The sequence below is a fragment of the Streptomyces sp. NPDC097617 genome (assembly GCF_044761485.1).
In the GTDB taxonomy this organism is placed as follows: domain Bacteria; phylum Actinomycetota; class Actinomycetes; order Streptomycetales; family Streptomycetaceae; genus Streptomyces.
Genome location: NZ_JBIWCL010000009.1, coordinates 111,098 through 165,291, shown reverse-complemented (window position 1 = coordinate 165,291; position 54,194 = coordinate 111,098). Strand labels below are relative to the sequence as shown.

Sequence of the window (54,194 nt, the reverse complement as noted above, 5' to 3'; positions counted from 1 at the left end):
CGATCCGCAGTGCGAGCGGCAGGCAGTCGCAGAGCGCGCCGAGCTGCTCCACCGCCACCGGGTCGCTGCCGAAGCGGTCCGCACCGGCGAGCTTGATGAGCAGGGCCGTCGCCTCGGTCGGCTCCAGCATCCGCAGCCGGATGGTCAGCGCCGTGTAGTCGCCCGTGAGGTCGCCCAGGTTCTCCCGGCTGGTGGCCAGCACCACGCTGCGTCCGCCGCCCGGGAGCAGCGGTCTGAGCTGGTGGAAGGAACGTACGTTGTCCAGGACGATCAGGGTCTTGCGGGTGCTGAGCAGGCTGCGGAACAGCGAGGCCCGCTCGTCGGCGTCCGGCGGGATCTGGGGCGCGCCGATCCCGAGGGCGCGCAGGAACCGGTCGAGCACGGCGGCCGGGGAGACCGGTGCGTGCTCCTCGTCGTACCCGCGCAGATCGGCGAAGAGCTGGCCGTCGGGGAACTGGTCGGCGACCTGGCTCGCCCAGTGCACCGCGAGGGCGGTCTTGCCCACCCCGCCGACGCCGACGATGGTCGCCAGCGCCGGGGTGTGCGGGTTGTAGGGCTCCTTCAGGAGCCGGTCCAGGGAGGTCATCTCCCGCTGCCGGCCGGTGAACGCCATGACGTCGGCGGGCAGTTGCGCCGGGATGGTGTTCAGGGCCGCGGGCGCGGGGGCCACCACGGCGGGGGGCCGGGTCAGTTCGGGGGAGTCGCGCAGGATCAGGTCGTGCAGCTGCCGCAGTCCGGGACCCGGTTCGATCCCGAGCTGCTCGGTGAGTAACCGGCGCCCCTGCAGGAAGACTTCGAGGGCCTCGGCCCGCTGGCCCGAGCGGTACAGGGCCAGCATGAGGTGTTCGCGGCACTGCTCGCGCAGCGGGTGGCGGGCCACCAGCTCGGCGAGTTCGCCGGTGAGTGCGCGGTGCCGGCCCAACTGGAGCATCAGCCCCGCGCGTTCCTCCATCAGCGCGAGCCGCATCTGCTCCAGTCCGGTGGTCTCCGCCTCCAGCCGGGAACCGGACGGCTCGTCCAGCGCGGAGCCCCGCCAGACGCTCAGCGCCTCCTCGAAGTGCGTGCACGCCTCTTCGGTCCGGCTGTGCCGGGCGGCGTCCCGCCCCTGCTCGGCCCGCTCCATAAACTCCTGGACGTCGATCCGGTGCTCGCCCTTGGCCAGCAGGTAGCCCGGGGGAGAGGTGATCAGCAGGTCGGTCACCCCGGCCTGCTTGAAGGTCTTGCGCAGGGTGGCCACGCAGATGGCGATCTGGTTGCGTGCCGTCGCCGGGGGCGTTTCCGGCCAGACGGCGTCCACCAGGGTGTCCACCGACACGATCCGGTCGGCGTAGAGCACCAGCATCGCCAGGACCGTGGCCTGGCGCCGGCCATGGATGCGCAGCGGGCCGTCATCGGTCTGGACGACCAGCGGCCCCAGCACTCTGAAGACAAACCGATTCAAAAGGTCCCCCGGCCTTGAAACCCCGCGTCAGGCGCGAACGGTACCGCAAAGAGGAATCCTCGGTGGAGTCAACTCTTGGGAAAAACGCGGGCAGTTTCAGGCCAGCATGTCCGTATACCGGTGGACGCGTGCACGGGCCTCACGCAGAGTCGTCGGATCCGATCGACGACAACGCGCCGGACAGGCCCCGCAGCGCTTCGGCCGTGCGGTGCACCTCGTCCTCGCCGCCGAGGCTCTCGCACAGCTGCCGGGCCAGCTCGGCGAGGCAGGAGTCGATCTCCCGTTTCGCGGCGATGCCCTGCTCGGTGGCGGTGAGCAGCTTCGCCCGCCGGTGCGCCGGATTGTCCAGGTAGACCGCGAGCCCCTGTCGCACCAGAAGGTCCGCTATGCGCTGCACGCTCTGCCGGGTGGTCCCCACCCGCCGGGCGACCTCCGACACGGAAAGTGACTCCCCCGTCACCGTGCTCAATATCTGCCATCGTGCGGCGCTCAGGCCGAACGCGAGCGCGAGCCGGTCGAGGGTGGCGGTGAACCGTCCGTTCAGCCGGAAGACCGCCACCGCGGCACGACTGAAGGCCTCGGCCTCCCCGGACTCCCCCTTGCGCGTCAACGTCGGTCCCCTTCCGTACGCCCCGCGGGTCGCTGCACGATAACAGCGTGTGGTCACGCCGACGAGAGTCGGCCAGGACGGCGCGACCGGCCCGTCCGCCGCCCTCTCCGGGGGTGGTCCGTTGGTCGGCGTGCGGCCGACATGTCCGCCCCATGGCTGTACCAATGGCACAGTCTCCACAGGCCGGGTTGAGCCAGTGGGCCCCCAGGTGGTTATCTGTGTCGTATCCATGTACTTACGGCGCCGCGCAGCGCCGGACGGCAACGAAGCCGGTTCCGGAGCGCGGCGCCTTCGCCGTGCCCGTTCGCCGCCCACCACCCCCGGGCGGCGCCGGGCCGGCGCGCAGCACTCCGAGGGGGGCGGCACACCGCCGTGAAGAGGATGTTCGTTGCTCCGGATCCGGGGCGCATGAGACTCAGGAACTCGGCCCGCGCCGTGATCGGCGTCGCCGCCGCCGTCGCCCTCGCCGAGGTCTGCGGTCTCTCCCTGACCGCCTCCATCACCGGGGGACTGGCGGCCCTGCTCGCCCTCTTCACCGTGCTCGACGCGAACGTCCGCGCCCAGCGCCTGACCACCGCCCTGCTGCCGGTCGCCGGGTTCCCCGTCCTCGCCCTCGCCACCACCCTGCACGGGATCCCGCTCGCCCGCGACGCCGCCTTCCTCGCCGTCGTGTTCGCCGGGGTGTACGCGCGCCGCTTCGGCCCGCGCGGACACGCCCTCGGGATCTTCGGCTTCATGATGTTCTTCGTCACCCAGTTCCTGCACGCCGTGCCCGCGCAGCTGCCCGAGCTGTACGCCGCGGTCGGCCTGGCCCTCATCGCCGCCGGAGCCGTGCGCTTCCTGCTGTGGCCCATCGAGCGGCGCACCCCGCCCCCCGCGACCCCGCCCGGCCTGCCCGGGACCGGGCTCGCGCGGCCCACCACCCGGCAGGCCTTCCAGGCCACCGCCGCCTGCGCCTTCGCGCTCGGCATCGGCCAGGCGCTCTCCGACGACCGCTGGTACTGGGCCGTCGGCACCTCCTGGTGGATCTTCGTCAACACCACCTCACGGGGCGAGACCCTCGTACGAGGCTTCCGCCGGGTCCTCGGCACCGTCGTCGGCATCGCCGCCGGACTGCTGATCGCCGTACCGCTGCACGGGGCGCCGCTGCCCACCGCCGCACTGGTCGCCGTATGCGTCTTCGGGATCTTCTACACGGCCGCGCCCTCGTACTCGTGGATGATGTTCTTCGTCACCGTCATGGCCGGCCTGCTCTACGGCCTCCTCGGCGTCCTGCACCCCGGACTGCTGCTCCTGCGCTTCCAGGAGACCGCGATCGGCGCGCTCGGTGCCGCCCTCGCCGTCGTGATCATCCTGCCGGTCACCACCCACGCCGCCAACGACGCCTGGATCCAGCGCGCCCTGCAGTGCGTCCGCGCCTCCACCGCGGCGGCCCTGGAGCGCCTCGCCGGCGACCCGAGCGCCGACCCCGCCCCGCACGCCGCCGAGCTGGAGCTGCTGCTGGGCCGCGTCCGGACGGCCCTCGCGCCGCTCGTCCACCCGCTCAGCCCGCTGCGCGCCCGCAAGGCCCGCGCCCGGCAGGTGCTCGCCCTGCTCGACGAATGCGCCCGCGACGTACGCGGGCTGGTCGCGGTCGCCGCCGACCCGCAGGCCTCCCACGACGCCCGGCTGGCCGCCGCCTGCTGGCGCGTGGAGGCCGCGGTCGAGGCCCTGACCGCCCCGCCCGGCACCCCCGCCCCCGCCGCCGTGGCGCAGCCCCGGCCCGCCGCCGCGGAAGCGGCGCTCTCTCACCTCCACGGCCTGGAGCACACCCTCGTGGCCCTCGCCACGCCGCTGCGCACCGACCCCCGGGCGCCGCTCGTGATCAGCGCCTGAGCAGTCCCTCCGGGGTGTCCGCCAGTCCCGCCGGCAGCCGGCCGGCGGTGTGCACCACCCCGAGGGCCTGGGTGGCCCGGGTCAGCGCCACGTACAGGTCGCTCGGCTTCAGTTCGGCCGGTTCCACCACGATCACCGTGTCGAACTCCAGCCCCTTGGCCTGGCGCGGGTCCAGCAGGACCACCTCCCGCGTCAGGTCGGGTTCCGCCCCCGCCCGGACCCTGGGCAGTACGGCGGCCAGCGCCGCGTGCGCCGCCCGCGGCGCGATCACCGCCAGCCGCCCCTCGGCGGGCAGCTCCCGCTCCACGGCCTCCCGGGTCGCCGCCGCCAGGTCGTCGGTCGCCCGCGCCCACGGCCGCACCCCGGTGGTCCGTACCGAACGGGGCGGCTCGAAGGCGGGGTCCTGCGTCCGCAGCACGGCCGCCGCCACCTCCATGATCTCGGCCGGCGTGCGGTAGTTGACCCCCAGCCGGACCAGCTCCCAGCGCTCGCCCACGTACGGCGCGAGGATCCCCTCCCACGAGCCGCAGCCCGCCTCGTCCGCCGTCTGCGCCGGATCGCCGACCAGCGTCATCGACCGGGTCGGGCAGCGCCGCATCAGCAGCCGCCACGCCATCGCCGACAGCTCCTGCGCCTCGTCCACGATCACGTGCCCGAAGGCCCAGGTGCGGTCGGCCGCGGCCCGCTCCGCGGTGCTGCGGTGGTCGGCCTCCTCGTGGCGCTCGGCCATCCGCTCCGCGTCGATGATGTCGTGGGCGGCGAGGAACTCGTTCTCCTCGTCCTCGAACTCGTACGACTGCGAGCCCTCGGACAGGTCCAGCACACCCTGCGCGTAGGCGATGCGCCGCTGCCGGTCCCGCTCCTCGGCGGCCCGCCGGGCACTGTCGTCCTCGCCGAGCAGCTCGGCCGCCTCGTCCAGCAGCGGTACGTCCGCCGGGGTCCAGTCCGGCCGGGCCGAGGGCGCGCGCCTGATCAGGTCCGCCTCGTGCGCGGGCAGGTGCGTCGGGTCCGCCAGGAAGTCGGCGAGCAGCCGCTCGGGGGTGAGGGAGGGCCACAGCGAGTCGATCGCCGCGTGCACGGCGGCGCTCGTCGCGATCTCCTTGCCGAGCTGGGCGATGTCGTCCGAGCCGAGCAGGTTCGGCCCGCCGTACGGATCGGCGCCCAGCCGGTCGGCGAGCTGCGCGGTCAGGGCGTCGATCACCGGGAAGGCGAAGGAGGGGCGCGCCTGGTTGTGCGGCAGCCCGGTGGCCCGGGCCCGGTCCCGCGCCCCGTAGGCCATGGTGCGGTCCAGCAGCAGGGTCCCGTACTCCTCGTGGTCGATCTCCAGCGCCGGCTCGGGCACCGTGTCGTACTCCTCGCCGGTGTCCGCCGGCACGGTTTCCGGCAGGCGCTGGCGGTCGGCCACCACCCGGGCGAGGACCTGCGCCATCGAGGCCCGGCCCTTCACCGCGGCGGCTCCGGGACGGTCGGCGGCGGTGGCGTGCACGCCGGGGAAGAGCTCGCCCGGGGTGGCCAGCAGCACGCCCGTCTCGCCGAGCGCCGGGAGCACCCCGCCGATGTAGCCGAGGAAGGCCGGGCCCGGTCCGACGATCAGCACCCCGCGTGTAGCGAGCAGCTCCCGGTGGGCGTACAGCAGGTAGGCGGCGCGGTGCAGCGCGACGGCGGTCTTACCGGTACCGGGACCGCCCTCGACGACCAGCACCCCGCGGTGCGTGGAGCGGATGATCCGGTCCTGCTCGGCCTGGATGGTGCGCACGATGTCGTGCATCCGGCCGGTCCGGGCGGCGTCGAGCGCGGCGAGCAGCACGGCGTCCGCGTCGGCGCCCTCGTGGCCGGTGCGCTCCGCGTCGGCCAGGTCGAGGATCTCGTCGTGCAGGGCCGTGACCACGCGTCCGCGGCTGCTGATGTGGCGGCGCCGGCGCAGTCCCATGGGGGTGTGGCCGGTGGCGAGGTAGAAGGGGCGGGCCACCTCGGCGCGCCAGTCCAGGACCAGCGGCGTGCGGTCCGCGTCGTCGGCCCGGATTCCGAGCCGGCCGATGTGGTGGTCCCGGCCGTCGGAGAACTCCAGACGGCCGAAACAGAGGCCGTTCTCGCCCGCATTCAGAGCGGAAAGCAGACCGGACTGCTCGGCGACCAGGACATCCCGCTCCAGCCGGGCCTGGAACCCGGTACCGACATCGCGCAGCGCGCCTTCGACCGCACGTTCGGCCTGGTCACGCAGGCCGTCGAGGCGTACATAGAGGTCGGTGACGAATTGCTGCTCTTTCCGGAATTCCTCGGTTGACAATTGCACTCCTGCCGCGATACGGTGTCCTCGTAAGCTTCTTCGTGAATCCCTTTTCGGTGAAGTCACGAACCACTGAATATACGCTCTCTCCTCCCTCGGTAGCCAATTCGGCCGGGGGATTTTTTGCGTACGGTGGATCTCATGACCACCGCACACGGCCCGGCCGACACCGGCGCAATCGTCTACCGCCTCGCCCGCCCCGAGGACGCGGGTGCCATCGAGGCCCTGGACAGCTCCTTCACCACCGCCACGGTCTTCGAGGTGCGCGACCCCGGCGGCCCCGACGGCCCCGACGCCGACGCCGGCGCCGGCTGCGGCTTCCTGCTGCGCGAGGTCCCGGTGGACTCGCCCGTGCGCAAGGCGTTCCCGCCGGAGGAGCACGACGAGCAGATCTTCGGCGGCGGGAAGGACTCCCAGGCGGACGCGCGGACCTTCGTGGCCCTCGACGGCGACCTGCTGTGCGGATTCGCCGCCGTCGGGTACGCCGCCTGGAACCGGCGGCTGACCATCGAGGACATCGAGATCGCGCCCGGCCACCGGGGCCGCGGTATCGGCCGCGCGCTGATGGAGCGCGCCGAGGGGTTCGCCCGCGAACGCGGCGCGGAGCACCTGTGGTTGGAGGTCAGTTCGGTCAACGCCCCGGCCGTGCACGCCTACCGGCGCATGGGGTTCACCTTCTGCGGCCTCGACACCGCGCTGTACGGCGGTACCCCCGCAGCGGGCGAGTACGCGCTCTACATGAGCCGCCCCTGCCGCTGACCCGGCGCGCGGCCAACTCCCGGAATGCGCCGGATCATACGCCCCCGCGCCCGCTTCCGCAGCCCGATCCGCGAATATCACTCGGAGGAGTGCTCCGCACCTTCCATTCCCCCGGCGCTGACCTGCGACAGGTACAACGGGTAATTGTTTATTGCACATTCATCCGGCATGTACAGGGTGGATCTGCTCGGACAGGGGGTAACGGCCCGGAATGGAAATTCTTCAACAGCGCTCCACCACCGCCCAGGTGTGGGAAGCGGCCGAGGAGTTCATCCGACTCTTCCACAGGGAGAACGCGGACGCCGGGGATCCGCGCGCCCGGCTCGCCGCCGTGCGCGCCGAGCTCGCCGAGACCGGCAGCTATGTGCACACCCCCGCGGAGCTGGTGCACGGGGCCCGAGTGGCCTGGCGTAACAGTAACCGCTGCATAGGCCGCCTCTACTGGAACTCGCTGCGGGTCCGCGACCGCCGCGGGCTCACCGACGCCGACGACATCGCCGCCGAGTGCTTCGAGCACCTGCGCGAGGCCACGAACGGAGGCAGGGTCAGGCCCACGATCACGGTCTTCGCCCCGGACGCCCCGGACCGCCCCGGCCCGCTGATCTGGAGCGAACAGCTCATCCGGTACGCGGGCTACGGCGACCACCCCTCCATAACCGTCGGCGACGCACGCAACGCCCCGCTCACCGAGGCCCTCCTGCGGCTCGGCTGGTCCGGCGGCGCCGGCACCCCCTTCGACCTCCTGCCGCTCGTGGTGCAGGGAGTCGACGACAAACCCCGCTGGTTCGACACCCCCGCGGACGCCGTCCTGGAAGTGCCGATCGACCATCCCGAAGCCGACGGGGCCGGCTGGGCGGACTGGGGCCTGCGCTGGCACGCCGTACCCGCCATCTCCAACATGTGCCTGGAGATCGGCGGCATCCACTACCCGGCCGCCCCCTTCAACGGCTGGTACATGGGCACCGAGATCGGCGCGCGCAACCTCGCCGACACCGACCGGTACAACCTGCTGCCCGCCGTCGCCCGCCGCCTCGGTCTGGACACCTCCAGCGACCGCTCGCTCTGGAAGGACCGCGCGCTCGTCGAACTGAACCGGGCGGTGCTGCACTCCTTCGACCGCGCCGGGGTCACCATCGCCGACCACCACACCGAGTCCCGCCGCTTCCTGTCCCACATGGAGCGGGAGGAGCGCAAGGGACGCGAGGTGGGAGCGGACTGGTCCTGGATCGTGCCGCCGATCTCCGGCTCCGCGACCCCGGTCTTCCACCGCACCTACGAGGACCGCGCCAGCAGTACCGCGTACGTCCACCATCCCGGCGCGCAGGAGCGGGCCCAAGGGCGGAATTTGGTCTAGACCTTCTGTTACCGTCGGCTCCGGACGGATCCGGCAGCGGTGAGAGGGGCTCGAAGTGGGCGGCGCGGACAGCATGGACCGGAGCGGCGAACCCCGGGCCTACATCGGCTCGTTCACCTCGGCGGGAGGCCGCGGTATCACCACCGCGGCCGTCGATCCGAAGACCGGGGCGCTGACAGCGCTCTCGGTCACCGCCGCCGAGGACCCCTCCTACCTCGCCCTCGCCCCTTCCGCCGGCGTGCTCTACGCCGTGAACGAGACGGAGCGGGGCGCGGTCTCCGCCTTCCGGACCACCGGCGCGGGGCTCGCCCCCCTCGGAGCGGCCGTCCGCGTCGGGGGCTCCGGTCCCACCCACCTCAGCCTGACCGGGCGCAGGCTGCTCACCGCCAACTACACCTCCGGCAGTGTGAGCAGCCTCCCGCTCGCCGCCGACGGCGCCCCGGCCGGGCCCTCCCACGTCCTGTCGCACCAGGGCTCCGGACCCGACGCCGACCGGCAGGAGGGCCCGCACGCCCACCAGGTGCTGCCCGACCCGACCGGCCGCTGGGTGCTGAGCGTGGACCTCGGCACCGACTCGGTACGGGTCTGCGCGCTCGACCCGGCCACCGGGGAGCTGCGGGTGCACACCGAGACCGCGATGCGCGCCGGAACGGGTCCCCGGCACCTGGCCTTCCACCCGGAGGGCGAGGTGGCGTACGTACTGCACGAGCTGGAGCCGCAGGTGACCGCCTGCCGCTGGAACGCGGCCTCCGGGCGGCTGGAACCGGTCGGTGAGGTTCCGGTGGCCTCCGGGGGCGCCTCGGCGGCCGTACGGGCCTATCCCTCCGCGGTCGTCGCCTCGCCCGACGGTCGGTTCGTCTGGGCGGCCGTCCGGGGAGCCGACACGATCGCCACCCTCTCCCTCGCCGACGAGCCCGGGCGGCCGCGGCTCACCGCAGCCGTGGGCTGCGGCGGCGACTGGCCGCGCGACCTCGCGGTCGACCCCTCGGGGACCCGGCTCTACGCGGCCAACGAACGCTCGGGTGACGTCACCTGGTTCGACGTGGACCCGCTGACCGGGCAGCCGCACCGGGCCGGCTCGCTGGCCGTGCCCGCGGCCTCCTGCGTGGTCCTCGGCTGACGTGCGTGCCCGCCGGGCACGCACGGGGAAGGGCCCCCACCCGCCACGGGAGACCGTGGTCGGCGGGAGCCCTCTGCGTCGTACGGGCGGGTCAGTGTGCGGCGGCGTCCTGGGTGATCCCCAGCGCGGCGGCGTACTGCGCGACGGCCAGCTTGCCGAGCGCGCCGTAGGAGCCGAGCACCTCGGCGGTGGCGCAGTCGGCCTCCTTGCAGGCGGTGTCGAGCAGCCCGTCGGCGGCCTCCGGGCCGATCAGGTACGGGGCGAGCGCGAGCAGCGTGGAGCCCTCGCGGCGCAGCTGCTCGGCGACCGCGGCCACCGAGCCCTCCTGGTCGAGGGCGGCGGCCTTGACGGGCACGGCGAGCCGGGCGGCGAGCAGCATGCCCGTGATCCCGGCCGCCTGCACGGCCTCCTCGCCACCGGTGGTCGCCAGGACGATGCCGTCGGCGGCGGTGGTCACGGTGAAGAGCCGGGCACGGTCGGCGCGGGCCAGGCCCGCCTCCGACAGGCGCACGTGCAGGCCCTCGGCGAGCAGCGGGTGCGGGCCGAGTACGTCGGCCAGCTCGGCGGCGGCGGAGGAGTCCATCAGCGCCTGGCGGATCCGGCGGAGCAGATCGCCGTCGGGGCCGGCCAGCAGCGGCACGACCACGGCGTCCGGGCCGGTCGGCGCGGGCACCTCGTGGCCGGCGGCGCGGGCGAACTCCGCGCGCGCGACACGCTCGCTCGCGACGGCGGTCAGGACGCCGGACAGGGGCGGGAACTCGGAGGCGTCGTCACCCTCGAGGAAGCCGATGCGGGCGTCGAGGCCCGGCAGCTCGGAGCGGCCGATGCTGATGATCTCTTCCGCCAGCCCTCGCGAGGCGGCCGAGGGGGCACCGGGCACGGCGAGCACCAGCGCGGGCGCGCCCTCGGGCGCCACCGCGGGCTCGGGCCGGCGGTGCCGTCCGGTCTGGCGGGGTCGCGGCATTCGTACGGGCAGGCCATTTGCGGGCCCAGTGGGGGAGCTCATGGCGCCGCATGCTACTGGCTTATCGGAACAAGGTGTTCGGGCAGGGCCGTCCCGCGAGGCATCTGTCCGTATTTATCCGGTGAATATCAGATACGTTCAACTGACGGACGGCAAGCCCCAGTCCACAGCCTGTGAACCCTGGCCCACCAGCAGCTCGTTCGTCCGGCTGAACGGCCGGGAGCCGAAGAATCCGTAGTCGGCGGACTTGGGGGAGGGGTGCGAGGACTCCACGACGGGCAGCTCACCGAGCAGCGGGCGCAGGTTGCGGGCCGCCCGCCCCCACAGGATGGAGACGAGCGGCTTGCCGCGCGCGGCCAGGGCCCGGATGGCCTGGTCGGTCACGGCCTCCCAGCCCTTGCCCTGGTGGGCGTTGGAGCGCCGGGGCGCGGTCGTCAGCGACCTGTTGAGGAGCAGGACGCCCTGCCGGGTCCACGGGGTGAGGTCGCCGTTGGCCGGGCGGCCGGTGCCGAGGTCCCGGTGCAGCTCCAGGAAGATGTTGTCGAGGCTCGGCGGCACCGGCCGTACGTCGGGGGCCACCGAGAAGGACAGGCCCACCGCGTGCCCCGGGGTGGGGTAGGGGTCCTGCCCGACGATCAGTACCCTGACCTCGTCGAAGGGCTGTTGGAAGGCGCGCAGCACATGGGCCCCGGCCGGTACGTACGTCCTCCCCGCCGCGATCTCGGCGCGCAGGAAGTCGCCCATGGCGGCGATCTGCCCCGCCACCGGCTCCAGAGCACGGGCCCAGCCCGGCTCGACGATCTCGTTCAACGGTCGTGCTGCCACGGTGGATCACTCTACTGGCCGATCGCGGCCGCCCGCACGCACAGGACGTCCGGCAGGTGCTCGGCGAGCAGTTGCCAGCTCTCGCCGTCGTCGTGGCTCGCGTACACCTCGCCGTTGCGGTTGCCGAAGTAGATGCCCGCGGGGTCCGCGTCGTCCGTGCACAGGGCGTCCCGGAGCACCGTGCCGTAGTGGTCCCCCGCCGGGAGCCCGCGTGCCAGCGGTTCCCAGGTGGCGCCCGCGTCCTGGGTGCGGAAGACCCGGCACCGGTGCTCGGCGGGAACCCGGTCGGAGTCGGCGTTGAGCGGGAAGACGTAGGCGGTGTCGGGCCGGTGCGGATGGGCCGCGACCGCGAAGCCGAAGTCGGAGGGGAGTCCGCCGCCGATGTCGGTCCACCGGCCGCCCGCGTCGTCGCTGCGGTAGACGCCCCAGTGGTTTTGGAGGTACAGCCGGTCCGTGTCGCCGGCGTCCTGGGCGATCTTGTGCACGCACTGGCCGAACTCCGGGTTCGGATCCGGCAGGAACACCGCCGAGACCCCCTGGTTGGACGGGTTCCAGCTGGCCCCGCCGTCCGTGGTCCGGAACACCCCGGCGGTGGAGACGGCCACGGTCACCGCGTCCGGGTCGCGGGGGTCGGTGATCACGGTGTGCAGCCCCTCACCGCCGCCGCCCGGCACCCATTTCCCGCGGCTGGGGTGCTCCCAGAGCGGGCGGACCAGCTCGAAGGACTCGCCCCGGTCGGTGGAGCGGAACAGTGCGGCCGGTTCCGTCCCCGCGTACACCACGCCGGGTGCCTCGGGTCCGGCCGGCTGCAGCTGCCAGACCCGCTCCAGCGAGGCGCCGGTGTCCTTGGGGAACTTCACCGCGGGCGCGGTGGGCTCCCGCCAGGTCGCCCCGAGGTCGTCCGAGCTGAAGACGGACGGCCCCCAGTGCGAGCTGTCCCCGCCCACCAGCAGCCGGGGCGCCGGTCCTCGCCGGTCGACGGCGACCGCGTAGACGGCCTGTGCGTTGAAATGGGGCCCGTCGAACTCCCACGGTCCGTCGCTGCGGCGGCGTCCGATGAAGAGTCCCTTGCGGGTTCCCACGAGCAGTACTGCGTCGGCCATGGCCGGCACCTCCGGACCTCTTTGCGGTCTTTTCCGGCCAGTCTGCACCTGCCCACCGACACAGGCCCGGCGGGCGGCGTGGGCCGCCGCGTACCAGATCAATACCGATCATTTACCGCCCGGAAATGATTGCTACTTGCATGTAGGTGTCCGGAATGGATTGACTTCAGGTCACTGCCGCCGCACGCGAGAGGACGCATGTGTCCACCGAGCACCTGTCCCCGCTCGACCTGGCCTTCTGGCGGATCGAATCCGCCCACCACCCCATGCACCTGGGCGCCCTCGCGGTCTTCCGCGCCGCCGGCCCCGGCGCCGCCGAGCGGGCCGCCGAGCTGCTCACCGCCCGCTGCGCCGCCGTGCCGCGCCTGCGCCGCCGGATCCACGACGTGCTGCTGCCGGTCGGCGCGGCCGCCTGGTCCCCGGACCCCGGCTTCGACCCGGCACGGCACGTGTTCCTCGTCCGCACCGGCGAAGCCGTACCGCACACCGCCGCCGGGCCCCTGATGGCCCGGCCGCTGGACCGGGCCCTGCCTCCGTGGGAGGCGCACGTACTGGCCGGGCCCGACCCGGACTCCTTCGCGGTCCTCTTCAAGTTCCACCACGCCCTCGCCGACGGGCTGGGCGCCCTCGCCCTCGCGGCCACGCTCTTCGACGAGGGGACGGCCCCGCGGCCGCCCGCGCGCCCCGTCCCCGAGCCGCGGGCCGGCTCGCTCCTGCGGCGCCTCCCCGGGGCCCTGGCGGCCCGGGTCCAGGACGTCGGCCAGGCTCTGGAGATCGGGGCCGCCGTGGCCCGTGCCGGACTGCCGCTCGGCGTGCCGGCCGCGCTCACCGCGGACCCCGCCGGATCCGGCACCCGTGAGGTCGCCTGCCTCGCCCTCGACCTGGACGAGGTCAACCTGGTCCGCAAGGGCGCCGGCGGCACCGTCAACGACGTGCTGATCGCCCTGGTCGCGGGCGCGCTGCGGCGCTGGCTGGCGGAGCGGGGCGACCCGGAACCCTGGGGCGCCGGACCGCGGGCCCTGATCCCCGTGTCGCGCCGCCGCGGGCCCGGAGGCGCCGCGGGCGCCGGGAACCGGCTCTCCGGCTACCTGCTGCGGCTGCCGCTCGCCGAGTCCGACCCGCTGTGCCGCCTGGACCGGGTGCGCGCGGCCATGGACCGCAACAAGGACGCCGGACCCGCCCGCGGCGCCGGGGCCGTCGCCCTGCTCGCCGACCACGTCCATCCGCTCGGCCACCGGCTCGGCGGCCCGCTGGTGGCCCAGGCGGCCCGGCTGCTCTTCGACATCCTGGTCACCAGCGTCCCGCTGCCGGGCTTCACCTTCACCCTCGGCGGCAGCCGGGTCGGCGAGGTCTACCCGCTCGCCCCGCTGGCCCGCGGCCAGTCGCTGGCCGTCGCGGTCTCCACGTACAAGGGGACGGTCCACTACGGACTGGTCGCCGACGCGGCGGCCGTCCCGGACCTGGCCGCCCTCGCCGGGGCGCTGCGCGCGGAACTCGACGAACTTGTACGAGAGGTCTCGTAGTACGAGGGCATTCGTAGTACGGTAACTCTCGTACTTGGTCGACCCCCGGCATGTCCCGTCGTATCTGGAGAACCTGATGACTGCTGCCCCCGCCGCTTTCGCCGCCCTGTTCGCGCCCTGGACCCTTCGCTCCGTCACCGTCCCGAACCGCGTGTGGATGGCCCCGATGTGCCAGTACAGCGCCGAGGCGTTCGGGCCGAACGCGGGCGTGGCCGACGACTGGCACTTCGCCCACTACGCCGCACGGGCCACCGGCGGCACCGGCCTGATCATCCAGGAGGCCACCGCCGTCTCCCCGGAGGGCCGGATCTCCCCCTACGACCTCGGCATCTGGAACGACACCCAGGTCGAGGCGCTGCGCCGGATCACCTCCTTCCTCAAGGCGCAGGGCACCGTCCCGGGCATCCAGATCGCCCATGCCGGCCGCAAGGCCTCCACCGACCGCACCTGGAAGGGCGGGGGACCGGTCGGGCCCGAGGCGCACGGCTGGCAGCCGCTCGCCCCGAGCCCCCTGGCCTTCACCGAGGGCCACCCGGTGCCGCACGAGCTGACGGTCGAGCAGATCCATGAGATCACCGGCCAGTTCGCGGCGGCCGCCGGGCGCGCGCTCGCCGCGGGCTACGAGGTCGTCGAGATCCACGGCGCCCATGGCTACCTCATCGGCCAGTTCCTCTCCCCGCACAGCAACCGGCGCACCGACGAGTACGGCGGCTCCTTCACGAACCGCACCCGCTTCGCCCTCGAAGTCGTGGACGCCGTAAGGGCGGTGTGGCCCGAGGAGCTTCCGCTGTTCTTCCGGATCTCCGCGACCGACTGGCTGGAGGAGGCGGGCTGGACCGCCGACGAAACGGTCCGGTTCGCGCAGCTGCTCTCGGGGCACGGGGTGGACCTGCTCGACGTCTCGACCGGCGGGCTCGCGCCCCACGCGAAGATCCCCGTCGGTCCCGGCTATCAGGTCCCCTTCGCGGCCCGGGTCAAGGCCGAGACCTCCCTGCCGGTGGCCGCGGTCGGTCTGATCACCGAACCGGAGCAGGCCGAGAAGATCCTCGCCAACGGGGAGGCCGACGCGGTCCTGGTGGGCCGGGAACTGCTGCGCGACCCGTACTGGGCCCGCCGCGCGGCGCGCGAGCTGGGCGCGGAGGTCCGTACGCCGCAGCAGTACCACCGGTCCTGGTGACGGGGTGGGGCTCCGGCGCCCACAGGGGTGTCGCCGGAGCCCCACCTCCGCTCTCCGTCGATCTCCGCGACCCGCACGCCGCCTTCGACGACTCTCGTACGATGGGCCCGGCAGCAAGAACCGACCGAACCCGAGTGAGTGGAGCAGGGACATGACGGAACGGGACACCTCCCGCATCCTCGCCCACCCCGAGGCGGGCGAGATCCGCCTGGAAGGCGTGCTGCACGCGCTCTCCGACCCGGTCCGGCTCTCCATCGCCCTGGACCTGGCCGCCTCGGCCGAGGACCTGGCCTGCTCGTACTTCGTCCTGCCGGTCACCAAGTCCACGACCACCCACCACTTCCGCGTCCTGCGCGAGAGCGGAGTCGTACGCCAGACCTACCGCGGCACCACGAAGCTCAACGCCCTGCGCCGGGAGGAGCTGGAGGCGCTCTTCCCCGGCCTCCTCGACAGCGTCCTGGCGGCCGCCGCGGCCGAGGCGGCCCGGCTCGCCTCCTGAGGTCCACCGGTCTCCCGGGAACGCTCAGGCCGGTCCGGCCGCGCCCAACAGCCCCTGCCAGTCCGGGATCTTGACCGAGCGGCGGCCCAGGGAGCGTCCCAGCTCGGCCTCGGCCGCCTCGATGGCCAGCCAGCCCGGCCACCGGACCGGCCGCAGACCCGCCGCCCACAGGGCCTCCAGCGGGTCCCCGGGGAGGTCGCGCCGGGCCAGTGCCCCCGCGTCCTGGAGCAGGGAGGACACGGTCTCCTTGGCGCAGGGCCGGTTCGTGCCGATCACCCCGGTCGGGCCGCGCTTGATCCAGCCGGCCACGTACTCGCCGACCGAGGCCCGGCCCGCGCGCAGCACCCGGCCCGCCGCGTGCGGGACCGTGCCCTTCGTGGGGTCGAAGGGCAGCCCGGTCAGCGGAACCCCCTTGTACCCCACCGAGCGCAGCACCAACTGCGCCTCGACGTCCTCGTGGACGCCCGTGCCGGTCACCCCGCCGCTGCCGTCCGGGGCGGTGCGCTCGAAGCGCATCCCGGTGACCCGGCCGTCCGGCCCGCCCAGGACCTCCACCGGGCGCAGGTAGAACCGCAGGGCGATCCGGCGGGGCCCCTCGCCCGGGCCCGCCGCGGCCCAGCCCCGCAGCACCTCCAGGTTCCGCCGGGCCACCGCCGGCAGGGCGGCAGCCGCCGCCGGGTCGCCGTACACGGGGTCGAGGGCCAGCTCGGCCGGGTCCGCGCCGATGTCCACACCCGGCAGCGTGCCCAGTTCCCGCAGCTCCTTGGTGGTGAATCTGCCCTGCGAGGGCCCGCGCCGGGCGACCATCGTCACCCGGCGCACCGCACTGTCCGCGAGTGCGCCGAGCGCCGCCTGCGGCATGTCCGTGGGCGCCAGTTCGGCCGTGCCCCGGGCCAGGATCCGCGTCACGTCCACCGCGACGTTGCCGGCCCCGACCACGACCGCGCTGTCCACACCGGGCAGGTCGAAGGACTCGGTGGCGGCATCCGGGTGGCCGCTGTACCAGGACACGAAGGCCGTGGCGGAGTGCACCCCGGTCAGTTCCTCGCCGGGGATCCCCAGCAGCCGGTCCCGGGCCGCGCCCACGCAGTACACCACCGCGTGGTAGAGCTCCAGCAGCCGGTCCGTGGACAGCCGGTCCCCGCCGACCTCGACGTTCCCGAGGAAGCGGATCCGCTCGTCCTCCAGCACGCCGCGCAGACTGCCCTGGAGCGATTTGATCTTCTCGTGGTCCGGGGCCACCCCGTACCGGACGAGCCCGTACGGGGCGGGGAGCCGGTCCAGCACGTCCACCCGTACTCCGGGCACCTCGCGCTGCTGCACCAGCGTCTGGGCCGCGTAGACCCCGCTGGGGCCCGATCCGACGACGGCGATTCGAAGCACGGCGGAGCTCCTCCCGCAGGTGGTCCCAGCATGACACCGGCCCCGCGCGCCGTCAGCCCATGGAGCGCATCCGGTGGATCTCGGCGCTCTGCGTGGCCACCACCTCGGTGGCCATCTCCTCCACCGCCACGTTGTTCCCGCCGGCCAGCGCCTCGCCGGCCATCTTCACGGCGCCCTCGTGGTGGGCCGTCATCAGCGCGAGGAAGAGCCGGTCGAAGTCGGCCCCGCCGGCCTCGGCCAGCTCCCGCAGCTGCTGCTCCGTCGCCATGCCGGGCATCGCGCCGTGGTCGTGTCCCTGCGGGTGCCCGCCGGAGCCCGCCGCGGGGGCCGGGTAGCGGGTCAACCACTTCTCCATCGCGCCGATTTCGGGCTTCTGGGCCGCCGTGATCCGCTCGGCGAGCCGCTTGACCCCGTCGGTCGCAGCCCGTTCCGGGGCCAGCACGCTCATCGTCAGCGCCTGCCGGTGGTGCTCGATCATGCGCGACACGTAGGTGTGGTCTGCGGCGTTCGGGCTGTCGTCCGGTTTCGCCTTCGCGGCCTGTTCGGGGGTGAGGTGACGGGCCTTCTCACCCGGCTTTCCCGGGGCGATGACCGTGGCCCGGCCGTCGTCGGCCCGGTCCGAGCCGTCGTCCCCCTGACAGCCGGAGAGGGTCAGCAGGAGGCCGGCGGCCACCACTGCCACGGCGCATCGAACGGGCCGCGCCGATAAGGCCTGGCGACCCCTGAGGTCTGTTGCCATGTCCATGGAAAGGAAGATACTGCCGGGGTCCTGGTTCCGTTCCCTCGCGGGCGGAACCGATCGGGCTCCCATGGGAGGGCACAGTGACCTCGCTACACACCAGGCGGGTGCGAAACAGGAGGACGGGGGTGGCGGTTGCCGCGGCCGGCCTCCTCACGACGCTCCTCACAGCCGGACCGGCGGCCGCCACCCCCGACCCGGGTGACTTAACACCCGGCAGCGCGAACCGGCAGAGCGCGGGCCTCGTCGAGGGCAGGGAGCTCGCCCCGGGCGACATTCCCGGCCAGGACGAGATCGTGCACAGCAAGAACATCAAGCCCCTGGCCAACATCCCCAGCAGCGACCCCACGGTGATCAACTCCGACCTGGCCTTCCAGGGCAGGTATGCCTACGCGGGCAACTACAACGGCTTCACCATCTACGACATAGCCAATCCGAAGGCCCCGAAGACCGTCAGCCAGGTGCTCTGCCCCGGCGGCCAGAACGACATCTCGGTCCACGGCGACCTGCTCTTCCTCTCCACCGACTCCTCGCGCAGCGACGACTCCTGCAACAGCGTCTCGCAGCCGGCCACGGAGAAGTCCTCGTGGGAGGGCATCAAGATCTTCGACATCAAGGACAAGAAGAACCCCCGCTACATCAAGTCCGTCGAGACCGCCTGCGGTTCGCACACCCACACCCTGGTGCCGGGTGACCGCGACCTCTACCTCTACGTCGCCTCGTACTCCCCGAACGAGGCCTTCCCCGACTGCAAGCCGCCGCACGACGGCATCTCGATCGTGAAGGTCCCGAAGAAGGCGCCGACGAAGGCCGCAGTCGTCGCCTTCCCGGTCCTCTTCCCGGACGGCGGCAACCCGGGCGCGCCCACCAACCCCGGAGTCTCCAGGACCACCGGCTGCCACGACATCACCGTGCTTCCGTCGAAGAAGCTGGCCGCCGGTGCCTGCATGGGCGACGGCATCCTCTTCGACATCAGCAGGCCCGAGCAGCCGAGGGTCATCGACCGGGTCCAGGACAACGTGAACTTCGCGTTCTGGCACTCGGCCACCTTCAACGAGCGTGCGAACAAGGTGGTGTTCACCGACGAACTCGGCGGCGGTGGCGGCGCCACCTGCAACGAGGCCACCGGTCCCGACCGGGGCGCCGACGGGATCTACGAGATCACCGGCCGCGGGGACCAGCGCAAGCTCGCCTTCCGCAGCTACTTCAAGATCCCGCGCCACCAGGCCGACACCGAGAACTGCGTGGCCCACAACGGCTCGCTGGTTCCGGTCGGCGGCGGCCGCGACATCATGGTGCAGGCCTGGTACCAGGGCGGCGTCTCGGTATGGGAGTTCACCGACTCCGCCCGGCCCAAGGAGATCGCGTACTTCGAGCGCGGACCGCTGACGACGGACCAGCTCGGACTCGGCGGGTCCTGGTCGGCGTACTACTACAACGGGCACATCTACTCGAACGACATCACCAAGGGCCTCGACGTGCTGAGGCTCGACGACTGGCGCACCGAGAGCGCCAAGTGGGTGTGGACGGACCGGCTCAACGTGCAGACCCAGCCCGAGTACCACTGACCTCAGAGGTGCGAGGGGTTTGAGTGAAACGTTCCGCCGGGCGGCACGCCGTCCGGCGGAACGCCGAGCTCCCGGTCCAGCCCGTAGCGCTGGAACAGCTCGGCCCGCAGCCGCTGCACCTCCATCGGGGCGCCGGGCAGCAGGATCGCGACGACCGCGCCCATCAACAGGGCACGCAGCAGCGGGTAGTCCGCGTCCGGGTCCGCCGAGCCGTAGCGGACGATCGTGTCCCGCAGCAGCTCCGCCAGCCGCTGTTGCTCCGGGCACCGCACGAAGCCCTCGGCCGCGAGGATGCCCGCCATGTGCGTGCGCATCAGCAGCGGTTCGTCCCGGGCGAGCCCCAGGATCGCGTCGATCGCGCGCGCGAGCCGCTCGCGCCCGCAGTCGCTGCGGGGCTCCCGCTCCAGCGCGGCCTGCAGTGTGAGGTGCATCAGCCGGTGCACCGCCGACTGGAGCAACTGCCGTTTGCCGGGGAAGTAGTACGAGACCAGGCCGCGGGCCGCGCCCGCCCGGTCGGCGATGTCGCCGAGCGTCGTGGCCTCGTAGCCGCGCTCGGCCACGAGTTCGACCGTGGCCTGCAGCAGCCGCTCCCGGGAACGTCTGCGCAATTCTTCATTGACCGATGCGCTGCGCGGGGACATGCTTACTCCTGCGTTGACTGGCTCCGAGCCAATATACTCAGCGCACGGGGTCGCCTGCTCTGGGTGACACGGGGGATCATCCAGGGCAGGCGCGCCGTACCCTCACCGTTCCACCGGGTCGCTGCCGCGTGCGCGGACCGGTACGCACGTCGCGAGAGCCACCAGGGCCACTCCCAGGAGCCAGCCCGCCAGTACGTCCGACGGCCAGTGCACCCCGAGGTACACCCGGGTGAAGCCGACCCCGAGCACCGAGACCACCGCCACCGCCCAGGCGGCCGGTGCCCATGGCGGGGCCGGGCGCGGGAGCAGCCACAGGAGCAGTCCGCACACCACGGTCGCCGTCATGGCGTGCCCGGACGGGTAGGCCGCGTACTGCGCCGAGTCCACCGGATCCGACCACACCGGACGGTCCCGCCCCACCAGCACCTTCATTCCCTGCTGCACCGCCGAGGCCGCCAGCGTCGCCAGAGCCACCCGCAGTGCACGCTCCCGGTCGCCCCGCCACCACAGCAGGACGCAGGCGACGGCCGCCAGGGCCCGCATCGTCCAGGGGTCCCACACCCAGTCGCTGAGCACCCGCATGAGGTGCGTGACCCCGGGATGGGTCACGGCGTGGGCGTGCAGGTCCCGCGAGACCCGTTCGTCGTACGCGAGCAGCGGCCGCCACCGCGCCACCACCAGCGCCGTCAGGACGGCCACGAGCAGCGCACAGCCGATGCCCGTCCACCGCAGGGGATCATTGCGCATCCCGTGATCCTCGCACCACCGACCGCCCGGCGGCGGCGGGCAGCGCCGCGGGCGTACGCACTACGCGAGGGCGCTCAGGCCCGGTACGAAGGCCACCACCAGCGGGATCGCCGGGACCAGGGTGGCCAGCGCCGTCAGCCGCAGCCGGCGGCCCGGGGACAGCCGGGGCGCCGCCGACAGCAGCCTGCGCACCCGCTGCGGAACGTGCGCGTGCTCGGTCGAGGAGGCCCCGAACACCCCCCGGTCCTCATTGAGTCCGACCAGCGCCAGAGCGATCGTCAGCCGTCCGTACCGCCGAGAGGCCACATCGTCGGCGGCCATCTCCACCAGCCGGTGCATCTCCGCCTCGAAGGCCGCGAAGACCGGTACCTGCGGGAAGCCCCGGGCCAGCGCCCGCGAACAGTGCAGCAGCCAGTCGTGCCGGGCCGCCGCGTGCCCCTGCTCGTGTGCCAGTACGGCATCGAGCTGGCTGCCCTTCAGCCGGCCCAGCGCCGCCGTCGTGACCACCAGCTGCGGTGCCGCCCCCGGCAGCCACCAGGCATCGGGCCGCGGCCCCTCCAGTACGACGAGGCGCGCGCCCGCCGGGTCCTCCCCGGGCAGCAGCGGGGCCCGTACCAGCAGTTCGCTGCCCTGTGCGCGCCGCCGGGCCCGGGCCCGCAGCACCTCGCCGGTCAGCATCGCAGCGGTCCACAGCCCGCCGCCCGCCAGCGCGAGCGCGGTGACGGCGGCCCAGGGCCCGCCGGACGCGCCCAGCGCGTAGGCGTCGACCACACCGTGCGGGGCGGTGGCGAAGAGCCGGCCCCGGACCGCCTGCCAGGCGGCGGCCGCGCTCAGCAGCATCGACAGTCCGAAGCACAGCAGCACCGCGCCGACCACGCACTGCCACACCCACAGGGCGACGACCGGCTCGCGCTCGGGCCATCGGGCCCGGGCCAGCAGACGGGGGGCGAGCACCGCGGTCAGGGCGCCGAGCAGCAGGAGGGCGGCGGGGACCATCATGGTCGCCAGCCTATGAGCGCGGGACTACCTGCGGGTACGCCCTCGCAGCTTTGGTGACGCAGGACACGTCCGACGCCCCCGTCACATCGTGAGCAGCATCGCCAACATCCCCATTCCCATGGCGAGTCGGCAGGCGCGGATGAGTTCGGTGGGCCCGCCGCGGCCGGCGGCCGCCGAAGCGCCGGGACCGGCGCCCGCCGCGATCAGCCGGGTCCCGCCGAACACCACGTACCCCGCGTAGTAGAGGAGCAGCGCCCCGGTCAGCAGGCCCGGCCCGGCCCCCGGCGCGTGTGCCTGACCGTGCCCCTGGCCGCCTGCTGTCCCGGTCCCCGCCATCAGGGCCATGTAGACCATCGTCAGCGAGCCCACCAGGTGGTGCGCGTGGTGCGCCCCGCCCCGCAGCAGCCACAGGGCATGCAGGGACGCGCCGCAGAAGACCACGGTCAGGACGGGCACCCGCCAGCCGTCACCGCCCCCGAGGGGCACCGCCATGAGGGCCATCCCCAAGCCCATCACGGCCTCGCCGGCGGGCCCGCCCGAACCGCTCACCCGCCGCAGGCAGTACGCACCGCTCACCGCGCACAGCAGCACCAGCAGCCAGGAGGAGACGGAGGTGGCGAGGGACGTGGCGGAACCGTGCACGGCGGAACCTCCCGGTTCGTCGGCGTCACGGGGAGAGATGCCCCTCTCACAGCACCCTCACGCGGCTCCGGGATACGCTCTGCCTGTCTTCCCGGCATGTCATATGCCGCCGCACCGAACGGAGCACCCGATGACGACCGCCCAGTCCGCTGCCCTGAGTTTCCGAAGTGCCGTCGAGGCGGACGTACCGGGACTGGTGGAACTCGTCGAGTCCGCCTACCGGGGGGACGCGAGCCGGACCGGCTGGACCACCGAGGCCGACTACCTGGACGGGCAGCGCACCGACCCGGACGGGGTCCGCGCCGTCATCGCCGGCTCGGACGGGGACCTGCTCGTCGTCGAGCGCGCGGGCGAGCTCGTCGCCTGCTGCCAGCTCGAACACCGGCACGACCACGTCTACTTCGGGATGTTCGCCGTCCGCCCCGGGCTCCAGGGCGGCGGCCTCGGCAAGGAGATCCTGGCCGAGGCCGAGCGCCGCGCCCGCGAGACGTGGAGCGCCAAGGAGATGCGGATGACGGTGGTGAACGTGCGGGAGGAGCTCATCGCCTACTACGTGCGCCGCGGTTACCGGCGCACCGGCGAGCTGAGCCCCTTCCCCTACGGTGACGAGCGCTTCGGTGTCCCGCTCCGCGACGACCTCGCCTTCGAGCTGCTGGTCAAGTCGCTCTGAGCGCAGGCCGCCACGAGCGGATCCCGGACGCCGTCAGGCGGTGAAGCGGCCCGTGCTGCGGATCTCCGGGAAGTCCGTGGCGGCGCCGTCCAGTCCCAGCGCCCGCGCGAGCCGCAGCAGGTCCAGGGTGTTGACCGCCCGGCCCGTCACGCGCAGGCCCGCCGCGTGCGCCGACTCCACGGCGTCCAGGCTGAGCCGGCCGATGTCCACGGCGATCGTGGCGGCCCCCGCGGCCAGCGCCCGGTCCACGAGGGGCCCGGCGTCGCCCTCGGGCAGGGCCGCGCACAGGACGGTCCGTACGCAGGGCACCCGCCGGGCCGTCCCGGCGAGTACGTCCTCCCGGTCGGAGGCCACCTCCACCCGGGAGATCAGGTCGCGGCGCAGGACCAGCTCGGCGAGCACCGCACCAGCGGCCGGGTCCCCGACGAAGGCCTGGAGCGGCACCCGGACCGCGTCCAGGACCTCTTCGAGGACCGGTACGTGCTCGCCCTGACCGGCGTCCAGCTCGCGCAGCTCGGCCAGGGTGAGATCGGCGACGGCCCCCGAGCCGTCAGTGGTCCGGTCCACCTCGGGGTCGTGCACGGCGACGAGGGCTCCGTCCTTGCTGAGGCGCAGGTCCAGAGCGATGACGTCCATGCCGCAACGTTCCGCTCGGAGGTACGACCGCAGGGTGTTCTCCGGTTCGACACCCATGACCCCGCGGTGACCGATGGTGAGGAAAGTCAAGGTTCTCTCGCTTCCGTCGACGGCGGCTCCCCGCGCGGCTTCGGTGTCCCGACCGGCCGCGCGCGATAGAGGTCGCATGCTAGTGCGCCGCGGGTGCGATGGGACCGGGCGTGCACGGCCCCGCGGAAGCGCCCCGGCCGCTTCCCGCCAGGGTCGTGCGCCCCGCCGGGTCCGGTGCGGCGCCTGCCGCGTCACCCGGGCGTGGGCGCGTCCCCACCGGCTTGACGACCGGCGTCCCGCGGGCTTCGCGCGAGCGCGTCCAGGTCGGTGAGCAGGGCCTCGGCGAGCTCCAGTTCGGCCAGGTGCTGCCGCTCGCTCCAGCGCAGCGCGAGGGTCGGGAAGCTCCATTCCGCCACGCCGCTCGCGTGCTCCATGGCCTCCCGTACGGCGGCCAGCTCGCCCCGCGTGCGCTCCAGGTGCTCGCCGACCATCGCGCGCAGCCGCTCCGGTTCGGCCAGGTGACCGAGCCAGATCCGCAGCAGCAGTCCGTGCTTGAGCACGGGGGGCCCGGCCTCGGCGGTGTCGGCGGCCCAGCCGGCCAGGGCCTCGCGCCCGGCGTCGGTGATGGCGTAGCGCCGCTTCGCCCGTGTCTCCTCGGGTCCCGAGCGCGCGGAGGCCGCGTAGCCGAGTTCCTCCAGACGGCGCAGCTCCGCGTAGATCTGGCTGATGGCCGGCGACCAGTAGAAGAAGTGCAGGGAGGCGTCCGCCCACTTCTTCAGTTCGTAGCCGGTCCGCTCGCCGGGGAAGGAGAGCAGGCCGAGCACGGCCCACGCGGTCGGCGGTAGCTCTTGTTTCTTCGACTTCTGACTACTAGTCATATTTCGAATTGAAGTGAGACCGGGTACGCGACGCAACCCTGGAGGCACAGTGAAATTCTCCGTGATCTTCGAAGCCCAACTTGCCGACCCGACGGTGGAACGGGAGCACCAGGTCATCCGCGACTGCGTCGAGCAGGCCGTACTGGCCGAACGCATGGGATTCGACCGGGTCTGGGCGGTCGAGCACCACTCGCTCAAGTGGTACGCCCACATGTCCGCCCCCGAAATCTTCCTGACCTGGGTCGCGGCCAGGACGAACACCATACGCATCGGCCACGGCGTCGTGTGCATGCCCTTCAACTTCAACCACCCGGTGCGGGTCGCCGAGCGGGCCGCCATGCTCGACCTGCTCTCGGGCGGGCGCCTCGACCTCGGGGCCGGACGCGGCGGCACCCAGCAGGAGACCTCGCTGTGCGGGGTGGACCGGGACCGCACCGCCGCCGAGGTCGAGGAGGCCCTGCGGATCATCGGCAGGGCCTGGCGGGAGGAGGAGCTGGAGTACCACGGCGAGCTGATCGACATCGATCCGCACCCGATCCTGCCGCGGCCGCGGCAGACCCCGCATCCGCCGCTGTTCCTGGCGTGCAGCCGGGGAGAGACCCTGGTCCAGGCGGCCGAGCTGGGGATCGGGGCGCTGGTGATGGGCTTCGCCGGCCCGGAGTCCATCGCGCGGATGCGCTCCGTCTACGACGCGGCGATCGCCGGGCGGGACGGGAGCCGCTTCGTGTCCACCGTGGTCAACGACCACTTCTCCGTGCTCTGCCCGACCATCGTGCTCGACGACCGGGAGGAGGCCCGGCGCATCGGCACCCGCGGCCAGCGGTTCTTCGCCCAGTCCATCGGGCACTGGTACGGCGGGGCCGGCGTCCCGGACGAGGCCGTGGTCGCGGGCGCCGACGAGGCCGCCGAGATGCGCCGGGCCGCCGAGCAGGTGGTGGCCCGGCTGCACGAACTGGACATCCCGGTCCGGCCGACCTCGACGGCCACCTTCAACGCCGACCACGCCTACGGGACCGCCGGCGACGCCATCGCGTACGTGGAGCGGCTGCGCGAGGCGGGCGCCGACGAGATCATGTGCCTGATCCAGATGGGCACGGTGGAGCAGGAGGCCTGCCTGGAGACCCTGCGCCAATGGGGCGAGAAGGTCATTCCGCACTTCCGCGGCATGTGATGTGCGCCTCTGCCGCCCCCCGGGCCCCGCCCGCCCCCGTCCGGCCGCAGGATGGCCCGCGAGCCGGGGATGCCTTGGCGCAATTGGGCGGAGTGGTCGATTCCGCAGCGGTCGACGGGAAGACTTCCGGTGGGATAGGGGGTGAGGCGGGATAATTTCCCGAGTTGGCTCTTGAGGGGAAGAGCCTCGCGCGCATACGCTGCCCATACGTGAGGTTCTCCTGTGGAGGAAGTGACATGACGGAAACTCTTGTGCCCGGTACCGGCGGCGCCGTGATAACCGCCGAAGCGCGGGTGGTCGACCACCCCGCGTGGCCCGAGCTCAAGGCCGCCGTGGAGGAGATCCGGCCCTGGCAGGCCACGGACGGCTCCATCGACTTCGAGGTCGAGGGCGCCCACGGCCGTGCCACCGTCCTCGCCGCCGTGGACCGCGTGGTCGCGGCCGTCGAGACGCTGTCCCCGCTGCTCCCGCACGGAGCCGCGTACCACCGCGCGCTCATCGCCGACCTGCGCAAGTGGGCCGCGGACGACTTCAAGGTCCCGGACTTCCTCGACTCCCTGCTGGCCTTCCACCCGGCCGCCGAGCGTGTCGACGGACTCCAGCACCTCGTCGTCTTCCCCATGTACACCCAGAACGGCAACCTGGACCGCAACCTGGAAGCCGTCGTGCTCAAGATGGTGTGGCCCGAGTGGCTCGCCGAGCTGGAGCGCACCCGGTACGACAACCCGCTCTTCCTCGGCATCACCTTCGAGGACTTCACGCCCGGCTACGACACCCACTCGGCCGTGCTCTTCCCGGAGACCATCGCCGTGCGCGAGGCCCCCGAGCGCTTCACCTGGGGCGGTATCTTCTGCGACCGCGAGGCCGCCCGCTACCGCAAGGTGACCGAGGCCGCCGTCGACATGCTGGGCATCGACCTGCCCGAGGACATCGCCGCCATGGTCCAGGACCAGGAGCGCTGCGAGAAGGCCTTCGTCCTGTGGGACATGGTCCACGACCGCACCCACAGCCACGGCGACCTGCCGTTCGACCCCTTCATGATCAAGCAGCGCCAGCCGTTCTGGATGTACGGCCTGGAGGAGCTGCGCTGCGACCTCACCGCCTTCAAGGAGGCCGTGAAGCTGGAGTCCGAGGGCAACGAGCACGGCCGTGACGTGCAGTACGCCGTCCTCTTCGACCGGATGTTCCGCTTCCCGGTCTCCGGCGACCGCAACCGCAACTACGACGGCCTCGGCGGCCAGCTGCTCTTCGCCTACCTCCACAAGCACGACGTCGTGCGCTGGACGGACAACAAGCTGAAGATCGACTGGATGCGCGCCCCGCAGGTCACCAACCAGCTGTGCGCCGAGATCGAGGACCTCTACCGGGCCGGCATCGACCGCCCGAAGCTCGTCCACTGGTTCAAGGCCTACGAGCTGGTCTCCACCTACCTCGCCCCGCACCCCGGCTCCAAGTGGGCCAAGGGCCCCGACGCCCTGGACACGACGCAGCCGCCGCGCAAGCTCGTGGACGACGTGCTTCCGGACGAGTTTCCGCTCAGCATGTTCTTTGAGGCGCTCGCCAAGAAGCTCAAGGGAGTGATCGCCTCCACGAAGGGCATCACCGCCCTGAATGCCGAGCAGGCCGAGCGAGTCGCCGCGTGAGCGCTCGCCCACAGGAGGCTGGACAGATGAACGGCTCCGGGAACGGCAACGGAAAGCTGCACGGAGCGGTGGTGGCGGTGGCCGGGGCCGGCGGGCCCGCGGGCCGCGCCACCCTGCTCCGCCTCGCCGAGGCGGGCGCCGTGGTCATCGCGTCCGACGCCGATGCGGCGCGCCTCGCGGATGCCGTGGACGCGGCCCGCTACGCCCACGGTGGCGCCACCATCACCGGTGACACCGTGGACCTGCTCGACCTGAACGCCACCAAGGCCTGGGCCGAGCAGACCGAGAAGGAGTTCGGCCGGATCGACGGCCTGGTCCACCTCGTCGGCGGCTGGCGGGGCAGCAAGACCTTCACGGACGCCGACCTCGCGGACTGGACCTTCCTGGAGAAGCTCCTCATCCGCACGGTCCAGCACACCTCGCTGGCCTTCCACGACGGGCTGCTGCGCAGCGACCGCGGCCGGTACGTGCTGATCAGCCAGTCCGGCGCCCACAAGCCGGTCGCCAACAACGCCGCGTACAACGCGGGCAAGGCGGCCGCCGAGGCCTGGACCCTGGCGATGGCGGACTCCTTCCGCAAGGCGGGGGGTGACGAGGGTCCCGGCGCGGCAGCTGCGATCCTGGTCATCAAGGCACTGGTGCACGACGCGATGCGCGCCGAGCGTCCCAATGCGAAGTTCGCGGGCTTCACCGACGTGACGGAGCTGGCCGAGGCCATCGCCGGCGTCTGGGAGCGGTCCGCAATCGATGTGAACGGACAGCGTCTGTGGCTCACTCCGCAACCGTGAGAACCGAGGCAGGCAGGACCGACGCCCGGCGTCACCACGACCCGGCGGTGCGAGGTTTCGCGAGCGACAACTACGCGGGCGTGCATCCGGAGGTCCTGGCCGCCATCGCGCTCGCCAACGGCGGCCACCAGGTCGCCTACGGCGAGGACGACTACACCGAGCACCTGCAGAAGGTCATCCGCAGCCACTTCGGCCCGTACGCGCAAGCCTTCCCGGTCTTCAACGGCACCGGCGCGAACGTCACCGCCCTCCAGGCGATGACAGACCGCTGGGGCGCCGTGATCTGCGCCAAGAGCGCCCACATCAATGTGGACGAGGGCGGCGCGCCGGAGCGGATGGCGGGCCTCAAGCTGCTCACCGTCCCGACCCCGGACGGCAAGCTCACCCCCGAGCTCATCGACCAGGAGGCCTGGGGCTTCGAGGACGAGCACCGGGCGATGCCGCAGGTCGTGTCGATCACCCAGAACACAGAGCTGGGCACGGTCTACACGCCGGACGAGATCCGGGCGATCTGCGAGCACGCCCACGCGCTCGGCATGAAGGTCCACCTCGACGGTGCCCGGATAGCCAACGCGGCGGCCTCGCTCGACGTGCCGATGCGCGCCTTCACGAACGCGGTCGGCGTGGACGTGCTGTCGTACGGCGGCACCAAGAACGGCATGATGTTCGGCGAGGCCGTGGTGGTGCTCAACCCGGACGCGGTCCGGCAGATGAAGCACATCCGCAAGATGTCGATGCAGCTCGCGTCCAAGATGCGGTTCGTGTCGGTGCAGCTTGAGGCCCTGCTGGCCAAGGACCTGTGGCTGCGCAATGCCCGGCACGCCAACGCGATGGCGCAGCGGCTCGCCGCCGGCGTGCGCGAGACGGACGGCGTGGAGATCCTCTACCCGGTGCAGGCGAACGCGGTGTTCGCCCGGCTGCCGCACGAGGTCTCCCGGCGCCTGCAGAAGCGTTACCGCTTCTACTTCTGGGACGAGGCCGCGGGCGACGTCCGCTGGATGTGCGGCTTCGACACCCAGGAAGAGGACGTGGACGGCTTCCTCCAGGCACTGAAGGAAGAGCTGGCCCGCTAGGCGACACGGCCGAGCGGCACCCCCGCTGGTCTGCATGATTATGCCTCCGACCGGAAATCTATGGATTTCCGGTCGGAGGTTTGCCTATCCTCCGGCCATGCAGCTGACCCAGCAGAACCCCGATATCCATGCCTACTTGGCGTCCGACGAGGCGATCGACCACTGGCACCCGCTGGTACAGGAGACCTCGGAGACCCTCTGGGCCGTCACCGGCGACGCATACTCATACGCCGAGGCCGCCTTCGTCTTCGTCCGCGACACGATCCCGCACACGGCGGATTCCGGCGACCTCCGCGTCGCCTGGCGTGCCTCCGACGTCCTCGCGACGCGCAACGGCATCTGCTACGCCAAGTCCCACGCCCTCGTCGCCCTGCTGCGCGCCCAGGGCATCCCGGGGGCCCTGTGCTATCAGCGCCTCACCGACGACGACGGGACGAACCCGGTCGTGCACGGGCTGATCGCCCTGCGCCTGCCCGGCGGTACGCGCTGGTCCCGCCTCGACCCGCGCGGAAACAAGCCCGGTGTGGACGCCCGCTTCCACCTCGACCACGAGCGGCTGGCCTTTCCCATACACCCGGAACTCGGCGAGATCGACTACCCCGAGCTGCACGCTGCTCCGCATCCGGCCGCGCTCAAGGCCCTTCGGGGGTCCGCCGACCGACCGCAGTTGTGGCGGAACCTTCCGACGGCCCTGTAGCCCCCGTGGGTGCGCTGCGGGCGCCCGCGCGTGGGGCCCGTCCGTCGCACACCCCGGCCACCGCGAACAGCGCCGCCGTCACGGCCGGGGACTGCCCAGCTCGTCCGCCAGCAGTACCGAGACGGTGATGAGCGAGCCGATGCCGACGAAGCCCAGGGTCGTGGCCGAGGTGACGGCCCGCACTTCGCGGACCCGCCACAGGGCCGCGAGCCCCGCGCCAGGCCCGGCCCGGGGCGCGCCCGGGGCCGCGCCCCCGTCCCCGTACGGGAGGGTCGCCGCCCACCGCCGCCGCAAGCGCCAGGAGGAACGGGAAAGGGAGGCGTCGGGCGAGTGGCGGCGCAGGGGACGGGTGACGCGGAACCCGGCGAGAACCCGAGCTCCTCACACGAGTTCTCCGATCCGTCAAGCCACGGGATTCAGCGACGTGACGTGATGCCCGGGGCGAGGCGTACTGGAGGGGAAGACCGATCCGGCTTCCCCGACCAAGGAGAACGGCCATGACCCTGCACCTTCGCACCCGACGTCTCGCCCTGCTCGTAGCCTCGACCGCCGTTGCGGCGGGAGGCGTGCTCGTGCCCACGACCGCCTTCGCCGCCACCCCGGCGGCGCCGCACGTCGTCGACGGGGGGCAGCCTTGGCAGTGCTTCGCGGCCCCTTGCGAGACCCCGGGAGGGCGTCATGATGGCAAGTGGGACCATCACGACAAAAAGAACCACCACGACAAGTGGAACGGTCACGACAAGTGGAACCACCATGACAAGAAGGACCACCGCGACAAGTGGGAATGGAGCGAAAACTGGAGCGACTGACGGCCCGGTTCGTCGACGTCGGCCTCCGGGACCCGTTGTGGTCCGGGAGGCCTGCGTCATGAGCGGACGGGGTCAGCCCGCCTCGCGGACCTCGGCCGCCGTCGGCGCGGTGCCGCCCAGGTGGGCCGGCAGCCACCACGAGTCGTCGGCGCCCTTCGGCTTGTCCGGGTAGGCGCGCTGCGCGGCGTCCAGCAGCTCCTGCACGCGCTCGCGCAGCCGGCGGGTGATGGCGCCGGCGTACTGGTCGGCCGGAGCCTCCACCGGCTCGCCCACGCGCATCGTCACCGGGATGTGGCTGCGCTTGAAATTCTTCGGACGCCCCTTGGTCCACAGCCGCTGGGTGCCCCACAGCGCCACCGGGATCAGCGGGACCCCGGCCTCCTGCGCCATGCGCGCGGCGCCCGACTTGAAGCTCTTGAGCGTGAAGGACTGGGAGATCGTCGCTTCCGGGAAGACGCCGATGATCTCGCCGGCCCGCAGCGAGTCCAGGGCGTGCTGGTAGGCCGCCTCACCCTGCTTGCGGTCGACGGGGATGTGCTTCATCGCGCGCATCAGCGGACCGGACACCTTGTGCCGGAACACCGACTCCTTCGCCATGAAGCGGACCAGGCGCTTCTGCGGCCGTGCCGTCAGGCCGGCGAAGATGAAGTCGAGGTATCCGATGTGGTTCGACACCAGGACCGCGCCGCCGTTGCGGGGGATGTTCTCGGTGCCCTTCATGTCGATACGGATGTCCAGCGCGCGGAAGAGTCCGTGCGCGGCGCCGATCACGGGAGGGTAGACGAGCTCAGCCATGGTGGGGAGACCCCGCTTTCTGCCTGGGGAGGTGCTCCCGGCCGGAAGTTACGGAAGCGTAGGTACGCGACCATGGGGATCGTGCCCCATACGCGGCGCCCTGGCCAGTCCAGAAGACCCTACCCGGGGAGATTCTCGTCACGCCGGGAATGTCGCGGGCGCTCGGGATGCTCGGTTCCACGGATGGGCGTACGAGGATGACGTACGCACACGAATACGGCGACGGGAGCGCGGGTGCTGGGGCAGGAAGAGGCGCGGAACCGGCTGGGCGCCGCCGAACTGGGCGCGGAGCCGGGGGCGAGGGCCAGCCTGGTGCAGTTCTCCAGCGCGTTCTGCCAGCCCTGCCGGGCCACGCGGCGGATCCTCGCCGAGGTCGCGGCGATGGTCGACGGGGTGGCGCACATCGAGATCGACGCCGAGGAGCGGCTCGACCTCGTTCGGGCCCTCGGGATCGAGAAGACCCCGACCGTGCTGGTCCTGGACGCGGCGGGCCGGATCGTGCGGCGGGCGGCCGGGATGCCGCGCAAGGTGGACGTGATCGCCGCCCTCGGTGCCGCCGTATGACGAGCGGCCCGGCCGGCGGGCGGACCGGCGGGGCGGTGCCGGGGGCGCCGGTGCGCGCACCCGCACACAGCGTGACGCGCCTGACATCTGCCCGATCCCGCTTGACTGTGTCCACGGGAGATCGCCACGCTGGCGGTATGCGGTATGAACTCCTGCTCTACGGACGGGTCCATGTGGACCTCGTCCGCCACGCGAGCGCGCGCTGTTGGGATCACTGAAAGCCCCGGCCCCCGATCCCCGACAGCGCCCGCGTGTCCCGCGGCAGAAGGCAGAACCCTGATGACTGCTCCGACAGTCCCGACGGCCCCCACGGCTCCGTCCCCCCGTTCCTCTCTTTCCCTCCTTTCCGGCTCCGCCCCGGGCCCCGGCGCGTCCCGCCCCGGCTCGCCCGACCTGCTGCGGTCGGTCTTCCGGCAGCACGCCGCCGGCGTCGCCGTGATCACCGCCCAGGACGGCGGGCACCCGGTGGGTTTCACCGCCACCTCGCTCAACTCCGTCTCCGCCGACCCTCCGCTGCTGTCCTTCACGATCGGCACCGGGGCTTCCACCTGGCCGGCGGTGCGCGACAGCGAGTACCTCGGCGTCCACATACTCGGCGAGCACCAACGGGAGCTCGCGGGCCTGTTCGCCCGGAGCGGAGCCGACCGCTTCGGCCCGCCGACCGGCTGGGCCGCGGGCCCGCACGGGGTGCCGGTGCTGGACGGCGTACTGGCGTGGCTGGTCTGCCGCGTGGTCGCACGTGTGCCCGCCGGCGAACATCGTGTGATCATCGCTGAGGCAGTCGTCGGGGATCCCGCCGGGGAAGGCCGCCCCCTGCTCTACCACCAGGGGCGCTTCAACGCCTTGCGTGACTGAATCGTCCCTGCTCGGCCGGGTCGGGCGGCGTTGGGCAGATCACAGTTCAGCAGCCTTGCGGCTTGGCGGGACCCACGATGTACTGACGAGTAACATTCCCTTCGGAGCGCGGGCCGCCCCGACCGGGATCCGCCCGACAAGGCGCCTATGCTGCCTGCACAAGGCGGTACCAGAAAAGACGATGCGGTAGGAGAGCCGGCGTGAGCCTGAGGATCGTTGTCTGTGTGAAGTACGTGCCCGACGCCACGGGCGACCGGCAGTTCACCGAGGACCTGACCGTCAACCGTGACGACGTCGACGGCCTGCTGTCGGAGCTCGACGAGTACGCCGTCGAGCAGGCGCTGCAGATCGCCGACGAGGCCGACGATGCCGAGATCACCGTCCTGACGGTGGGCCCCGAGGACGCCAAGGACGCGCTGCGCAAGGCGCTCTCGATGGGCGCCGACAAGGCCATCCACGTCGAGGACGACGACCTGCACGGCAGCGACGTCATGGGCACCTCGCTGGTGCTCGCCAAGGCCATCGAGAAGGCCGGCTACGACCTGGTCATCACGGGTATGGCGTCGACCGACGGCACCATGGGCGTGCTGCCGGCGATCCTGGCCGAGCGCCTGGGCGTCCCGCAGGTCACCCTGCTCTCCGAGGTCAAGGTCGAGGACGGCACCGTGACCGGCCGCCGTGACGGCGACACCGCGAGCGAGCAGCTGGAGGCCTCCCTCCCCGCGCTCGTCTCGGTGACGGACCAGTCGGGCGAGGCCCGCTACCCGTCCTTCAAGGGCATCATGGCCGCCAAGAAGAAGCCGGTGGAGTCCTGGGACCTGTCCGACCTGGACCTGGAGTCCGACGAGGTCGGCCTCGAGGGCTCCTGGACCGCGGTCGACTCCGCGGCGCAGCGCCCGGCCCGTACCGCCGGCACGATCGTCAAGGACGAGGGCGAGGGCGGCAAGCAGCTGGCCGAGTTCCTGGCCGGCCAGAAGTTCATCTGAGAACCTCGGCCACCCCTCTTAGCCCCCAGACACTTCGCAATCGCAGGAGAGCAGTCCCATGGCTGAAGTTCTCGTCTACGTCGACCACGTGGACGGCGCCGTCCGCAAGCCCACCCTCGAGCTGCTGACGCTGGCCCGCCGCATCGGCGAGCCCGTCGCCGTCGCCCTGGGCGCCGGTGCCGACGCCACCGCCGCCGTGCTCGCCGAGCACGGTGCGGTCAAGGTCCTCACCGCCGACGCCCCCGAGTTCACCGAGTACCTCGTCGTACCGAAGGTGGACGCGCTCCAGGCCGCCTATGAGGCCGTTTCCCCGGCCGCCGTGCTCGTCCCGTCCTCCGCCGAGGGCAAGGAGATCGCCGCGCGCCTGGCCGTCCGTATCGGTTCGGGCATCATCACCGACGCCACCGACCTGGAGGCGGGTGACGAGGGCCCGGTCGCGACCCAGTCCGCCTTCGCCGCGTCGTTCACCATCAAGTCCCGCGTCTCCAAGGGCACCCCGGTCATCACCGTGAAGCCGAACTCGGCCCCGGTCGAGGCCGCTCCGGCCGCCGGCGCCGTCGAGGCGCTCGCCGTCACCTTCGGCACCCTGGCCACCGGCACCAAGGTCACCGCTCGCACCCCGCGCGAGTCGACCGGCCGCCCCGAGCTGACCGAGGCCGCGATCGTGGTCTCCGGCGGCCGCGGCGTCAACGGTGCCGAGAACTTCGCCATCATCGAGGAGCTCGCGGACTCCCTCGGTGCGGCCGTCGGCGCCTCGCGCGCCGCCGTCGACGCCGGCTGGTACCCGCACACCAACCAGGTCGGCCAGACCGGCAAGTCGGTCTCCCCGCAGCTGTACATCGCCTCCGGTATCTCGGGCGCGATCCAGCACCGGGCCGGCATGCAGACCTCGAAGACCATCGTGGCCATCAACAAGGACGCCGAGGCCCCGATCTTCGACCTCGTCGACTACGGCGTGGTCGGCGACCTCTTCGCGGTCGTCCCGCAGCTGACCGGCGAGATCAAGGCGCGCAAGGGCTGACCGCCTGACCTGCGCTTCTCTTAGCAGCTTCGCTTCTCCGGGGCCGTGTGGTGATTCTCACCGCGCGGCCCCGAGTCGTTTGTCCAGGACGGCCGGGGGACCATTGACGGAGCGGAACCCCGTGATTAAATTCTGCTATGCGGATCTAAGCTTCCGTGAAGCGGAAAAGAGGAGAGTGCACGATGGGTCAGCAGGAGAAGGTGGCGACGAGCCTCGCAGGCGCGGTCAGCGAGGGCATCAGCGCCTCCCTCGCGCCGGTGGACGCCGAACTCGCGCGCCACTACCCGGGCGACCCCGGCACCCGGCAGCCCATCCACACCGTCTACGTACCCGGTGACGTCTTCGCCGCGGACACCATCCGCTCCTGGGGCGACCAGGCCCTCGCCGCCCTCGACGAGCACGCCCCGGACGCCGTCACCTTCGCCAAGGTGCTGGGCATCTCCGACGAGCTGGCCGTACCCGTCTACGACCGGGTACGCGCCAAGCTGGCGAGCGAGCCCATCGAGGACCTCCGCGTCGACTTCGAGGACGGCTTCGGCGTCCGCTCCGACGAGGAGGAGGACCAGGCCGCCGCCCGCGCCGCGCGTCTGGTCTCCGAGGCCTACTCCAACGGCACCAACGCCCCGTACATGGGCATCCGCATGAAGTGCATGGAGTCCAACGTCCGCGACCGCGGCATCCGCACCACGGACATCTTCCTGTCCGGCCTGCTCGCCCACGGCGGTCTGCCGGAGAACCTGCTCCTGACCCTCCCCAAGGTCACCTACGCCGAGCAGGTCTCCGCCTTCGTCAGGCTGCTGGAGGCCTTCGAGACCACCCGCGGCCTGCGCCCGGGCCGGATCGGCTTCGAGATCCAGATCGAGACCAGCCAGTCCATCCTGGCCTCCGACGGCACCGCCACGGTCGCCCGCATGATCGAGGCCTCCCAGGGCCGCGCCACCGGCCTGCACTACGGCACCTTCGACTACAGCGCCTGCGTCGGCGTGTCCGCGGCCTACCAGGCCAGCGACCACCCCGCCGCCGACCACGCCAAGGCGATCATGCAGGTCGCGGCCGCCGGTACCGGCGTACGTGTCTCCGACGGCTCGACCAACGTGCTGCCGATCGGCACCACCGAGAAGGTCCACGAAGGCTGGAAGCTCCACTACGGCCTGACCCGCCGCGCGCTGGCCCGCGCCTACTACCAGGGCTGGGACATGCACCCGGCGCACCTGCCGACCCGCTACGCCGCCGTCTTCACCTTCTACCGCGAGGGCCTGGAGACCGCCGCCGCGCGCCTGAAGGCGTACGTCGCCAAGATCGAGGGCGACGTGATGGACGAGCCCGCCACCGCCAAGGCCCTCGCCGGCTACCTGGTCCGCGGCCTCGACTGCGGCGCGGTGGGCACCGACGAGGTCACCGCCCTCACCGGCCTGACCCGCGCGGAACTGGACGCCTTCGCGATCCCGCGCCGCTCGGCGACCCTGACGGCCACCAACTGACCGGGCCGCCGCCGTCTGCGCGTCCGCCGGCGCAGGGTGCTGCCGTGCCCGCCCGCGGAGGCGAGCGGGCTCCCGCCGGGGGAGGGTCAGCCGACCGGAGGGAGTTCGCCCGAGCCGCGGGGGATCAGACGGGTCGGGAGCTCGATGCGGGCCGGGGTCAGGTCGGCTCCCGCCAGGCGCTGGAAGAGGCGGTCCGTGGCCACCCGGCCCAGGGCCGCCGGGTCCTGGGCGACCACCGTCACGCCGGGGCGGAGCAGGTCGGCCAGCTCGAAGTCGTCGAAGCCGACCAGCGCCACCGGCCGGTCGTGCGCCGCCAGGACCCGTACGACGGTGACCGTCACCCGGTTGTTCCCGGCGAACACGGCGGTCACCGGCTCCCGGCCCGTGAGCATCGCCCCGGCCGCCGCCGCGACCCGTCCGGGGGCCGTGGACCCGAGGGAGATCCAGGATTCGGCCACCGTCAGGCCCGCGTCCGCCATCGCCGCGCGGTAGCCGCGCAGCCGCTCCGCCACCGTGTGGATGCGCGGCTGATCGCCGATGAAAGCGATCCTGCGGTGGCCGCCCGCGATCAGGTGGGCCACCCCGTCCCGGGCGCCGCCGAAGCTGTCCGACAGGACGACGTCCGCCTCGATCCGGCCCGCCGGCCGGTCCACGAACACCGTGGACACTCCGGCCCGCATCTCCGGCTCCAGGTAGCGGTGGTCGTCCCCGGCCGGGATCACGATCAGCCCGTCCACCCGGCGCGCGCACAGCGCGAGCGCCAACTCCCGTTCCCGGTCCGGGTCCTCGGCGCTGGAGCCGTTGATGAGCAGCGCCCCGTGCGCGCGGGCCACCTCCTCCACCGCCCGGTTCAGCGGACCGTAGAAGGGATCGGCGAGATCCTCCAGGACCAGGCCCACGGTGGCGGTGCGGCCCTTGCGCAGCACGCGGGCGCTGTCGTTGCGGCGGAAACCGAGGGCCTCGATGGCCTCCTGGACCCGTCTCTCGGTCTCGGGGGTGACCCCGGGCTCGCCGTTGACCACGCGCGACACCGTCTTCAGACCGACGCCCGCCTGGGACGCCACGTCCTTCATGGTCGGCCGGTTGCCGTAGCGGGGCTCGAACGGGCGGCGGTTGTGGGGCACGGTGGCGAATCCTCCGGGGGCTCACGCGCGGGGCTGTGACCTTGAGGATATGCAATCGGTGGAAACCGAGGTTTTCGTGGCAGGGTGATGCGGGCAAGCCACTGGGGGCTCCGGACGAGCCATGGGGAGAGGGGTAGACGTGATTGTCTGGATCAACGGCACATTCAGCGCCGGCAAGACCAGCACGGCCCGCGAACTGACCGGAATCCTGCCGGACAGCACCCTGTTCGACCCGGAGATCGTCGGAGACGCGCTGCGCGTGCTGCTGCCGCCGAAACGGCTCGCCGAGGTGAGCGACTACCAGGACCTCCCGAGCTGGCGGCGGTTGGTGGTGGACACGGCCGCGGCGATGCTCGCCGAACTGGGCGGGGTGCTCGTCGTACCGATGACGCTGCTGCGCCAGGAGTACCGGGACGAGATCTTCGGCGGGCTGGCCGCGCGCCGGATCCCGGTCCGGCATGTGTTGCTGGCTCCTGCGGAAACGATTCTGCGGGAGCGGATCGCCACCCGGAAGGAGCCCGGGGAGCCCGCGGAGGTGGACCTCCGGGTCCGGCAGTGGGCGTACGACCACATCCCGGTGTACCAGCAGGCCCTCGGCTGGCTGACGGGCGACGCGCACGTCATCGACAACGGGGCGCTGACCCCGCGCGAGACCGCCGGGCGCATCGCCGCAGCCGTCCGCTCGGAGACGGCCCGCGTCTGCGACATCGTGCAGACCCCCGAGCCCACCCGCGAGACGGTCGCGGCCGGCGTCCTGCTCTTCGACGAGGAGGACCGGGTCCTGCTCGTGGATCCCACCTACAAGGCGGGCTGGGAGTTCCCGGGCGGCGTCGTCGAAGCGGGCGAGGCCCCCTCCTGCGCCGGCGTACGGGAGGTCGCGGAGGAACTGGGCGTCGTACTCGACCGGGCGCCCGGGCTGCTCGTGGTCGACTGGGAAGCGCCCCAGCCGCCCGGGTACGGCGGGCTGCGCCTGCTCTTCGACGGCGGCCACCTCTCGGCGCATGCCACGGCCCGACTCCGGCTGCCCGGCCCCGAACTGCGGGCCTGGCGCTTCGTCACGGAGACCGAGGCCGCCGACCTGCTCCCGCAGCACCGCTACGAACGCCTGCGCTGGGCCCTGCGGGCGAAGGAACGCGGGCGCCCGCTCTACCTGGAGGCGGGCACGCCGGTCGGCTGAGCCCGCCTCCCCTCAGGGGGCGTTCGCCTCACACGGGGGTTTCCGCCGCGGCCCCGGTCAGGGCCGCGGCGGTGTCCACCGTCAGGGGGTCTCCGTGGCCGAAGCAGGCGATCGAAGGGGCGAGCGCGGCCAGGCGATGGAAGGTCTCGATCGCCCGGGCGCGGTCCACGTTGAAGACGCCCAGCATCACCGGGCCGACGGCGGCGACGCAGTCCCCCGTGAACAGCACCCCGTGGCGCGGGAGGTGTATCCCGATGCTGCCGTCCGTGTGGCCGGGGGCGTGCACGACGTACGCCCCGTCCCCGAAGCCCAGCGCGTCCCCGTCCTCCACCTCGCGGTCGACCGGGGTGGGCGGGGCCTCGGGGACGGTCAGGCCGTGCGCGTACAGCGGAACCTCCCAGTCCAGCAGTACCGGTTCGGGAACGGGCAGCTCGCCCCGGATCACCGGTGCGTCCAGGCGGTGCGCCAGCACCTGCGCGCCCCAGCGGGCCGCGAGTTCACCCGCCGCGCCGACGTGGTCGCGGTGGCAGTGGGTGAGGACGATCCGCTCCAGCCGCTCGGGCGCCCGTCCGAGGGAACGTATCGCCTCCTCGATCCCTTCCGCCGACCCGGCATGGCCCGCGTCGATCAGGGTGAGGGCTTCACCGTCCTGCCAGAGGTAGGCCTGGCCGATGGGGAAGCGGAGCATGTGGAGCCGGTTCGGGAGTACCTCGACAAGATCCATGCGGCCAACGTACGCACGGCCGGCCCCCGTACGAGGGCGCGTTCACGGGAGCGCAGTACGCCCAGGGCGCACTGCGTCCCGGGCGTACTCGGTGCGGCCGGATTCAGGCGCGCTTGGACTCCGCGTAGTCGACGAGGAAGAGTGCCTCCGCGACCGACAGACGCTCCAGCTCCTCGGGCGAGACGCTCTCGTTGACCGCGTGGATCTGCGCCTCCGGCTCGCTCAGCCCGATCAGCAGCATCTCCGCGTCCGGGTAGAGGGACGTCAGCGTGTTGCACAGCGGGATCGACCCGCCCATGCCGCTGATCTGCATCTCCTGGCCGGGGTAGGCGGTCTCCAGGGCGGTGCGCATCGACGCGTACGCCGGGCTGTCGGTGTCCGCCTGGAACGGCTGGCCCTGCCCGACGACCTCCAGTTCGAGGCGCGCCTTCCACGGGGTGTGCGCCTCGAGGTGGGCCTGCAGCAGCTTGATGGCCTCGGCGGTGTCCACGCCCGGCGGCACCCGCAGGCTGATCAGCGCGCCGGCGCTCGCGTGCACCGACGGCGTCGCGCCGACCACCGGCGGGCAGTCGATGCCGAGCACCGTCACGGCCGGACGGGCCCACAGCCGGTCCGCGATCGTGCCCTCACCGATGAGGCCGACACCGTCCAGGACCCTCGCGTCGGCGCGGAAGTCCGCCTCCGGGTACTGGAGTCCGTCCCACACCGCGTCCGAGGCGAGTCCGTCCACGGTCGTCGAACCGTCCGCCGCGCGCAGCGAGTCGAGTACCCGGATCAGCGCGGCCAGCGCGTCGGGCGCGGCACCGCCGAACATGCCCGAGTGCAGGTTGCCGCCCAGGGTGTCGATCTTCACCTTGACCAGGCACATGCCGCGCAGGGTGGCCGTCACCGTCGGCATGCCGAGGCGGAAGTTGCCCGCGTCGCCGATGACGATGGTGTCGGCGGTCAGCAGCTCCGGGTGCGCCTCGGCGTACTGCTGGAGGCCGCCGGTGCCCTGCTCCTCGGAGCCCTCGACGATCACCTTCACGCTCACGGGGACGCCGCCGTTGGCCTTCAGCGCGCGCAGTGCCAGCAGGTGCATGATGAACCCGCCCTTGCAGTCGGCCGAGCCGCGCCCGTACCAGCGGCCGTCGCGTTCGGTCAGCTCGAAGGCGGGGGAGATCCAGGCGGCGTCGTCGAGCGGGGGCTGGACGTCGTAGTGCGCGTAGAGGAGAACGGTCGGCGCGCCCCCGGGGCCGGGCAGGAAGCCGTAGACCGACTGGGTGCCGTCGGGGGTGTCGAGCAGCGCCACGTCCTGGAAGCCCTCGACGCGCAGGGCGTCGGCCACCCAGTTCGCGGCGGCCTCGCTCTCGCTCTTGGGGAACTGCGCCCAGTCCGCCACCGACTGGAAGGCCACCAGCTCGGTCAGCTCCTGCTTGGCGCGGGGCATCAGCGAGGCGATGGTCTCGGCGATCGGATTCTGGGACATGGGCACGCTCCTTTTGGGTGCGACGTTGTTCTCCGTGTACGCCGCCCGCATCCGCGGGGTGTGCGTATGCCGGGTGGGGCGAAAGACAGTCTTGATCCTCGCACAGCGGGGCAGGGCGCTCTCGCGCCGTAGGATTTCCCCGGCATCGGAGCAACCGGGTGATCAGGAGCAGCAACACATCGTGAGCAGCGACGACGACGTACGCGACGCAGGTGCGGACACGGGTGCAGACGCGGGCGTGGAGGCAGGCGTGGACGCAGGCGCAGACGCAGGCGTGGGCACGGGCACGGAGCAGGGGGCGGGCAACGAGGCGGCCGGGGAGAGCGGCGAGGTGTGGGACGTGGTCGTGGTCGGAGCCGGACCCGCCGGGTCCTCGGCCGCGTACGCGGCGGCGAAGGTGGGGCGGCGCGTCCTGCTGCTGGAGAAGGCCGAACTGCCGCGCTACAAGACGTGCGGCGGCGGCATCATCGGCCCCTCGCGCGACGCCCTGCCCCCGGGCTTCGTACTGCCCCTCAAGGACCGCATCCACGCGGTCACCTTCTCGATGAACGGGAAGCTGACCCGCACCCGGCGCTCGAAGCACATGCTCTTCGGGCTCATCAACCGACCGGAGTTCGACGCCGGCCTGGTCGCGGAGGCGGAGAAGGCAGGCGCCACCGTCCGTACGGGCACGGCCGTGACCCGCGTCGAACAGCACGGGGCGGCCGTGCCCGACCGGCGCACCGTCGCCGTGGTCCTCGCGGACGGGGAGACCGTGCTGGCCCGCTCGGTGGTCGGCGCGGACGGCAGCGCGAGCCGGATCGGCGCGCACGTCGGCGTGGAGATGGACCAGGTGGACCTCGGCCTGGAGGCGGAGATCCCCGTCCCCGAGACGGTCGCCGAGGACTGGAAGGGGCGGGTGCTGATCGACTGGGGCCCGCTGCCCGGCAGTTACGGCTGGGTCTTCCCCAAGGGCGACACGCTCACCGTCGGGGTGATCTCGGCCAAGGGAGAGGGCGCCGCCACCAAGCGCTACCTGGACGACTTCATCGCCCGGCTCGGGCTCGCCGGCTTCGAACCGGCCGTCTCCTCCGGGCACCTGACCCGCTGCCGCAAGCCCGATTCGCCGCTCTCGCGCGGCCGGGTGCTGGTGGCGGGCGACGCGGCCGGACTGCTGGAGCCGTGGACCCGGGAGGGCATTTCCTTCGCCCTGCGCTCGGGTCGGCTGGCGGGGGAGTGGGCGGTGAAGGTCTCGGAGGCGCAGGACGCCGTGGACGCGCGCCGTCAGGCCCTCAACTACGCCTTCGCGGTGAAGGCCGGGCTGGGTGTGGAAATGGGGGTCGGCAAGCGGATGCTGACCGTGTTCGAGGCCCGGCCGCGGATGCTGCACGCGACGATCACCGGCTTCGGCCCGGCGTGGCGGGCGTTCGCCCGGATCACGCGGGGCTCGACGACGCTGGCCGACATGGTCCGGACGCACCCGCTGGCCCGCAGGGCGCTGCACATGATGGACGCCAGGCAGGCAGCGGCCCGCGATCGCGGCCAGAGCTAGGCCCGGCTCCCGGATCCTGCCGGGCCCGCGGCCGCCCGGCACCGCACCGCCCGGCACCGCACCTCGCCGCGTTGTCGGAGCACCCGAGTACGTCCGTCCGGTACACGGGAGCCCCTCCGCCGTGAGGTGCACGCCACCGGACAATGCGGGCCCGGCCGACAGGATCCGAAAGAGACGACCCGGCCGTTCGTGAGGCACGGGGGCGACGCGGATGCGACCGGCGGCGAGGGGACGGCAGGTGACGTGAAGACGACGGGTGGCGAGGGCGCGGCCGGCGGCGAGGGTACGACCCGTGGCGCGGGCCCGGGCGACGGCGCGGGCCCGGCCGGGGGGCCGGATTGGCGCAGTGGCTCGCGCCTCAACGAGGTGGACCGGCCGGAGGTCGTCCTCGCGGCCTTCGCGCGCGGCGAGCCGAAGGCCGGAGTGGCGGTGATCGCCCTCGTCCTCAACCATGGCGACCCCGAGGCCGTGCTGCCCGTGGTGGCGCGGGCGTTGGAGTCGGCTGACCGGGAGGTCCGCAGGCAGGGGGTCATCGCCCTGGCGCACGTCGCGCGGCTCCACCGCGCGGTGGACCGGCGCTGCCTGGAACTGCTGCGCGGCTGCCCCCGCGGCAACGAGGCCGACGACGACCTGTGGTGCTTCGTACCGCACCGGGAGCTGCCGCTCTGGCTGTGGCGGCACCACCTGGGCGAACGGCTCGGTGAACGACTGCGGTGGCTGCGACGGCTGAGGCCGCGGCGGCCGCTCGGCTGACCGGTGGGCCTCTCGGTCGTCGGCCGCCGGACAACCGGTCAGCCGGACTACCGGCCTACCGGTCAGCGGGACACTGTGATCCGGAAGACCGGGTGGTCGGCGGCGGCCGCTTGCAGGTCGGCGTCGGAGGACTTGGCGGTGACGCCCGCGAAGAACCGGTTGACCTCCCAGCCCCACTTCTCCAGGTAGGTGCGCAGGATCCGGGCCTTCTGCACCGGGTCGGTGATCTCGGTGACCGTGAACGCACGCACCTTGCGCCCCACGCGCAGCTCGCCGCCGCCGGCCACGCGCATGTTGCGCACCCACTGGGAGTGGCCGCGGGCCGAGACCAGGTACTGGGCGCCCTCGAACGTGTGCGGGTTCACCGGGATCCGCTGCATCTCCCGGGACGTGCGGCCGCGGACCGACAGCTCCGCGGTGCCCGCCAGGCTGATGCCGTAGCGGGCCAGTTTGCCGAAGAGCGCGTTGAAGCGGGTCGCGAACCGGCTGGCCTGGACGTAGTACGGAGTGGGCGCGTTCATGGTGACCTCCGGGGCGCCGTCTTCACTGGGAGAGCACTGCTCTCGCTTGAGATGAGTGTGCACGGAGCAGTGCACCAAAGCAAGAGCACTGCTCTTGAAATAGAGCGACAGTCCGTTTCCTGGGCAGTGCTCCGCTCCCGTGGCAGACTGGCCCGCATGAACACCGTGCGAGGGGCCAGGGAACGGGCCCGCATCGAGGTCACCGCCGCCATCAAGGACGAGGCGCGCCGCATGCTCGCCGCCGAGGGCGCCGCCAAACTCTCCCTGCGTGCCGTCGCCCGCGAGCTCGGCATGGTCTCCTCCGCCCTCTACCGCTATTTCCCGAGCCGGGACGAACTGCTCACCGCGCTCATCATCGACGCGTACGACAGCGTCGGCGCGGCCGCCGAAGAGGCCGACGCCCACGCCCGCGCCGCCGGGTCCGCGCCCCGCGCCCGCTGGACCACCGTCTGCGAGGCCGTCCGCGCCTGGGCCCTGGAGCACCCGCACGAGTACGCCCTCATCTATGGTTCCCCGGTTCCCGGCTACATCGCCCCCGTCGACACCGTGGGCCCGGCCTCCCGCGTCGGCAACGCCTTCATCGGCATCCTCCGCGCCGCCTACGAGGGCCCCGGCCTGGCCCTCCCGCCGCTGCCGCCCGCCCTGCGCGCCGAGGCCGACCGGATGACCGCCGACTTCGCCGAGGGCCTGCCCCCGGCCGTCACGGCGGCCCTGGTCGCGGCCTGGGCCCAGTTGGTCGGGCTGGTCTCCTGCGAGCTGTTCGGCCAGTTCAACCGGGTCGTCGAGGACCGCGCCGCCCTTTTCGCGCACGCCGCCGACCAACTGGCGCACGGGGTCGGGCTGACGACCGTATGACAACCTGACGGCGGCGCCGATCCACCCGAGGATCCGGAAGATTCACATGATGAGGCGATAGCTCGCTCTTCTGTTCCTCGCACGAATGCGGGCGGTTCAGCCTTGAACGATGGGCCGCCCGTCTAGTGTTCCTCGGGTCGCCCCCTCGCCGCCGCCGGAGGAAACGTTTCATGCCCCGCGCCGTGAAGGTCTTGTACGCCGCCCTGGCCACCGCCTTACTGGCCGCGTCGGCGCCGGCCATCATCGCCGCGGCCCGCGACGCGCCCCCGGCGGCCGCCCCGGAGCCCACTACGACCCCGACCTCCCGGCTGCCGGGCGTACGGGGCCTGGAGATCGCCGTCCCCGCCTACGTCTGGGCGAACGACCCCATGCTGACCGACCTCACCGCCACCGCTCCCGCCCCCTCGGTGGTCGTGCTGAACCCGGGGAACGGCGACTCCCCCTTCGATGGCCCCTGGCGGTCCCGCGCCGACGCGCTGCGCGCCCGCACCACCTCCACCGGCGAGAAGACCCGGGTGCTCGGCTACGTCCACACCGACCACGGCAACCGCGACATCGCCGCGGCCAAGGCCTCCGTCGACAACTACCTCAAGCCGGCCGACGACCGCCTCCATGTCGACGGCATCTTCTTCGACGTCGTCAGCCGCGACTGCGGCCCCGCCAACGCCACCCGCGACTACTACGCCGAGCTGCGCCGCTACGTCCAGCAGCTCATGGACGCCATCGACCCGACCGCCCCCGACCTGGTGGTCAACAACCCCGGCACCGCCATTGCCGACTGCTACCTCGAGCCGGGCCACCGCACCGCGGACATCTTCGTCACGTTCGAGGACACCTACGCCGCGTACGCCGGCACCGGCTGGCTGGGCGGCAATGTCTTCGACCACGACTCCGGCTACCGCGCGGGCACCGAACTCGACCCGAGCGGTACGGCGTTCTGGCACCTGGTGCACGACGTCCCCGACTCCGGCGCGATGCGCGCCACCCTGCGCACGGCCTTCGACCGCGGCGCGGGCTACGCGTACGCGACCAGCGCGGTCATGCCCAACCCCTGGAACGCGGGCCCGGCATGGAAGTACCGCACCCAGACGGCCTACGCGGCCACCCTCGGCTGAGCTCGCCCCCGGTCAGCCGAACTGCCCGGGCCGGTAGTCGCCCGCGGGCTGCTGGACCACCACGTTGACCTTGGTGTGCATGTCGATGCAGAAGCCGCACCCGTTGCTCCGGCGGGTCAGCGGTAGTCGTCGGGGTGGCCCTGCATCCAGGTGTTGATCCGGTCGCGGGTGCCGACCAGCAGGCTCTTGTGCTTCTCCAGGTTCGGCGTGCTCCGGTCCCCGCCGAGCTCCTGGTCGAGCTTTGCGATCAGGGCGATCGGCTCGGGGAAGTGGCCGGGGCCCTTCGGGTCGGCCTTCATCGCACGGTCCATGCTGTGGAGTTCGTCGTCGAGCCGGCCGAGGACGTACGCGCAGTTGCCCGGCGTACAGGAATCGTCCAGCGTCGCCTGGAGCCCCGCGAAGGCGTCCCGGACCAGCTCGGCCCCGGCGGCCGGGGGAGTCGGCGCACCGGTCGGCGAGGGCGCCGACGGGTTCGGATCCGACGGGCCCAGGGCTCCGCCGTCCGCCGGCGCGGTCGCGGCGGCCGGGGCCCGGTCCGCGTCGCAGGAGACGGCGAAACCCGCCAGTGCCACGGCGAGAACCGCCGTGCCGCGCACCGTGAAACCGAAGAACATCGCCCACCCCTGTGACTGTCGAGGGTCCGACCCTAACGGGCCCTCCTCGTCGTGTGCACGGTCAGCCGCCGTCGTTCTCCGGGCGGCGGGCGAACCCGAGCAGCACCTGGGTGATCCGGAGCAGGAACACCGCCGCCGCCAGGATCCCGCCCGCCACCGCCAGGATCCGGCGCGTCGACGGGGACAGGGAGAATGCGAGGACGGGTCCGTACACCGCGCCGAAGGCGAGGGCGGCGGCGAAGCACGCGCTGACGAAGGCGTAGCCGATCTCGATGGTGATCGCGTCCCGGTCCGCCTGCTTACGTCGCCCCATGCGTGCAGTCTCACAGCGTGCACTGCTCGTCACAAGGACCGTTCGCGCCGCACCCGCCCGGGCCCCGGTCAGATTCCCGCCATGTCCGTCCAGAGCCGCGCCAGCGCCAGGTCGCCCGTCACTCCCGGACCGGCCAGCGGCACCCGGTTCCACAGGGCCTCGTACAGCCAGGCCGCCTCACCGGTCAGCTCGCAGTCCGCCGGCTCGCCCGTGTCGCCCTGCACCGTACGGGCCGGCGCCGCCGACAGGTGGACGGTCCACACCGCGCCCGTGTCGGCGGCCCGCACCCGCACCACCTTCGGCTCGGGGGCCCGCACCCGGCTGCGCGGCCGGGCATGGAAGCCGGTCAGCAGCTCGTCCACCCCGTCCTCCGCGAACTCCGGATCCACCGCCGAGAACACCGCTCCGAGCGCGGACTCCGCGTCCATCCGGTGCACGGTGGTCTCGTGCGCCTGCCGCCGGGCCCAGAACGCCAGCGGCGAGGGCGGGGCCGTCGGAAGGAAGGTCCAGCACTGCACGTCGGCCGGGGCCTCGGTCAGGGTGCGCACCAGGTCCGCGTGGCCCTCCCGGAACCATTCCAGCAGCTCGCCGCCGACCAGTTCCGGCGCGTCCGGGATGCCCACCGGCTCCAGCCGCCGCTCCGCGACGTTCGCGGCCGCCCAGCGGTGCACCGCGCCCGTGTGCCGCAGCAGGTCGGTGACCCGCCACCCCGGACAGGTGGGAACCGCGGCGTCCGTACCGGCGCGCTCCGCGGTCCCGGCGAGCAGCTCGCCTTCGCGCGCGAGGGCCTTCAACTGTTCGGTGATCTCCATACCGTGAGTCTTATCAGCCCGCCCGCGACAATGGAGGGCATGGACGGGGAACTCTTCCCGCGCGAGCGGACCATGATCGCCCCCGGCGCCGTGCACGTGCCCGACTGGCTCGCTCCCGGGCGCCAGGGCGAGTTGCTGGCGGCCTGCCGCGCGTGGGCGCGACCGCCCGCCGGACTGCGCACCGTACGCACCCCGGGCGGTGGGGTGATGACGGCCCGCCAGGTGTGCCTCGGGCTGCACTGGTACCCGTACGGCTACGCACGCACAGCCGTCGACGGGGACGGGGAGCCGGTCAAGCCGATGCCGCCATGGCTCGCCGAGCTGGGGCGGGAGGCGGTGGCCGCCGCGTACGGGACCCCGCCGGAGCCAGGACCCGGGGCGGGCTACGACATCGCACCCGGGGTGGCCTATGACATCGCACCTGCGGCGGCCTATGACATCGCACTGATCAACTTCTACGACGGCGACTCCCGCATGGGCATGCACCGCGACGCCGAGGAGAGGTCCACCGCGCCGGTGGTCTCGCTCAGCCTGGGCGACACCTGCGTCTTCCGCTTCGGGAACACCGCCTCGCGCGGGCGCCCGTACCGGGACGTCGAGCTGCGCAGCGGGGACCTCTTCGTCTTCGGCGGGCCGAGCCGGTCGGCCTACCACGGGGTACCGAAGGTCCTGCCGGGCACGGGCCCGCGGGAGCTCGGGCTGACCGGGCGGCTGAACATCACACTCCGGGTCGGCGGCCTGGGCTGAGCGGCGGCGCCCGACATGCTCCGATCATGCGAGGATCGATGCCATGAACGGCAACGGGGCCCCGCCGCGGGTGGGGGATGTGACCACGCCGTCCGCGTCCGGTACGGCTGCGCGGACCAGACTGGAGCGGGGGCGCGGCGCGCTCGGGCCGGCGCTGGAGCTCGTCCATACCGGCCGCGCCCCGACCCGCGCCGTCCTGACGGCCGAGCTCGGGGTCACCCGCGCCACCGCCGGAGCGGTCGCCGCCGAGCTGGAGGCGCTCGGGCTGATCCGCGTGGACTCCCGCCCCGGCGGCGCCGGAGGGACCGGCGGCGCCCAGGGGCGGCCCTCGCACCGGCTCTCGGTGGCCGAGGGCGGCCCGGTGGCGCTGGCCGCCCAGGTGCACTCGGACGGCTTCCGCGCCGCCCTGGTCGGCCTCGGCGGCCGGATCGTGGCCACCGCCCCCGGCAAGGTCACCGTCTCCGCCGACCCGGCCCAGGTGCTCGGCGCGGTGGTGGAGGCGGGCGCGGAGCTGCTCCGGCAGAGCGGCCGCCGCTGCGTGGGCGCCGGGCTCGCGGTCCCCTCGGCGGTCGCGGAGCCGGACGGTACGGCGCTGAACCCGCTGCACCTGGCCTGGCCCGCCGGCTCTCCCGTACGGGCCATCTTCGCGGAGTGCGTGAAGGCGGCCGGGATCGACGGCCCGGCCCTCACCGGCAACGACGTCAACCTGGCGGCCCTGGCCGAGCACCGGCACGGCGCGGGGCGCAGCGCCCAGCACCTGCTGTGCGTGGCCACCGGGCACCGCGGGGTCGGCGGGGCGCTGGTACTGGACGGCCGCCTGCACAGCGGGAGTTCGGGCCTGGCCCTGGAGGTCGGCCACCTCACCGTGAACCCCGAGGGGCGGGCCTGTTACTGCGGCAGCCGCGGTTGCCTGGACGTGGAGGCGGACCCGCTGGCCTTCCTCACCGCGGCGGGCCGCAGCCCCGGCCCCGAGGTGTCGCTGCTCCAGCAGGCCCGTGACCTGCTGCGCGACGAGCCCGCGGAACCGGCGGTACGGGCGGCCACGCAGGAGCTGATCGACCGGCTCGGCCTCGGCCTCGCGGGCCTGGTGAACATCCTCAACCCGGACCGGATCATCCTGGGCGGGCTGCACCGGGAGCTGCTGTACGCCGACCCGGAACGGCTGCGCGCGGTGGTCGCGGACCGGAGCCTGTGGGGGCGCAGTGGCGGGGTGCCCATCCTGCCCTGCACCCTCGACCACAACAGCCTGGTCGGCGCGGCGGAGCTGGCGTGGCAGCCGGTACTCGACGACCCGCTGGGCGCCCTGGCCTAGGCCGGCTCTTTCGGCTCTTGCCGGGCCTGCGCTGCCCGGCAAGATCCGATAGAAACGACCCGGGCCGTCCCTTTCGCATCTCGCCGGGACCGCCCGCCCCGTGCCGCGTCGGCGGGCGGCCGGTCACTTGGGCGCGCCGGGCGTGCTGGGTCGGACCGGCGGCCGGTCACCCGGGCCGGGCGCCGACCGGCGCGGCCACCGGCAGGCCCGCTGCCGTCGCCGGACCCGGGTCGACGGCCAGCAGCACCGCGCGCGCGGGTTCCCGTACGGGCGCGGTCCTGATCGGGACCGGACGGGCCGGCCGCGCCGCGCCCTGGGTCGCCGTGAGCGAGAACCACACCGCCTTGCCGGGCCCGTCGGGCCGCAGGTGCGTCCCCCAGGCCTCACTGAGCGCCTCCACGAGGGCGAGCCCGCGCCCGCAGGTCTCCAGCGCCTCCGCCGGCGTCTCGTGGACGACCGGCAGCCGTGGATCGCTGTCGATGACCGAGACCGTCAGTCGCCCGAGGCGCAGTTCGATCTCCACGATGCAGGTCTTGTCCGGCTGTGCGTGGCGGTGGACGTTGCTGAGCAGTTCCGTCACACCGAGCGCGGCCCGGTCGATGAGCGGGTCGAGCTCCCAGTGGCGCAGTTGTGCAGAAACGATTCTGCGGATTTGGCCGATCCGCGACGGCAAGGCCTGCAGTTCGACGACGCAGTGCCTGCGGGAATGAGTGATCACGGCTGCGACTCCCCGACATGAGTGTTACGGGTGCTGCACCCTCGGTAATGCTCCACCAGGGTCACCCACGGTGCCGCGCAGTGCAACCGAACGCGACCGAAAGGGATTCGCATGGATCCCCAAAGCGAACGTTTGTGCAGGTGGGAGAGGTACATTGCGAAGAAGGGGGGCGAAGTTCACCCACGAAGGAGCGCGGCACATGAGCACCACCGGCACCACCAGAGCCACCGGTACCACCGGTACGACTGCCACGACCATCGACGTCGATCGCAGCGACGCCGACTACCGCGCCTGGCTGAAGGAGGCCGTCCGCAAGGTCCAGGCCGATGCCAACCGCTCCGCCGACACCCACCTGCTGCGCTTCCCGCTCCCCGAGGAATGGGGCATCGACCTCTACCTCAAGGACGAGTCCACCCACCCGACGGGCTCCCTCAAGCACCGCCTCGCGCGCTCCCTCTTCCTGTACGCGCTCTGCAACGGCTGGATCCGCCCCGGCCGCCCGGTCATCGAGGCCTCCTCCGGCTCCACCGCCGTCTCCGAGGCGTACTTCGCCAAGCTGATCGGCGTCCCCTTCGTCGCCGTCATGCCGCGCACGACCAGCCCGGAGAAGTGCCGCCTCATCGAATTCCACGGCGGTGAATGCCACTTCGTGGACGACTCGATGAAGATGTACGAGGAGTCCGCCGAGCTCGCCGCCCGGACGGGCGGGCACTACATGGACCAGTTCACCTACGCGGAGCGCGCCACCGACTGGCGCGGCAACAACAACATCGCCGAGTCGATGTACCAGCAGCTGCGCCTGGAGCGGTACCCCGAGCCCGCCTGGATCGTGGCGACCGCAGGCACCGGCGGCACCTCGGCGACCATCGCGCGCTACGTGCACTACATGCAGCACGACACCCGCATCTGCGTACCGGACCCGGAGAACTCCTGCTTCTTCGACGGCTGGACCAACAACGACCCGGACGCGAGCAGCGACTGCGGCTCCCGCATCGAGGGCATCGGCCGGCCGCGGATGGAGCCGAGCTTCGTGCCCGGGGCCATCGACCGGATGATGAAGGTCCCGGACGCGGCGAGCGTCGCCGCCTGTCGCGCCCTGGAAACGGCCATAGGGCGCAAGGCGGGCGGCTCGACCGGCACCGGCCTGTGGAGCGCGCTGAAGATCATCTCGGAGATGGTGGCGGAGGGCCGCACGGGCAGCGTCGTCACCCTGCTGTGCGACCCGGGCGACCGCTACCTGGACAAGTACTACTCCGACGAGTGGCTGGCGGCGCAGCGGCTCGACATCGCCCCGTACACCAGGACCATCGACACGCTGCTGACGACCGGGGTCTGGCGCGAGCCCACCGCCTGACGCACCGCGGGGGCGACCGGCCCCCGGTCGAGGATCGCGCCGAGAGCCGGGCCGAAGCTCGCGCCGAGACGCAGGCCGAGAGCGGGGCCGGGATGTGGGCCGAGTCCCGGGTCGACAGCCGGTCCGAGTCTCGGGCCGAGCCCGGGGCGTCCCACTTGGAGTGTCCGAGCCGCCACCGCCGCGACGAGGTCCGCGCCCTGCCCGCCGCTGGGGGAAAGCGGTTCGCCGGTGAGGACGGGGGCAACCAGGCCCAGTGGCCGGCCGGGAGCTGGGGCGGCAGCGCCCTCCCCGCAGCGGACGGGTCCGGGGCCGAACTCCTCTTCCTGGGCTGGATCTCGGCATGAGCCGTGCTCGGGGCGATCCTGCTGATCGTCGCGGGCGCAGGGAACCGGCGGGCCTTCCCGGCGCGGATCGCGGCCGGAAGGGGCACGGCCGAGGACGTCTGGTCCCGGGGGTGTTGCTGCGCCCACTGCGCGGTGGTCCACTTCTGCGGCGGGCCGGCGATGACCCTCCAGGGGTTCCGCACGGCCGTCAGGAGTGCGGGCGGCTACGGAGAACTCGCCGCGGTGCACCGCGTGTCCGGCCGATGACCGCCCCCGGCTACTGATCCGCTCCGCGCCGGGCGGTGAGCCGCCGGTCCAGGGCCCGGACCGCCGTGCGGAAGGAGTGGCCCAGGCCCGGGCGGGCGGCGGCCAGGCCGAGGCGGAACGCGGTCGGCCCGTCCGCGGCGAAGGTCCAGCGGACGTGCGTTCCGCAACGGTTCGGGGTCAGCCGCCACTCCTCCAACAGGGCCCGCACCCCGGGCGCGTTGGTGGTGTCGACCCGGTAGGCGTACCGCTGCTCCGGTTCGGCGGCCATGATGGTCTCCTCGAAGCGCACGCCGCCCCGCAGCCTGATCTCGCGGCCCGCGCCCCCGCGCGTGGGGCGGGCCAGGGTCACGGCAGCGAACCAGGCGGGCCAGCCCGCCACCTCCTCGGCGAGCGCCTGGTACACGGCCTCGGGCGGCGCCGAGGCCTCGGCGGCGAAGACCAGCCGGACCGGCGCATCGTCGATGAAGTCCAGCCCCACCGGACGGAGTCGGCGAGCCATGGCGGTACCCCCTGGGTGAGGTGCGGAAGCGTGCGCGCGCCACCATAGCCCCGGGTGAGCGAGAAGTCCGCAGAGATCACCCTCCGGATCTCCGCCGGGCCCCGCCTGTCCTCCCGGCCGATCCTCGCCGCTCCTGACAGCGTCCCGCCGGTCCTGACAGCGTCCCGCCGGTCCTGACCGGCTCCCGCCCGCCTGGCCGCGCACTGCCGGTTGTGACCGATCCGGTGCGATTGCTGCCGCTTTCCGACGATCTCTGATGATCCATGGCAATCTCCGACGATCCCCGCGCGGGGCCTGGGCAGTTGCCCCGTCCCGCGGGATGCTGGAGCCGCGCCCGTTCTGCCCCGCGAGCGGAGGCCGCCGTGCCCGACCGCCCCCCGTCCGACACCCCCCTCGCCCTCGAACTCCTGGTCCACGGAGTCGCCGGCGCCGCCCCCGGCGAGCTGCTCGGCGACCCGCGCACCGTCCGCGTCACCGGCGACTCCACCGCCGCCGTCTTCCGCCGCACCGAGGACGCCGACGCCGAGGACCACCCCGAGCGGTACGCCGGACGGCCCGTCCCCGAGGCCTACTGCTGGTCCCGGCTCACCTCCGGCAACGGCGCCCGCGCCCTGTGGCTGCTGCTCCTGCCCTTCATGGTGGCCAACCTCGCGCACTGGGCCCGGCCCGCCACCCGCGCCGCCGACCCCGCGCCGCGCGCCGTGCGCACGTACGGGGTCCTCGTACGGGTCCTCGCCCTCAGCCTGACCGTGCTGCTGATCGCCGCCGCCTGCGAGGTCGCGCTCGACCTCCTCGCCTGGCAGTGCGCGGGCTCCGCCACCTGCGCCGGCTCCCGCTCCCGGCTCGGCTTCCTCGGGCCCGAGGGCGGCTGGTGGGCCCAGCCCGGGCGGCGCCTCGCCCTCGGGGCCCTGGTCCCCGCCGCGTTGACCGGGCTGCTCTGGTACCTGTCGAACCGCACCTGGAGCGCCTACGAGTCCCAGCCGCCACCCGCGGGCGCCGCCGACCCGGACACCGCCTCCGACACCGCGCCCGCGCTCGGGCGCCCCGGATTCTGGTACGGCCGCCGGCTCGTGGCCCGGCTGCGCGCCGCGCACACCGCCGCCGGGCTGCTCACCGTGGCGGTGGCCGTATCCCTGCCGACCGTCCGCCACGACCGCCGGGGCGGCGCCCCCGTCCTCGCCGCCCTCGGCTCGGTCACGCAGGCCCTGCTCGCCGTCGGGGCCGTCACCGTGGCCTGGGTCGTCTGCCGGCGCGGCCGCACCGAGGACCGCCCCGACCACCGGCTCGACCGGGCCGCCGTCACCGTGCTGCCCGGCGCCGCCCTCGCCCTGTTTGCCGCCGTCCTGCTGCACGCCTGCTGGCCGCGCCCGGGCTGGACCGCCACCGGACGGCTCCCCGGGGACCTGGCCTTCGGCGCGCTCATGCTGGGCCAGGGGGTCTGCGTCCTCGCCCTGGCCGTCGTCGCCCGGTACCTCTACCGCAGGGCGCCCGACGCGGCGGCCGCCCTGCACGGCCTCGGCGGGCCCGCCGTCGCCATGCTCGGCTGCGCGCTCGGCGGGGTGATGTCCGGCGGGGTCGCCCAGCGCGTCGCCGACTGGCTGGACGGGGGAGCCA

General features: G+C 72.9%; 57 protein-coding genes (2 of these 57 running past the window's edge). 32 read left to right on the top strand and 25 right to left on the bottom strand.

Annotation, left to right across the window (positions count from 1 at the left end; all coding sequences use genetic code 11):
• A protein-coding gene (locus ACIQZO_RS17590; RefSeq protein WP_403626827.1) for a BTAD domain-containing putative transcriptional regulator crosses the window boundary here: on the bottom strand, positions 1-1,420 show its 5' end (the start). Its footprint begins 1,640 nt before the window's first position; 1,420 of the gene's 3,060 nt are visible here — the first part of the coding sequence; the start codon lies at positions 1,418-1,420; its stop codon lies beyond the left edge, outside the window.
• Between the two features lie 160 nt (positions 1,421-1,580).
• The gene (locus tag ACIQZO_RS17585) at positions 1,581-2,051 is read right to left on the bottom strand and encodes a MarR family winged helix-turn-helix transcriptional regulator (RefSeq protein WP_403626824.1); all 471 of its coding nucleotides are present in this window, start codon (positions 2,049-2,051) and stop codon (positions 1,581-1,583) included.
• Between the two features lie 381 nt (positions 2,052-2,432).
• On the opposite strand from ACIQZO_RS17585, the gene ACIQZO_RS17580 reads away from it, so the two are divergent.
• Positions 2,433-3,926 carry an FUSC family protein gene (locus ACIQZO_RS17580; protein WP_403626821.1) on the top strand — a complete coding sequence of 498 codons (1,494 nt, stop codon included), beginning with the start codon at positions 2,433-2,435 and terminating at the stop codon, positions 3,924-3,926.
• Here the strand turns inward: ACIQZO_RS17580 and ACIQZO_RS17575 are convergent.
• Positions 3,916-6,213 (bottom strand): HelD family protein, encoded by a 2,298-nt coding sequence (locus tag ACIQZO_RS17575; RefSeq protein ID WP_403626818.1) that lies wholly within the window; start codon positions 6,211-6,213, stop codon positions 3,916-3,918. The genes ACIQZO_RS17580 and ACIQZO_RS17575 overlap by 11 nt on opposite strands.
• 141 nt (positions 6,214-6,354) lie before the next feature.
• Between ACIQZO_RS17575 and ACIQZO_RS17570 the strand changes: the two genes are divergently transcribed.
• The 3 genes from ACIQZO_RS17570 (at position 6,355) to ACIQZO_RS17560 (ending at position 9,446) form a co-directional block, all read left to right on the top strand.
• Positions 6,355-6,972, top strand: coding sequence for a GNAT family N-acetyltransferase (locus tag ACIQZO_RS17570; RefSeq protein WP_403626815.1), 618 nt, complete (start codon positions 6,355-6,357; stop codon positions 6,970-6,972).
• A gap of 211 nt (positions 6,973-7,183) precedes the next feature.
• Complete coding sequence (locus ACIQZO_RS17565) at positions 7,184-8,326, top strand: nitric oxide synthase oxygenase (protein WP_403626813.1); 1,143 nt, start codon at positions 7,184-7,186, stop codon at positions 8,324-8,326.
• A gap of 73 nt (positions 8,327-8,399) precedes the next feature.
• Complete coding sequence (locus tag ACIQZO_RS17560) at positions 8,400-9,446, top strand: lactonase family protein (RefSeq protein ID WP_403627036.1); 1,047 nt, start codon at positions 8,400-8,402, stop codon at positions 9,444-9,446.
• Positions 9,447-9,537: 91 nt separating this feature from the next.
• Here ACIQZO_RS17560 and ACIQZO_RS17555 read toward each other — a convergent pair whose 3' ends face one another.
• From ACIQZO_RS17555 to ACIQZO_RS17545, 3 genes are all read right to left on the bottom strand, one after another.
• Positions 9,538-10,452: a sirohydrochlorin chelatase gene (locus tag ACIQZO_RS17555; protein ID WP_403626810.1), complete on the bottom strand. Its 915-nt coding sequence runs from the start codon at positions 10,450-10,452 to the stop codon at positions 9,538-9,540.
• Between the two features lie 96 nt (positions 10,453-10,548).
• Complete coding sequence (locus tag ACIQZO_RS17550) at positions 10,549-11,235, bottom strand: uracil-DNA glycosylase (protein WP_403626807.1); 687 nt, start codon at positions 11,233-11,235, stop codon at positions 10,549-10,551.
• An 11-nt stretch (positions 11,236-11,246) separates the two neighbouring features.
• Entirely contained in the window at positions 11,247-12,338 is a 1,092-nt protein-coding gene (locus ACIQZO_RS17545) for a WD40/YVTN/BNR-like repeat-containing protein (protein ID WP_403626804.1), read from the bottom strand.
• A gap of 200 nt (positions 12,339-12,538) precedes the next feature.
• Here ACIQZO_RS17545 and ACIQZO_RS17540 point away from each other — a divergent pair, with 200 nt between their 5' ends.
• From ACIQZO_RS17540 to ACIQZO_RS17530, 3 genes are all read left to right on the top strand, one after another.
• Entirely contained in the window at positions 12,539-13,861 is a 1,323-nt protein-coding gene (locus tag ACIQZO_RS17540; protein WP_403626801.1) for a wax ester/triacylglycerol synthase family O-acyltransferase, read from the top strand.
• A gap of 76 nt (positions 13,862-13,937) precedes the next feature.
• Positions 13,938-15,038, top strand: a complete 1,101-nt coding sequence (locus tag ACIQZO_RS17535) for an NADH:flavin oxidoreductase/NADH oxidase (RefSeq protein ID WP_403626799.1) — start codon at positions 13,938-13,940, stop codon at positions 15,036-15,038.
• 151 nt (positions 15,039-15,189) lie between these two features.
• Positions 15,190-15,537: an ArsR/SmtB family transcription factor gene (locus ACIQZO_RS17530; protein ID WP_403626796.1), complete on the top strand. Its 348-nt coding sequence runs from the start codon at positions 15,190-15,192 to the stop codon at positions 15,535-15,537.
• 24 nt (positions 15,538-15,561) lie between these two features.
• On the opposite strand, the gene ACIQZO_RS17525 is transcribed toward ACIQZO_RS17530, so the two are convergent.
• Both ACIQZO_RS17525 and ACIQZO_RS17520 read right to left on the bottom strand, forming a co-directional pair.
• Positions 15,562-16,920 carry an FAD-dependent oxidoreductase gene (locus ACIQZO_RS17525; protein WP_403626793.1) on the bottom strand — a complete coding sequence of 453 codons (1,359 nt, stop codon included), beginning with the start codon at positions 16,918-16,920 and terminating at the stop codon, positions 15,562-15,564.
• A 52-nt stretch (positions 16,921-16,972) separates the two neighbouring features.
• Positions 16,973-17,665, bottom strand: a complete 693-nt coding sequence (locus tag ACIQZO_RS17520) for a DUF305 domain-containing protein (RefSeq protein WP_403626791.1) — start codon at positions 17,663-17,665, stop codon at positions 16,973-16,975.
• Between the two features lie 77 nt (positions 17,666-17,742).
• Here ACIQZO_RS17520 and ACIQZO_RS17515 point away from each other — a divergent pair, with 77 nt between their 5' ends.
• The gene (locus tag ACIQZO_RS17515) at positions 17,743-19,227 is read left to right on the top strand and encodes an LVIVD repeat-containing protein (RefSeq protein ID WP_403626788.1); all 1,485 of its coding nucleotides are present in this window, start codon (positions 17,743-17,745) and stop codon (positions 19,225-19,227) included.
• A gap of 2 nt (positions 19,228-19,229) precedes the next feature.
• Here ACIQZO_RS17515 and ACIQZO_RS17510 read toward each other — a convergent pair whose 3' ends face one another.
• From ACIQZO_RS17510 to ACIQZO_RS17495, 4 genes are all read right to left on the bottom strand, one after another.
• A complete protein-coding gene (locus ACIQZO_RS17510) occupies positions 19,230-19,868 on the bottom strand; it encodes a TetR/AcrR family transcriptional regulator (protein ID WP_403626785.1) in 639 nt (212 codons plus the stop codon).
• 102 nt (positions 19,869-19,970) lie between these two features.
• Entirely contained in the window at positions 19,971-20,615 is a 645-nt protein-coding gene (locus ACIQZO_RS17505; RefSeq protein WP_403626782.1) for a phosphatase PAP2 family protein, read from the bottom strand.
• 60 nt (positions 20,616-20,675) lie between these two features.
• Positions 20,676-21,614, bottom strand: a complete 939-nt coding sequence (locus ACIQZO_RS17500; protein WP_403626779.1) for a M56 family metallopeptidase — start codon at positions 21,612-21,614, stop codon at positions 20,676-20,678.
• Positions 21,615-21,695: 81 nt separating this feature from the next.
• Positions 21,696-22,256, bottom strand: coding sequence for a DUF5134 domain-containing protein (locus ACIQZO_RS17495; protein WP_403626776.1), 561 nt, complete (start codon positions 22,254-22,256; stop codon positions 21,696-21,698).
• 130 nt (positions 22,257-22,386) lie between these two features.
• On the opposite strand from ACIQZO_RS17495, the gene ACIQZO_RS17490 reads away from it, so the two are divergent.
• Positions 22,387-22,926 carry a GNAT family N-acetyltransferase gene (locus ACIQZO_RS17490; protein WP_403626773.1) on the top strand — a complete coding sequence of 180 codons (540 nt, stop codon included), beginning with the start codon at positions 22,387-22,389 and terminating at the stop codon, positions 22,924-22,926.
• Between the two features lie 33 nt (positions 22,927-22,959).
• Here ACIQZO_RS17490 and ACIQZO_RS17485 read toward each other — a convergent pair whose 3' ends face one another.
• Entirely contained in the window at positions 22,960-23,652 is a 693-nt protein-coding gene (locus ACIQZO_RS17485) for a glycerophosphodiester phosphodiesterase (RefSeq protein WP_403626770.1), read from the bottom strand.
• A gap of 191 nt (positions 23,653-23,843) precedes the next feature.
• Complete coding sequence (locus ACIQZO_RS17480; RefSeq protein ID WP_403626767.1) at positions 23,844-24,470, bottom strand: PadR family transcriptional regulator; 627 nt, start codon at positions 24,468-24,470, stop codon at positions 23,844-23,846.
• 49 nt (positions 24,471-24,519) lie between these two features.
• Between ACIQZO_RS17480 and ACIQZO_RS17475 the strand changes: the two genes are divergently transcribed.
• The 5 genes from ACIQZO_RS17475 (at position 24,520) to ACIQZO_RS17455 (ending at position 29,842) form a co-directional block, all read left to right on the top strand.
• Complete coding sequence (locus tag ACIQZO_RS17475; protein WP_403626764.1) at positions 24,520-25,641, top strand: LLM class flavin-dependent oxidoreductase; 1,122 nt, start codon at positions 24,520-24,522, stop codon at positions 25,639-25,641.
• A 236-nt stretch (positions 25,642-25,877) separates the two neighbouring features.
• On the top strand, positions 25,878-27,284 hold the full coding sequence (locus tag ACIQZO_RS17470) for a DUF6421 family protein (RefSeq protein WP_403626761.1): 1,407 nt from the start codon (positions 25,878-25,880) through the stop codon (positions 27,282-27,284).
• A gap of 26 nt (positions 27,285-27,310) precedes the next feature.
• The gene (locus tag ACIQZO_RS17465; protein WP_403626758.1) at positions 27,311-28,072 is read left to right on the top strand and encodes an SDR family NAD(P)-dependent oxidoreductase; all 762 of its coding nucleotides are present in this window, start codon (positions 27,311-27,313) and stop codon (positions 28,070-28,072) included.
• Entirely contained in the window at positions 28,051-29,145 is a 1,095-nt protein-coding gene (locus ACIQZO_RS17460) for a threonine aldolase family protein (protein ID WP_403626755.1), read from the top strand. Before ACIQZO_RS17465 ends, ACIQZO_RS17460 begins: the two co-directional genes overlap by 22 nt.
• A gap of 97 nt (positions 29,146-29,242) precedes the next feature.
• A complete protein-coding gene (locus ACIQZO_RS17455) occupies positions 29,243-29,842 on the top strand; it encodes a transglutaminase family protein (RefSeq protein ID WP_403626752.1) in 600 nt (199 codons plus the stop codon).
• 78 nt (positions 29,843-29,920) lie between these two features.
• Here the strand turns inward: ACIQZO_RS17455 and ACIQZO_RS17450 are convergent, their stop codons facing one another.
• Complete coding sequence (locus ACIQZO_RS17450; protein WP_403626749.1) at positions 29,921-30,136, bottom strand: hypothetical protein; 216 nt, start codon at positions 30,134-30,136, stop codon at positions 29,921-29,923.
• Between the two features lie 203 nt (positions 30,137-30,339).
• Here ACIQZO_RS17450 and ACIQZO_RS17445 point away from each other — a divergent pair, with 203 nt between their 5' ends.
• Positions 30,340-30,651: a hypothetical protein gene (locus ACIQZO_RS17445; RefSeq protein ID WP_403626746.1), complete on the top strand. Its 312-nt coding sequence runs from the start codon at positions 30,340-30,342 to the stop codon at positions 30,649-30,651.
• A 72-nt stretch (positions 30,652-30,723) separates the two neighbouring features.
• Here ACIQZO_RS17445 and ACIQZO_RS17440 read toward each other — a convergent pair whose 3' ends face one another.
• Positions 30,724-31,446, bottom strand: a complete 723-nt coding sequence (locus ACIQZO_RS17440; RefSeq protein ID WP_403626743.1) for a lysophospholipid acyltransferase family protein — start codon at positions 31,444-31,446, stop codon at positions 30,724-30,726.
• A 237-nt stretch (positions 31,447-31,683) separates the two neighbouring features.
• Between ACIQZO_RS17440 and ACIQZO_RS17435 the strand changes: the two genes are divergently transcribed.
• The 5 genes from ACIQZO_RS17435 (at position 31,684) to ACIQZO_RS17415 (ending at position 36,353) form a co-directional block, all read left to right on the top strand.
• A complete protein-coding gene (locus ACIQZO_RS17435) occupies positions 31,684-32,010 on the top strand; it encodes a thioredoxin family protein (RefSeq protein ID WP_403627033.1) in 327 nt (108 codons plus the stop codon).
• A 279-nt stretch (positions 32,011-32,289) separates the two neighbouring features.
• Positions 32,290-32,865: a flavin reductase family protein gene (locus ACIQZO_RS17430; protein WP_403626740.1), complete on the top strand. Its 576-nt coding sequence runs from the start codon at positions 32,290-32,292 to the stop codon at positions 32,863-32,865.
• Positions 32,866-33,065: 200 nt separating this feature from the next.
• Entirely contained in the window at positions 33,066-33,851 is a 786-nt protein-coding gene (locus tag ACIQZO_RS17425; protein WP_030012969.1) for an electron transfer flavoprotein subunit beta/FixA family protein, read from the top strand.
• Between the two features lie 58 nt (positions 33,852-33,909).
• Positions 33,910-34,872: an electron transfer flavoprotein subunit alpha/FixB family protein gene (locus tag ACIQZO_RS17420; protein ID WP_403626737.1), complete on the top strand. Its 963-nt coding sequence runs from the start codon at positions 33,910-33,912 to the stop codon at positions 34,870-34,872.
• Positions 34,873-35,054: 182 nt separating this feature from the next.
• Complete coding sequence (locus ACIQZO_RS17415) at positions 35,055-36,353, top strand: DUF6986 family protein (RefSeq protein ID WP_403626734.1); 1,299 nt, start codon at positions 35,055-35,057, stop codon at positions 36,351-36,353.
• Positions 36,354-36,439: 86 nt separating this feature from the next.
• Here the strand turns inward: ACIQZO_RS17415 and ACIQZO_RS17410 are convergent, their stop codons facing one another.
• The gene (locus tag ACIQZO_RS17410; protein ID WP_403627030.1) at positions 36,440-37,426 is read right to left on the bottom strand and encodes a LacI family DNA-binding transcriptional regulator; all 987 of its coding nucleotides are present in this window, start codon (positions 37,424-37,426) and stop codon (positions 36,440-36,442) included.
• 172 nt (positions 37,427-37,598) lie between these two features.
• On the opposite strand from ACIQZO_RS17410, the gene ACIQZO_RS17405 reads away from it, so the two are divergent.
• Entirely contained in the window at positions 37,599-38,654 is a 1,056-nt protein-coding gene (locus ACIQZO_RS17405; RefSeq protein ID WP_403626732.1) for an NUDIX domain-containing protein, read from the top strand.
• A gap of 28 nt (positions 38,655-38,682) precedes the next feature.
• Here ACIQZO_RS17405 and ACIQZO_RS17400 read toward each other — a convergent pair whose 3' ends face one another.
• Together ACIQZO_RS17400 and ACIQZO_RS17395 are read right to left on the bottom strand one after the other, a co-directional pair.
• Positions 38,683-39,378, bottom strand: a complete 696-nt coding sequence (locus ACIQZO_RS17400) for an MBL fold metallo-hydrolase (protein WP_403626729.1) — start codon at positions 39,376-39,378, stop codon at positions 38,683-38,685.
• Positions 39,379-39,481: 103 nt separating this feature from the next.
• On the bottom strand, positions 39,482-40,846 hold the full coding sequence (locus ACIQZO_RS17395; RefSeq protein ID WP_403626727.1) for a dipeptidase: 1,365 nt from the start codon (positions 40,844-40,846) through the stop codon (positions 39,482-39,484).
• A 274-nt stretch (positions 40,847-41,120) separates the two neighbouring features.
• Between ACIQZO_RS17395 and ACIQZO_RS17390 the strand changes: the two genes are divergently transcribed.
• Together ACIQZO_RS17390 and ACIQZO_RS17385 are read left to right on the top strand one after the other, a co-directional pair.
• Complete coding sequence (locus ACIQZO_RS17390; protein ID WP_403627027.1) at positions 41,121-42,377, top strand: geranylgeranyl reductase family protein; 1,257 nt, start codon at positions 41,121-41,123, stop codon at positions 42,375-42,377.
• Positions 42,378-42,620: 243 nt separating this feature from the next.
• Positions 42,621-43,130, top strand: a complete 510-nt coding sequence (locus tag ACIQZO_RS17385; protein WP_403626724.1) for a hypothetical protein — start codon at positions 42,621-42,623, stop codon at positions 43,128-43,130.
• Between the two features lie 62 nt (positions 43,131-43,192).
• Here the strand turns inward: ACIQZO_RS17385 and ACIQZO_RS17380 are convergent, their stop codons facing one another.
• On the bottom strand, positions 43,193-43,651 hold the full coding sequence (locus ACIQZO_RS17380) for a deazaflavin-dependent nitroreductase (RefSeq protein ID WP_403626721.1): 459 nt from the start codon (positions 43,649-43,651) through the stop codon (positions 43,193-43,195).
• Positions 43,652-43,807: 156 nt separating this feature from the next.
• On the opposite strand from ACIQZO_RS17380, the gene ACIQZO_RS17375 reads away from it, so the two are divergent.
• Positions 43,808-44,506, top strand: coding sequence for a TetR/AcrR family transcriptional regulator (locus ACIQZO_RS17375; protein ID WP_403626718.1), 699 nt, complete (start codon positions 43,808-43,810; stop codon positions 44,504-44,506).
• Positions 44,507-44,676: 170 nt separating this feature from the next.
• Positions 44,677-45,621, top strand: coding sequence for a spherulation-specific family 4 protein (locus tag ACIQZO_RS17370; protein ID WP_403626715.1), 945 nt, complete (start codon positions 44,677-44,679; stop codon positions 45,619-45,621).
• Positions 45,622-45,737: 116 nt separating this feature from the next.
• On the opposite strand, the gene ACIQZO_RS17365 is transcribed toward ACIQZO_RS17370, so the two are convergent.
• The 3 genes from ACIQZO_RS17365 to ACIQZO_RS17355 all read right to left on the bottom strand — a co-directional run bounded on the left by ACIQZO_RS17365 (position 45,738) and on the right by ACIQZO_RS17355 (position 47,360).
• Complete coding sequence (locus ACIQZO_RS17365; protein WP_403626712.1) at positions 45,738-46,235, bottom strand: hypothetical protein; 498 nt, start codon at positions 46,233-46,235, stop codon at positions 45,738-45,740.
• Positions 46,236-46,296: 61 nt separating this feature from the next.
• Positions 46,297-46,548: a DUF6332 family protein gene (locus ACIQZO_RS17360; RefSeq protein ID WP_403626710.1), complete on the bottom strand. Its 252-nt coding sequence runs from the start codon at positions 46,546-46,548 to the stop codon at positions 46,297-46,299.
• 68 nt (positions 46,549-46,616) lie between these two features.
• Positions 46,617-47,360: a maleylpyruvate isomerase family mycothiol-dependent enzyme gene (locus ACIQZO_RS17355; protein ID WP_403626707.1), complete on the bottom strand. Its 744-nt coding sequence runs from the start codon at positions 47,358-47,360 to the stop codon at positions 46,617-46,619.
• Positions 47,361-47,399: 39 nt separating this feature from the next.
• On the opposite strand from ACIQZO_RS17355, the gene ACIQZO_RS17350 reads away from it, so the two are divergent.
• Both ACIQZO_RS17350 and ACIQZO_RS17345 read left to right on the top strand, forming a co-directional pair.
• Positions 47,400-48,107, top strand: coding sequence for an alpha-ketoglutarate-dependent dioxygenase AlkB family protein (locus ACIQZO_RS17350; protein ID WP_403626704.1), 708 nt, complete (start codon positions 47,400-47,402; stop codon positions 48,105-48,107).
• 43 nt (positions 48,108-48,150) lie between these two features.
• Entirely contained in the window at positions 48,151-49,419 is a 1,269-nt protein-coding gene (locus ACIQZO_RS17345) for an ROK family protein (protein WP_403626701.1), read from the top strand.
• Between the two features lie 166 nt (positions 49,420-49,585).
• Here the strand turns inward: ACIQZO_RS17345 and ACIQZO_RS17340 are convergent, their stop codons facing one another.
• Positions 49,586-50,137 (bottom strand): ATP-binding protein, encoded by a 552-nt coding sequence (locus ACIQZO_RS17340; protein ID WP_403626698.1) that lies wholly within the window; start codon positions 50,135-50,137, stop codon positions 49,586-49,588.
• Between the two features lie 199 nt (positions 50,138-50,336).
• Between ACIQZO_RS17340 and ACIQZO_RS17335 the strand changes: the two genes are divergently transcribed.
• The 3 genes from ACIQZO_RS17335 to ACIQZO_RS17325 all read left to right on the top strand — a co-directional run bounded on the left by ACIQZO_RS17335 (position 50,337) and on the right by ACIQZO_RS17325 (position 52,081).
• Entirely contained in the window at positions 50,337-51,491 is a 1,155-nt protein-coding gene (locus ACIQZO_RS17335; protein WP_403626693.1) for a PLP-dependent cysteine synthase family protein, read from the top strand.
• A 155-nt stretch (positions 51,492-51,646) separates the two neighbouring features.
• Positions 51,647-51,835: a hypothetical protein gene (locus tag ACIQZO_RS17330; RefSeq protein ID WP_403626690.1), complete on the top strand. Its 189-nt coding sequence runs from the start codon at positions 51,647-51,649 to the stop codon at positions 51,833-51,835.
• Between the two features lie 3 nt (positions 51,836-51,838).
• Positions 51,839-52,081, top strand: a complete 243-nt coding sequence (locus ACIQZO_RS17325) for a hypothetical protein (protein WP_403626688.1) — start codon at positions 51,839-51,841, stop codon at positions 52,079-52,081.
• Positions 52,082-52,091: 10 nt separating this feature from the next.
• Here ACIQZO_RS17325 and ACIQZO_RS17320 read toward each other — a convergent pair whose 3' ends face one another.
• Entirely contained in the window at positions 52,092-52,580 is a 489-nt protein-coding gene (locus ACIQZO_RS17320) for an SRPBCC family protein (RefSeq protein WP_403626685.1), read from the bottom strand.
• Positions 52,581-52,634: 54 nt separating this feature from the next.
• Between ACIQZO_RS17320 and ACIQZO_RS17315 the strand changes: the two genes are divergently transcribed.
• Both ACIQZO_RS17315 and ACIQZO_RS17310 read left to right on the top strand, forming a co-directional pair.
• A complete protein-coding gene (locus ACIQZO_RS17315; protein WP_403626682.1) occupies positions 52,635-52,757 on the top strand; it encodes a hypothetical protein in 123 nt (40 codons plus the stop codon).
• Positions 52,758-52,843: 86 nt separating this feature from the next.
• A protein-coding gene (locus ACIQZO_RS17310; protein WP_403626679.1) for a hypothetical protein crosses the window boundary here: on the top strand, positions 52,844-54,194 show its 5' portion. 1,136 nt of this gene lie beyond the right edge of the window; only the first 1,351 of its 2,487 coding nucleotides appear in the window; the start codon lies at positions 52,844-52,846; the stop codon falls past the right edge of the window.

What these genes read in the sequence shown, in the direction of transcription:
- ACIQZO_RS17565 (WP_403626813.1), top strand. Translation starts at nt 7,184, where the DNA reads ATGGAAATTCTTCAACAGCGCTCCACCACCGCCCAGGTGTGGGAAGCG.
- ACIQZO_RS17335 (WP_403626693.1), top strand. Translation starts at nt 50,337, where the DNA reads ATGAGCACCACCGGCACCACCAGAGCCACCGGTACCACCGGTACGACT.
- ACIQZO_RS17360 (WP_403626710.1), bottom strand. Translation starts at nt 46,548, where the DNA reads ATGGGGCGACGTAAGCAGGCGGACCGGGACGCGATCACCATCGAGATC.
- ACIQZO_RS17400 (WP_403626729.1), bottom strand. Translation starts at nt 39,378, where the DNA reads ATGGATCTTGTCGAGGTACTCCCGAACCGGCTCCACATGCTCCGCTTC.
- ACIQZO_RS17420 (WP_403626737.1), top strand. Translation starts at nt 33,910, where the DNA reads ATGGCTGAAGTTCTCGTCTACGTCGACCACGTGGACGGCGCCGTCCGC.
- ACIQZO_RS17560 (WP_403627036.1), top strand. Translation starts at nt 8,400, where the DNA reads ATGGACCGGAGCGGCGAACCCCGGGCCTACATCGGCTCGTTCACCTCG.
- ACIQZO_RS17520 (WP_403626791.1), bottom strand. Translation starts at nt 17,665, where the DNA reads ATGGACATGGCAACAGACCTCAGGGGTCGCCAGGCCTTATCGGCGCGG.
- ACIQZO_RS17415 (WP_403626734.1), top strand. Translation starts at nt 35,055, where the DNA reads ATGGGTCAGCAGGAGAAGGTGGCGACGAGCCTCGCAGGCGCGGTCAGC.
- ACIQZO_RS17545 (WP_403626804.1), bottom strand. Translation starts at nt 12,338, where the DNA reads ATGGCCGACGCAGTACTGCTCGTGGGAACCCGCAAGGGACTCTTCATC.
- ACIQZO_RS17355 (WP_403626707.1), bottom strand. Translation starts at nt 47,360, where the DNA reads ATGGAGATCACCGAACAGTTGAAGGCCCTCGCGCGCGAAGGCGAGCTG.
- ACIQZO_RS17410 (WP_403627030.1), bottom strand. Translation starts at nt 37,426, where the DNA reads ATGAAGGACGTGGCGTCCCAGGCGGGCGTCGGTCTGAAGACGGTGTCG.
- ACIQZO_RS17380 (WP_403626721.1), bottom strand. Translation starts at nt 43,651, where the DNA reads ATGAACGCGCCCACTCCGTACTACGTCCAGGCCAGCCGGTTCGCGACC.
- ACIQZO_RS17555 (WP_403626810.1), bottom strand. Translation starts at nt 10,452, where the DNA reads ATGAGCTCCCCCACTGGGCCCGCAAATGGCCTGCCCGTACGAATGCCG.
- ACIQZO_RS17530 (WP_403626796.1), top strand. Translation starts at nt 15,190, where the DNA reads ATGACGGAACGGGACACCTCCCGCATCCTCGCCCACCCCGAGGCGGGC.
- ACIQZO_RS17375 (WP_403626718.1), top strand. Translation starts at nt 43,808, where the DNA reads ATGAACACCGTGCGAGGGGCCAGGGAACGGGCCCGCATCGAGGTCACC.
- ACIQZO_RS17350 (WP_403626704.1), top strand. Translation starts at nt 47,400, where the DNA reads ATGGACGGGGAACTCTTCCCGCGCGAGCGGACCATGATCGCCCCCGGC.
- ACIQZO_RS17465 (WP_403626758.1), top strand. Translation starts at nt 27,311, where the DNA reads ATGAACGGCTCCGGGAACGGCAACGGAAAGCTGCACGGAGCGGTGGTG.
- ACIQZO_RS17370 (WP_403626715.1), top strand. Translation starts at nt 44,677, where the DNA reads ATGCCCCGCGCCGTGAAGGTCTTGTACGCCGCCCTGGCCACCGCCTTA.
- ACIQZO_RS17445 (WP_403626746.1), top strand. Translation starts at nt 30,340, where the DNA reads ATGACCCTGCACCTTCGCACCCGACGTCTCGCCCTGCTCGTAGCCTCG.
- ACIQZO_RS17320 (WP_403626685.1), bottom strand. Translation starts at nt 52,580, where the DNA reads ATGGCTCGCCGACTCCGTCCGGTGGGGCTGGACTTCATCGACGATGCG.
- ACIQZO_RS17455 (WP_403626752.1), top strand. Translation starts at nt 29,243, where the DNA reads ATGCAGCTGACCCAGCAGAACCCCGATATCCATGCCTACTTGGCGTCC.
- ACIQZO_RS17490 (WP_403626773.1), top strand. Translation starts at nt 22,387, where the DNA reads ATGACGACCGCCCAGTCCGCTGCCCTGAGTTTCCGAAGTGCCGTCGAG.
- ACIQZO_RS17430 (WP_403626740.1), top strand. Translation starts at nt 32,290, where the DNA reads ATGACTGCTCCGACAGTCCCGACGGCCCCCACGGCTCCGTCCCCCCGT.
- ACIQZO_RS17480 (WP_403626767.1), bottom strand. Translation starts at nt 24,470, where the DNA reads ATGACTAGTAGTCAGAAGTCGAAGAAACAAGAGCTACCGCCGACCGCG.
- ACIQZO_RS17470 (WP_403626761.1), top strand. Translation starts at nt 25,878, where the DNA reads ATGACGGAAACTCTTGTGCCCGGTACCGGCGGCGCCGTGATAACCGCC.
- ACIQZO_RS17405 (WP_403626732.1), top strand. Translation starts at nt 37,599, where the DNA reads ATGGGGAGAGGGGTAGACGTGATTGTCTGGATCAACGGCACATTCAGC.
- ACIQZO_RS17580 (WP_403626821.1), top strand. Translation starts at nt 2,433, where the DNA reads ATGTTCGTTGCTCCGGATCCGGGGCGCATGAGACTCAGGAACTCGGCC.
- ACIQZO_RS17570 (WP_403626815.1), top strand. Translation starts at nt 6,355, where the DNA reads ATGACCACCGCACACGGCCCGGCCGACACCGGCGCAATCGTCTACCGC.
- ACIQZO_RS17500 (WP_403626779.1), bottom strand. Translation starts at nt 21,614, where the DNA reads ATGATGGTCCCCGCCGCCCTCCTGCTGCTCGGCGCCCTGACCGCGGTG.
- ACIQZO_RS17365 (WP_403626712.1), bottom strand. Translation starts at nt 46,235, where the DNA reads ATGTTCTTCGGTTTCACGGTGCGCGGCACGGCGGTTCTCGCCGTGGCA.
- ACIQZO_RS17505 (WP_403626782.1), bottom strand. Translation starts at nt 20,615, where the DNA reads ATGCGCAATGATCCCCTGCGGTGGACGGGCATCGGCTGTGCGCTGCTC.
- ACIQZO_RS17395 (WP_403626727.1), bottom strand. Translation starts at nt 40,846, where the DNA reads ATGTCCCAGAATCCGATCGCCGAGACCATCGCCTCGCTGATGCCCCGC.
- ACIQZO_RS17345 (WP_403626701.1), top strand. Translation starts at nt 48,151, where the DNA reads ATGAACGGCAACGGGGCCCCGCCGCGGGTGGGGGATGTGACCACGCCG.
- ACIQZO_RS17535 (WP_403626799.1), top strand. Translation starts at nt 13,938, where the DNA reads ATGACTGCTGCCCCCGCCGCTTTCGCCGCCCTGTTCGCGCCCTGGACC.
- ACIQZO_RS17440 (WP_403626743.1), bottom strand. Translation starts at nt 31,446, where the DNA reads ATGGCTGAGCTCGTCTACCCTCCCGTGATCGGCGCCGCGCACGGACTC.
- ACIQZO_RS17510 (WP_403626785.1), bottom strand. Translation starts at nt 19,868, where the DNA reads ATGTCCCCGCGCAGCGCATCGGTCAATGAAGAATTGCGCAGACGTTCC.